The following is a 56981-nucleotide window of genomic DNA, read 5'->3' as shown; positions in this document are numbered from 1 at the left end:
GGAGCGGGTCGGGCGAGACGCAGTACGGGCGGTCGAAGTGGTGCTCGGGCACCCACACCGAGTCGAAACCGACCTCCTCGGCGAACACGCCGAGCTCCATTTCCTCTTTCCACAGCTGGCTGTCGGTCTTTCCAGACCTCGCGTTCGCCAGCAGCAAGAGCATTCCGAAGTGCATGTTCTTGTCACCTTCCTCGGTGAGCCGTTATCAGACGCCGGCCGGACTGACCATGGCGAACCCGTCAAAATCACGATCCGCGACTTTCTCCAGATCGTCGAAATACGCGGCAGCGCCGCCGAAGTAGAACAACACGCTCGGTTTCTTGCCCGGAATGTTCGCGCCGAGGAACCAGGAGCTGACGGCCAGTCCGGCCTTGATCGGAGGCGCCATGTCGAGCAGCGCCTGGCACTTCTCGCCCCAGCCGTGCACCGCGTCGCCGGTCGGTTCGATCCGGTCCACGCCGTGCTCGCCCAGGTAGCCGAGCAGCCGCCCGACGAACGCCACCGACTGGTCCAGCACCGCCGGGATGTTGGCGAACGGCGACTGCGGCCCGGACAGCATGAAGAAGTTCGGGAACGAGTCCACGCACAGCCCGAGGTAGGTGTGCACGCCGTCCGCCCACTTGTCCCGCATGCTGACCCCGCCGCGTCCCCGCAGGTCCATCTCGGTGAGCGCGCCGGTGAGGGCGTCGAAGCCGAGCGCGAAGATGATGATGTCCGCCTCGTGCTCCTCGCCGCTCTCCAGGCGGATCCCGGTGGGGGTGATCTCCGCGATGGGGTCGGCCTTCACGTCGACCAGGTCCACGTTGTCCCGGTTGAACGTCTCGTAGTAGAAGTGCCCGAGCGGCGGCCGCTTGCCGGCGTACGGGTACTTCGGGGTGAGCTTCTCGGCGGTCTCCGGGTCGCGGACGATCGTGCGGATCTTCTCCCGCAGGAAGTCCGAGGCGAACCGGTTGCTGCGCTCGTCGATGAGCAGGTCGTCGAACGCGGTGAACAGGTAGTAGAAGCCCCCGGCCTCCCAGGCCGCGTCCAGGATCCGTCGCACCTCCTCCGGGCTCCGGTTCTCGTCGTACATCCGGTTGGCCGGGTCCATCGGGAACGCGAAGGGCTGCTTGCGCAGCTTCTCGATGATCTCGGGGTAGTCCCGCTTGATCTCGTCCCGCTGGGCCTTCTCCAGCGCGTGGTTGCGGCTGGGCAGCACGTAGTTCGGGGTGCGCTGGAACACCCGCAGGTGCTCGGCCTCCCGGGCGACCTCGGGGATGACCTGCACGGCGGTCGCGCCGGTGCCGACCACCGCCACCCGCTTGCCGGCGAAGTCCACCGGTTCCTTGGGCCAGCGGGAGGTCAGGTACGACTCGCCCTCGAAGCTCTCCAGGCCGGGGAACGGCGGCTCGTAGGCCACGTGCAGCAGGCCGGTCGCGCTGATCAGGTAGCGGCAGGTGACAGTCTCGCCCCGGTCGGTGCCGACCTCCCACAGACCGGTGCCCTCCTGGTACACCGCCGAGGTCACCACGGTCTCGAACCGGATGTCGCGGCGCATGTCGAAGCGGTCGGCCACGTGCTGGAGGTAGCGCTCCATGTCGGGCTGCTTGGGGAACCGCTCGGGCCAGTCCCACTCCTGCTTGAGCTTCTCGTCGAAGAACATGCAGTAGACCCAGGCCTCGCTGTCGGTGCGCGCGCCCGGGTAGCGGTTCCAGTACCAGGTGCCGCCGACGTCCGACCCCCGCTCGTAGGCCCGCACCGACAGGCCGAGCTGGTGCAGCTCCCAGAGCATGCGCAGGCCGCCGAAGCCCATGCCGATCACTACCGCGTCGAAGTCGGGCCTGGTCCCGTTGCCGTGTGCGGTCACCGGTCGGACTCCCCTCTCATCGCTTCCTTGACGTAGCCGCCCAGCCGCTGGTACACGCCGGCGGCGTGATCGATCACGCCGGACATCCACATGAAGCCGTGGATCATCGAAGGGTTGGGCAGGTGCAGCACCGGCACCCCGGCCTCGCAGAGCCGGGCCGCGTAGGCCTGGCCCTCGTCGCGCAGCGGGCAGTAGCCGGCGGTGATCACCGCGGCGGCGGGCAACCCGGACAGGTCCTTGGCCCGCAGCGGCGCCACGTACGGGTTGTCGGCGTCCCAGCCGGTGGCGAGGTACTGCTCCTCGAACCACTCCATGGACCGCTTGGTGAGCAGGTAGCCCTCGCCGTTCTCGGTGCGCGATGGGTGGCCGCACCGGACGTCGGTGATCGGGTAGATGGGCACCTGCACGGACAGCGCGGGGCCGCCCCGGTCGCGGGCCATCAGCGACACCACCGCCGCCAGGTTCCCGCCGGCGCTGTCCCCGGCCACGCCGAGCCGGCCGTTGCCGCCCACCTCGGTGGGGTGTTCGGCGGCCCATGCGGTGGCGGCGTAGCAGTCCTCGGCGGCGGCCGGCGCCTTGTGCTCGGGCGCCAGCCGGTAGTCCACCGAGACCACCGCGCAGTCGGTGGCCAGGGCCAGCTGGCGGCACGGCTTGTCGGCGACCTCGAGGCCGCCGAGCACCCAGCCGCCGCCGTGGAAGTACATCAGCACCGGGCGGGGTTCGGCGGAGGGCCGGTACACCCGGGCCGGGATCCGGTTGCCGTCCGGGCCGGGGATGTCGAGGTCGCGGACCTCGGCCACCGGCCGGCTCGGCCCCTCCAGGTCGAGAAACGCCGCCATGAAGCCGCGGGCCTGGTCGACGCCCATGTCGGCGAAGTCCGGTACTCCCTGCTCGCGCAGCTGGTCCAGCAGGCCTTTCGCCTGGGGATCGAGGGTCATCGGTGCGTCCTCCGGCTCAGAAGATCATCGAGCCGTGCGGCTCCTGGCCGCACAGCGCGCTGCCCAGCAGCTCGGTGGTGGCATCCACCCGGGCGATGCCGTGCAGGGTGCCCACGGCGGCGTCCCGGAACAGCCGCTCCAGCGGGTTGCCCTGGGCGATGCTGGAGGCGCCGGTGACGTACATCAGCCGGTCCACCGCCTCCTTGGCCGTGCGGATGGCGAAGGTGCTGTCGTGGCCGCAGCGGATGCGCACCATCGGGTCGGTCGGGTACACCCCGGACTGGGCGACCTTCCAGGTGTCCTCGGCCGCCCGCCGGGCGTGCAGCTCGGCGGTGTCGATCATGTTGGCCGCCTCGGCCACCTGAAGCTGGGTGGGCACGGCCTCGGCCTGCTTGGTGTACGGGCCGTATTGGATGCTCCGCTTGGGCAGCTTCTTCAGCACCACTTCCAGCGCGTGCTTGGCGATGCCCAGCACCGAGCCGACGAAGCACTCCCGCGCGATCATGCTGATCTGCCCCCGGTAGAGCGCCTCCTCGGGGTGCTCGTTGCGGGTGTAGCCGCCCATCGCGCCCTGAGGGCCGAGCATCGCGATGGTCCGGTGCTCGGGCACGAAGACGTCCTTGAAGTGCACCGTCTGGCTGGCCGTGCCGCGCATGCCCATCACGTGCCAGGTGTCCTCGATGGTGGTCTCGGACATCGGGAAGAACATCCAGTAGACGTTCTCCAGCTGGCCGTCGTCGCCCATCACGGCCATCGGGATCTCCGCCCAGTTGGCCCACAGACAGCCGGTGGCGAACGGCTTGGACCCGCTGATCAGGTAGCCGCCGTCCACCTTCTTGGCCGGTTCCTCGCTGGGGGTGAACAGCCCGACGAACCGCGCGTCCGGGTCGTCCCCGAAGATCTCGTCCATGCCCTTGTCGGGCAGCTGGCAGGCCATCCAGCTGGTGGTGGTCATCATGGCGACCGTCCAACCGGTGGACGAACACCCCCGGGACAGGTGGGTGGTCATCTCGAAGTGCGAGACCGGGTCGATCTCGTGGCCCCCGTAGCGCCGGGGCACCCACGCCCGGAAGATCTCGGACTCGATCAGCGCATTGACCACTTCGTCCGGCAGGCGCCGCTCGCTGTCCGCCCGTTCGGCATTTTCTCGCAGCAGGGGAACGAGTTTCTCCGCCCGCGCCACGAGCTCCCGGGATTGCTCCGTTGCATCCAGCATCAATTTCTCCTGAGTCATCACCACGGCCATCACGCCGGCGGGTTCAGGCTTGCGAGCGAACAGCTACAGCTTTGCCACGGGTGCCGGGCGCAGGAACCGGGTCAACTACGAAACTCCACCACCGGGGCGGTGGTGGAAAATACGGACGCGGGCACCAAAACTTCGGCCGCATTTGCCGGCCGGACATTTGCGCGACACGCGATCGCGGGCCCGCCCCTGAGCCGCCGGTCACGGCGGGCCTCGGGTAGACTCCCGGCCACTGCACGGTACGTGCCGGACAGGACCGACCCGATATAAACAAACGTACGCTAGTGGGGCACTGACCAGGGCAGGGGGCACACATTGGCCGGTACCCGGAGAGCTCGCGCTCGAGCCGCTTCCGGCCCGGTGTCGCCCGCGCAGATCGAGCGCGAAGCCATCAGGCTGTTCAGCGAGAAAACTTATCCCCTGGTCGGCATGCGGGACATCAGCGATGCGGTGGAGCTGCTGCCCGGAAGCCTGTACGTGCACATCACCAGCAAGGAAGACCTGCTCCTGAAGATCGTGGAGCGGGGCATCGGGATCTACCTGAGCGCGTTGACCCCGATAGTCGAATCGGAGAAACCGGCGCAGGACAGAATCCGCGACGTAATATCCTCTTATCTGCGCCTACTCGACGCAAACCTGGACATCACCAAGATTGCCATGTTCCAGTGGCGGTATCTCAACGGGGAGAATCTGGCGAGCATCCTCGAGCTGCGCGATCAGATCGACGGACTATTCGTGCGCGTCGTCACGGACGGCATCGCCGCCGGAGAGTTCAACTCGGTGCGGCATCCCCACGTCGTGGCGATCAGCCTGGTCGGGTTGCTGAGTTCGACCGCGCAGTGGTACTCGGTGCAGGGAGCGTTGAGCGCCGACGATATCGCCGAACAGCTGTCGGACATCGTCCTGGGCGGTCTCACCGGCTGACCGCCGTTCACCTCGCGGTGTGCAGCAGCATGGCGTTGGCCGAACGGCCGTCACCGCTGCACGCGACGCCTACCCGCGCGCTGGGAATCTGCCGGACCTCGGCCCCGCCGCGCAGCTGCAGTACCGTTTCGTAGAGGTTGTCGAACGCGCCGCCGTGACCGCCGGACAGCTGCCCGCCGTGCGGGTTCACCGGCAGCACCCCGTCCGGGCCGATCCGCCGGGCCCCCGCCACGAACTCGGGCGCCTCGCCCGGCTCGCAGAAGCCCAACGCCTCCAGCCAGCACAGCGTGTCGAGCGTGAAGGTGTCGTCCACGGTCAGGAAGTCCACGTCGTGGCGCGTGATGGTGGCCCGGCTCCAGAGGTGCTCGGCCGGTTCCGCGAGCACCCGCCGGTGGCGGTCCAGGCCGGCCTCCCGGTCCGGTCCCGGGGCGTGCCGAGTACCCACCGCGTCCACCCAGACCGGGCGGTGCCGCCCGTCCTCGGCCCGGTCCGCCGCCGAGATCACCAAGGCCACCGCGCCGTCGGAGGCCACCCCGCAGTCGAGCACCCCCAACGGCGAGGAGACCGAAGCCGCCGACAGGTAGCCCTCCATGTCGATCGGCTCGCGGCACAGTGCATCCGGATTGCGCCCGGCGTGCCGCCGCGCCGCGATCGCCACCCAGCCGAGGGCCTTCCGGTCGGCGCCGTACCGGGCCAGGTACTCGGATGCGGCCAGCGCGGCCCGGCCGGCCGGCGAGAGCGAGCCGCCGTCGGTGCCCCGGACGGAGAGCCGGTCCGGTGTCGCCGCCGAGGTCACCGTGAAGCACAGCACGTGCCGGCAGAGCCCGGTGGCCACCGCAAGCATCGCGTCGACCACCGCGCCGGCCGGTCCGGCGCCCTCCCGCCCCGTGCAGTGCCAGGTGGGCCGCAGTCCCAGCGACTGCTCGAGCTCGCGGAAGCCACCGGTGGAGATCCCGGGCAGGCCGGTGGCGCCGGGAACTCCGCAGACCCCGTCGATGTCGGCGGGTTCGAGGCCCGCGTCGATGATCGCCGTCTGGGTCGCCTCCAGCGCCCGCGCGGAAGGGCCGGGCGGCCGCCGCCGGCCGGTGACCGACCTGCCGATCCCGGTCAACGCGACGCTGTGCTCGAACCGGGAGTGCTCGAACCGGGGAGTCATCAGGGGAGCCCCCTTTTTAGGGGTAGGACGCCGAAAAGAGTCGCTTTCTCAAGCGCGGCCCAGTTTTCATCCCGGGCCCGGCGGCACCAACCGCGCTAACTACGGGAGTGCCCCGCGGCGTTGTCAGGATAAAACACGGACAACGCCCGCCGGTACCTTGTGCTACGTTCCCAGCACGCCCGCCCGCCGACGACAAAGCCCCAGGTCAAAGGCGTTTTTTCCCGACTGCCGACAGATATAAGAATACCGCATTGTTGACCGTGGAGGGCATACCTGTCAGGCTCATAAAACAAATGGTTGTTTGCAAGCTTGGAGCTGATGATGCGCGCACCTGCGCCCCTCGCGGGGCGGACAGTTCTGGTCACCGGCGCCGGCCGGGGTATCGGTGAGGCAACCGCGAAGCTGGCGGCCGAGGCGGGCGCCTTCGTGATCGTCACCGACCTGGACGGGCACCGGGCCACCGCCGAGGCGATCAGCAACGCCGGCGGAAAGGCCGAGGAGCACACCCTCGACGTGACCAGCGCCGCCGCCTGGGCGGAGGTGGTCGACCGGGTGGTGCGGACCCACGGCCGGATCCACGGGCTGGCCAACGTGGCCGGGATCGCCTCGGACACCGACAACCTGGCCGACCAGACCGAGCAGGGCTGGGACCGGCTGATCACGGTCGACCTGAAGGGGCCGTGGCTGGGCATGCGTGCGCTGCTGGCCAACTTCCTCGAAGCCGGCGGCGGGAAGATCGTCAACGTGGCGTCGGTCGCCGGCCAGATCGGAATGCCCGACGTGATGGCCTACTCGGCCGCCAAGGGCGGCGTGATCGCCATGTCCCGCCAGGTCGCCATGCAGTACGCCAAGCGGAACATCCAGGTCAACGTGATCGCACCGGGCGTGATCGAGACGCCCATCCTCGGCGACATCACCGAAGAACTGCGGGCCCTGGTGGCCGCGAACACCCCGGTCGGCCGGCTCGGCGTGCCCGCCGACATCGCCACCATGATCGTGCACCTGCTCGGGCCGACCAGTGACTTCATCACCGGCCAGGTCATCTCGGTGGACGGCGGCATGACCGCTCAGTGACCCGCAAGTGCCTATGCAATGAGTGATCCGACGATGGAGGTATTCGGCAATGGAAACTAGGCTCGGCGTACGGGTCCAGATCCTCGCGGCCTGGTGCGGCCCGGTATGCATCCTGTTGTACCTGGTGTTCTGGGGCATTCTCGGCCACAACATCCCGCCGCCCTCGCCGGCCAACACCACCGAAAGCCTCATGGCCAACTACTTCGGGCCGCATTACGACCAGATCCTGCTCGGAATGGTCGGCGCCGCGGCGGTGGGCATCCTCTACCTGCCGTGGTCGTGTCAGCTGTCCCACCTCATGCGGCGGGACGAGCACAACATGCCGGTCCTGTCCAACATCGAGCTGCTCGGCGGGGCCATCACCGCATGGTTGCTGTCCGAGTGCGCCGCGATCTGGGCGCACGCCGCACACCTCAGCGCCACCAACCCGGTGCTGGCCGAGATGACCTGGCGAGAGGCCTGGTTCATCTTCGACCTGACCTACATGATCACCACGGTGCAGATGGTCGGCGCCGGCATCTACGCCCTGACCGACCGGAGCGGGAACCCGGTCTTCCCGAGGTGGACCGGTTGGTGGGCCATCGCGGGTGGCCTGTCGTACGTTCCGCTGACCGTCATCGCCCACGTCACCGAGGGTCCGTTCGCGTGGAACGGGATCTGGAACTTCTGGGCCGTCTGGACCGCCTGGGTGACCTGGTTCGCGATCGACAACTTCTACATCATGCGCTACCTGCGCGGAAAGCTCCGCACGCTGAGCACTTCGGCTCCGGTCACCCCCGACCGCGAGCCGTCGCTGACCTGACCTGACTCTTTCGGTCGGTGGCTCCGGTGGCCCGGGACGGATCAACCGTTCCGGGCCACCATCGCGATGGTGCCGGCTCCGACCCGGGCGGCGGTGTAAAGATCAGCTTGGACGGCGCGGCCCGGATGTCTCCCGTGGCCTAGGTGCGGCCCGTTGCGCTGGTCGACAGCGCCACACCCACTCTGCGTAACCGCTGTTTCGGGGCGGCTAGCGAGGGGTTTCATGGTCAATTTACCGTGGGAGACGTTCTACTGGCGAGTAACGTCTCTGGTGGTTAGTTGACCATGGCCGGTTCAGGCACTCGATGCGGCCGTCAGGTCCTGATGATCACGCTGACGGTGATCATGAAACCAGGGACACCACGATGCGGGCGAGGGTGGCGAGGGCGATGAGGACGGCGAAGGCGATGAGCACGGATGTGCCCAGGCGGAGCTCGCGGGCTCGCTTCGCCCGGCCCTCCGCGCTGAGGGTCGACGGGACCAGGCCGTTCAAGTTGCGGCGGCCCCAGATGCCGATCAGGAACAGGATCGTGGCGAACAGCAGGGTGAACAGTACGTCGGTCACTGGGGCAGCCCCGCCGACTCCGCCGGGCCGGCCGGGTTCGGGCGGTACTCGTCGGCGTAGCTCGCGTCGGCGCCGGCCAGCTGGCGGTCCTGCCATTCCTGCCAGGCCTGCTCGACCCGCCGCTGGCGCAGCCATTCGCCGAGCCGCCCGCGCGCCTCGTCGAAACCGACCGGCGCCGGCGGGCTGACCTCGAGCACCTGCCCGAGGTTCCAGCCCTCGGAGGTCTGGACCGGGCCGAAGACCGCTCCGGGCGCGGCGGCGAACGCCGGCCCCCGGTAGGCCTCGTCCAGCTGGTCGGCGCGCAGCGTTCCGAGGTCGCCGCCGGCGTCGCGGGTGCGCCGGTCCAGCGAGCTCTGCCGGGCCAGCGCGGCGAAGTCGGCGCCCCGGCCGAGGTCGGTGTGCAGCGCGGCGGCCTGTTCCTGGGTGGCGACCACGATGTTGCGCAGGTGCCGCCGCTCCGGCCACACCAGCTCGGCCTGGTGGTCCCGGTAGTAGGCATGCAGCTCGGCATCGGTCAACGGGGCGGCCACCGGGGCGGTGACCTGGCCCAACAGCTCGCGGGTGCCCTCCCGGCGATTCAGCTCGGCCACCACCTCGGCCTCGGATGCCCCCACGTCGCGCAGCAACGCGAGGAACCCGGCCTGCCCCGGCGGGTTGACGCCGCGCGCGACGAAGTCGGCCAGCAGCTGCCCGGAACGCTCCGGGGAAATCGTCAGGCGGCGCTCCGCGATGGCCTTGTCGATCACGATGCGCAGCGCGACCGCCCGCGCGGCGGCCCGGTTGAACTGGTCGGTCAGGCCGGGGTCGGCCGGCGCGCGCAACCCGTAGAGGGCGCCGAGCACCCGGATCCGCTGCCGCAGTTCGGTCTTGCTGACGGTGACCCCGGCGACGCGCAGCGCGGCGTCGGCGGGCAGGCCGGTGGCGGCCCGCACGGCCAGCACCGAGCCGGACATCACCGCGACCGGCAACAGCAGGGTCGCGACCAGGCCGGCGACCAGCTTCCACGGGTAGCGCAGGGTCATACCGCAACCTTCCGATCCGGTTCGGCCGCCACGCCGGGGAGCGCCAGCGCACCCGGCGGGAACAGCCGGACGATGGCGATGGCGGCCAGCAGCGAGAGGCCCACGCTGGCCGCCAGCAGCAGGCCGAAGTGCCGCAGGATCGCCAGCTCCGACAGGGTCAACGAGAGGTAGCCCAGCGCGGCCGCCAGGGCGGCCACCGCCACCGTGCGCCGGGTGTTCCGGGAGTTGCGGGGGTTGCGACCAGAGCCCCGGTAGCCGAGCAGCACGCTGAACTCGCAGGCGGTGGCCGTGGTCAGCGAGCCGAGGGCCACGCTCAGCGGGCTGAGCGGAATGCCGAGCAGCCACGCCCCGGCCAGCCCCCAGCCGGTGGCCAGCACGGCGGCCGAGACGGCGCGCACCGCGTCCGATCGCCGGGCCAGGCCGAGGAACAGCACCAGCCCGGCCGCCGCGATGCCGACCAGGTTGGCCAGGTAGCGGTGCTCGGAGACCAGCTCGTAGCCGCGCGCGGCGGCCGAGGGCAGGCCCACCACCTCACTGGTCATGCCGGGCGGTGGCGGCGGCAGCGCGGCGCGCAGGCCGCCGAGCAGGTCCCGCTGTTCGCGCAGGTCCTGCAGGGAGATGCCCAGGCTCAACACCGCGCTCCGCCCGTCGTCGCTGAGCACCGCCGACACCAGGTAGTGCGGCAACAGGCCGACGCCGGCCTGGAACTGTTCGGGGGTGGGGTTCGGGCCGAGGAACGCCAGCAGGTCGGGCAGGCTCACCGCGGGGCGCAGCGCGCCGCCGTACTGGCGGACGATGCCCTCCTCGGCCCGGCGCATCCAGTCCAGCGCCGCCACGTCGCGCACGTTCTCGCCGCGCAGCAGCACCTGCACCGCGCCCGACGAGCCGATCACGTCCTCGGCGTGCCGCGCGTCGGCCACCGAGGGCAGGCCGGCGGCCAGTTCGTCGGGCTGGGCCCGGACCTCCAGGCGGGGCAGCATCACCCAGCCCAGCGCCGCCACCGCGGCGAGCGCCGCCGCCACTGCCACCCGGGTGCGCCGGGGCAGCCCCCGGCGCACCACGGGGACCGGGGCGGGCTCGGCCGGGGAAGCCCGCTTCGGCCGGATCAGGAACGCGATCGCCACCGCGAGCAGCACGCCCAGGCCCAGGGCCAGGCCGAGGTCGCGCACGAACGGCAGCGGGGACAGCGCGAGCGAGGCGAACCCGGCCGCGCTCGCCCCGGCCGCCACCAGCACCCTGCGCACCGGCGCGCCGTGCACCAGGTAGGCGGGGAAGTCGCTGCCGATGCCGATCAGGATCGGCAGGAACGCCACCGCCCCCAGCGACAGCTCGATGCCCAACCAGCCGAACACGGCCAGGGTCACCGCCATCGACCCGAGGGTCGCGGCCAGCGGCAGCAGCCGGTCCCGCCGCCGCCCGGTCCAGCCGATGCCCAGGTAACAGGCGATGATCAGGGCCAGCGCGACGGCGCCGAGCAGCGGGATCTCCCGCTGCACCCGCTGCCCGAGGTCGGCGAACACGGTGGGCGTGCCGGTCACCGTGGTCCGGGTGGTGGTCAGGCCGGCCCGGGCGACCAGGTCGCGGGTCGCGGCGACCAGCCGCCGGGTGCCCGCCTCGTCCAGCCCCTCGCGCGGCCGCACCAGGATCGCCACCGCGTTCGGGGCCGGCACCAGGTAGCGCCAGGAGGCCCGGGTTGCGCCGTCCGGCCCGAACACCACCGAGTCGACGAAGCCCTGGTTGCGCACGCTCGGCACCCCGGCCGGCATCGCCTGCACCACCAGCGGGCCGTAGCGCAGGTCGAACTCGGCCAGCGCCGGGTCACCGGTCGCCCGGATGGCGTCCCGGCGGCCGGAGATGGCGGCCACCAGGTTGCGGGTGGAGGCGACTATCTGGTTGAGCGCGGTCCCCGGCCCGTACACCACGGCGACGTCCGGCAGCTCCGCCAGCCTTCCTTCCAGGCTCAGCAGCCGGCCCAGCTCGGCCCCGGTCATCAGCTCGCGCGGCCGCGCCGACTCGGCCAGCACCACCACCGGGTCCCCGCCGAACGCCCGCGCGGTCTCCTCCAACGCGGTCAGGGCGGGGTCCCCGGCCGGCAGGAACGCCGTCGGCGCGGTGTCCGTGCGCAGCCGGGCCAGCCCGATCACCGTGCCGGTGCACACCAGCACGGCGAGCAGCAGCACGGCCAGGCGGCGCGGCGGTAACGCGCTGGTCATTTCGGCAGGCGCTCCACCCTCGGGTACTTGCCGTCCCACGGCCCAGGCCGGGGCTGCGAGCCCGGCTTGGGATACGGGTTGGAGTAGGTCAGCGGCCCCTTGTAGGCGACCGGCGTGTTACCCAGCGCCCGGTCGTTGAGCATGGCGAACACCCGGACGTGGTTGAGGCCGTTGCCGTTGGTGTACTGCCAGCTGGCGTTGAGGTTGCCGAAGAACCCGCCGATCTCCGGCCCGTACGGCTTGAGGTACTTGAGCAGCGGGTTCAGGTCGCGGAGGAACTCGCGGGCCTCCGGGATGGTATCCGCGCTCTTCTCCTGGAACCGGGGAATCCGGTCGAAGGTGCCGTCCGCGCGGTCCATGACCTTGGACAGCGGCGGCATGGCCTTCCGCAGATCGTCGCTGATCTCCGGCAGGTCGTCCAGCGCGTCGGAGAGGAACGGCGCCGCGTCCTTCAGGTCGGACACCACCGGCCGCAGCGCCCGGGAAAGGTCCTTGACGTCGGACGACGCCGTCCGGGCGACGTCCAGCGTGTCGGGCAGCTCGTTCATCGTGGCCTCCACCGCGCCGCGTTGGCTCGCGGTGGCCCTGGTGAGCCGGTTCGCGCTGGTGACCAGGTCGGCGATGCGCCCCTCCCCGGTGTCCAGCGTCTGCATCAGGGTGGACAGGTCGCGGCCGAGCGCGGTGAAGTCCTCGGACTGGGCGGCGATCGCGTCCAGCGCGGTGGCGCCGTCGCGGCCCAGCCCGCCCATGCCGGCCAGCATCCCGGAGACCTCCTCGTGGGTCTCCTTCGTACCGGCGCCCAGCGAGCGCAGCATGCTCGACATGTCGGCCCGGGTCTTCGGGTCGAAGCTGGCGATCACGTCGTGCAGCTGGGTGCTGGGCTGGAAGTCCTTCGACGGGATCATCGCACCGGACGGCAGCTCGGCGCCGGTGCCGTCCACCACGTCGAAGTAGGCCTCCCCGACCAGCGACCGCTCGCCCAGCCGGATGCGCACGCCCTGGTGCAGCGGGGCGAACCTGTCCTCGACCATGAAGGTCGCCTTCAGCTCGTTGCCCTCGCGCTCGATCGAGCGGACGTCCCCGATCTTCACGCCGGCGATGGAGACCCGGCTGGCCTGCACCAGGTTGTCGCCGTCGGCCATCTTGACCGCCAGCGTGTACTGGTTCGGGGTGACGAACGGGACGTAACCGCCGATGCCCAGGTACAGGTAGGAGAAGATCGCGAGGCCGAAGGCGAAGAACGCCACCAGGGCGAGCGCCCGGCCGACGAACCCGGAGAAGATCTGCCTCATCGGTTGCCCCCAGGGTTCGCGCCCGGCTGGCCGGCCGGGTTCACGTTCTTGTCCGGCTTGAACCCGGGCTGCGGGAACACCCCGCCGCCCGGGGGCGCCACCACGTAACCCCGGATGATCGGCCCCTGGGCGTCACCGGCGCCGAACACCGACTTGGTGTTGTAGACGAACGCGTTGATCTCGGTCAGGTACGAGGTGATCAGCTCGGTGTGCCGCTTGAGGTGGTCGGTGACCGGCAGGAAGTCGTCCAGCGCCTCGTCCACGTCCTTGGACAGCGGCCGCAGGTCTCGCAGCAGCTCCTTGGCGTGGCGGGCCACCGGCCGCGCCTCGTCCACCAGGTCGTCCAGCGGCCCCATGGTGTCCTCCAGCCGGTCGATCGCCGAGGGCAGGTCGTCGGCGGCCTCGTCCAGGTTGTCCAGCGTCGGGTTGAGCTCGTCGGTCAGGTCCCGCGTGTTGGTCATCGCCTCCCGCAGGCCGCTGGAAAGGCCGGGCAGCTGGGCGAGGCTGTCCCGCAGGGCCGCGTCGTTGGCCGCCAGGGTGTGCAGCGTCTGCTGCGCGCCGTCGGCCAGCCGGGCCGTCCGCTCGGTGTTCTGGCCGAGGGCCCCGGCGATCTGGGAGATCGCGCTGACCAGCTGGCTGATCTTCTCCCGCCGGGCCTGCAGCGCCTCCACCACCGGGCGGACGGCCACCGTGGTGTTGGTGGCCGCGTCGAGGCCGGGGCCGAGGTCGGCCGGCGCGCGGACCAGCGCGACGTCCGACTGGACCAGCAGGTCGGTGAGGGCGGCCTGGGCCTGGGCGTCCAGGTTCTGGAACACCTCGTCGGCCTGGATCGGCCGCATGGTCTGGCTGGCCGGGAGCACCTCGCCCTCGCCCAGCGGGTGGCCCGGAGGGCCGCCGGGGTTGATCTCCACCGACATCTCGTTCAGCGGGTTCTTGGGCCGCAGCACGGCCCGCGCGTTGGAGTAGATCGGCTGGATCTTGGTCAGCTCCAGCTCCAGGACGGCGGTGCCGTGGTCGGTGGCCCGAGCGCCGGTGATGGCGCCGACGTTCACTCCGGCGATGGTGACCGGGCTGCCGGCCGCCGGGTTCACCCCGGGCACCGCCTGGAACTCGATGTTCACGTGCTTGCGCGGCGCCCAGGGCACGCCCGTGGATAGGTTGAGCATGATGGCCACGGCCGTCGCCACCGCGACCACCACCATGAACACGATCGCCGTGAGGTCGCGGCCCATGCCGGGGATGGTCATGGCCCGCCGCAGGGCCAGCACCGGATGGAATCGGCTCACTTGTCACCACCTCCCAGGGGCAGCATCAGCGGGTTGCCGCCGGGCAGGGGACCCGGGCCGGGCACCGGACCCGGCGCGGGCAGCGGCTTCATGCCCTCGTTGACCGGCTTCTGGGTACCGATCCGGGACAGGCCCCGGTCGCTCTCCTTGGAGTCCTGCGGCCCGTACGGCTTCTGGCCGAGCATGTGCTCGAAGAAGTACTCCTCGAGCGGCCGGGGGAACTGGCTTCCGCCGGTGAACATGCTGCCGCCCTCGCCGGCCGCCAGCCGGCCGAGGCCACCGTTCTGGTCCTTGTCCTTGAAGGCGCCGTCCAGCACCGTGACCAGGTAGGCCAGCTCCTTGTACATCGGGTGGTCGTTGCCGCCGTTGGCGTAGACGCCGTGCCCGGTCCACGGGTTCAGCACCGCGTGCTTCACCGGCCCGTTGATCCGGTCCAGCACCGGGCCGTGGATGTCCCGGAACATCTCCTCGCCGTTCTTCGCCACCCCGACCAGCCGGCGCAGCGCCGGTTCGGCGTCGCCGAGTGCGTCCTTCAGGTCCTCGGCCAGCGGGCGCGCGTCGCTGACCAGCGGCCCGAGCTCCCGCATCAGGGGGTCCAGCTCCCGCGCGGAGTCCCGGAACCGGGGCGCGGTCTCGGTCAACCGGTCCAGCGAGCCCTGCAGGTCCTCCAGCCCGGCCCGGGTGGTCCGCATCGTCTCGGGCAGCGTGCCCAGCGTGTCGGCCACCGCGCCGCGCTGGGCGTTGAACGCGGCCGAGGTGCGGTCGAAGGACTCGATGATGTCGGCGAACTGGCCCTGCTTGCGGTTGAACACCGCCGCGAAGCCCTCGAAGCCGCTCACCAGCCGGGTCAGGTCCTGGTTCGGGTCGGTCCCCCGGAAGGCCCGCAGCACCTCGCCGGTCGGCTTGAACGCCGGCGGCGTCTCGTGCAGGAACCGGCGGATCGCGTCCCGCCCGCCCTGGCGCAGCGTCTCGTCGAAGTTGCGGGCGAAGCCCCGCATCCCCCGCTGGGCGTCGGTGTTGATCGCCGAGAGCACGTGGTCCAGCTCCACCGGCACGGTGGTCCGTTCCATCGGGATGTGCCCGTCGAACACCCCGCCCCGGCCGCCGGGGGTCAGCTCGATGTAGTAGACGCCGCCGACGATCAGGGTGGGCCGGATCGCCGCCGACGGCTGGCCGCCCAGTGTCTCGCTGACCCCCTTGTCCAGCCGCATGGTGACCTCGGCGCTGCCGTCCTCGACCTGCCTGATGCCGGTCACCTCGCCCACCCGCACCGAGGCCAGCTTGATCACGCTCTGGTACTCGTCCAGCTTGAACTGGCGGCTGAACGTGGCGGTCACCGTGTCGCCGGGGCTGAGCGCGGAGACCAGCCGCTCCTTCCCGTACGCGACCAGGAACAGCCCCAGCAGGACCGTCAGCACGACCGCGCCGAGCACCTTGGTGCTCCGCTTGGCGTGCAGCAAACGCTTGATCATTTCTTGCGGCCTCCAACACCGATACCCGCCGGCGCCTCGCCGAGGCGCAGCCGCTGGTTCTCCGCCTCACCGGGTGCCGGGTAGGCGTCGACGAACCGCTTTCCGCCGGATTTCAGGGCACTGCCGGTGAGCGTGGTCGGCCCGAAGTTGGCCGTCACCGTCGCGTACCGCTTGCCCGGCTCGGGTCCGCGGGAGACGAAGCTGTGCATCCGGGTGAACAGGGAGCCCGCCTCCGGCCCGTAGGGCGCCAGCACGTGCACCGGGTCCCGCAGGTAGTCGAACGTGTCGACCGCCCGGTTCACCAGCGGCCGCGCGTCGTCCAGGGTGTGCCGCAGCTTCCCGACCGGGGAGCGCGCGTCGTCGGTGAAGCCGGGCACCTGGTGGGACACCGGCACCGAGTCACGCAGGAAGCCGCGGAAGTCGGGAGTGGCGTCGCCCAGCCCCTTGGCGCCGCCCCGCAGGTCGACCATCGCCAACCGGGTCTCGGCCAGCGTCGGGCCCATCTCGTCCATCGCCGGCCGGATCGCGCGCAGCGTGTCCGGGGTCTTCGCCAGCACCGCCTTCAGCGGCGCGCTCTGTCCCACCGTGAAGCCGCGGAAGGTCTCGTCGGTCTGGCGCAGCAGCTCGGAGATCTGCGCCTCCCGGCCCTTGAACCGGCCGGCCAGCGTGGTGTTGGTGTTGATCAGCCGGGGCAGGTTGAACCGGGGCGAGGCCAGCGACTCGGACACCGTGCCGAGGTCGTCCAGCATCCCCGGGCCGGAGCGCAGGAACGCGTTCAGGTCGCCGCCGTGGCCCAGCGACCCACCGCCGAACTCGCGCAGGAAGCCGGCCATCTCGGCCCTGGTCTTCGGCTCGAAGATGTTCAGCACCCGCCAGACGTCGGCGGAGTCCTCGTTGCGGGCGGCCGGCAGGACGTCGCCGTCGCCGATCGGGCCGGCGGTCGGGGTGCCCGGCTCCAGCTCGACGAACTTGGCGGCCAGCGCGGAGACGTCCCAGACCCGGGCCACCGCGTCGGAGAACACCGCCGGGTCGCCGTCCAGCTCCATGGTGACCAGCGCGTGGTCGCCGCGCAGCTCGACCCCGGAGACCCGGCCGATGCGCGCGCTGTTGCGCCGCACGTCGTCGTTGACCGCCAGCGAGTGGATGTTGTTGAACTCGGCCCGGACCGTCTTGCGCGGCACGAACGGCATGCCGTTGACCGCGCTGAAGGTCAGCGCGGTGATCCCGGCCAGGATCACCATCACGATGGCGCCGGCCGTGAACGACCGGCCCATCTTCCGGCGTTCCGGCTTCATGCGTGGGACCGTCATGTCAGGAACCTCCCCCGAGCATCTGCCGCACCAGCGAGCTCTCCTGTTTCCGGTCCAGGCCGGTGGCCCCGTTCTTGCCGCTGCCGGTCGGTTTCGAGGTGCGCGGGTCCCCGGGGCCTTCCGGCTGCAGCTGCTTGCCGAGCTGGTTGAACGGCGGCTCGGCCATCGAGGGCAGCGCCGGCACCGGCGTGTTCCTCGGCGCGCCCGGGATCGACCCGAAGCCGACGGTGCTCAGCGCGGCCGGGTTCAGGTCCAGGATCGCCTTGAAGTAGTGGCCGACCGCGTCGTAGTCCACGGTGGACAGGCTCCAGCCCTTGGCCAGCTCGAGGATGCCGGTCAGGTGGGGCAGCGCGGTGCGGTCCAGCTGCTTGAAGCCGGCGGTGATGTCCCGCACGTCGCCGCCGGCGCGGTGCAGGTCCCCGACCACCGGCCGGGCCTCGCGGAGCAGCTCGTCGACCTTGGGCAGCAGCTTGGCCAGCGCCTCGGCCGAAGGCTCGGCCGCGTCGGCGAACTCGTGGATCTCGTCGCTGATCTCCACCAGGTTGTCCGTGGTCGGCCGGATGTCCTCCAGGTTCTCGGCGGCCGGCCCGGCGACCCCGGCCAGCTCGTGCAGCGTGCGCCGGGTGCTGCCGAGCGCGCCGGGCAGCTCGACCAGCGTGTCGCGCAGCTGGAGCTGCTGCTCGCCGACCGCGCCCAGCAGGTTGGTTGCCGAGTCGACCAGCTTGTCCATGTCCTGGCCGTGGTTGGAGGCCACCGCCGACGCCACCGGCTGGGCCATCTCGATCAGGCGGTTCAGCTGCGCGTTCTGTTCGTTCAGCACCTTCACCAGGCGGTCGGTGCGGTGCATGGTCGGGGCCAGCGCCTTGATCGTGTCGGAGGTGCGCTGGCCGTTCTCCCGCAGGCCCTCGCCGGTGGTGGTGACCAGGCCGGCCAGCGCCACGCTGGTCGGGTCGTCCAGCGAGTTCAGCACGTCCTGCAGGTCGGTGACCCGGTTGGTCTGGGTCTCGGCCAGCGTGCCGCCCTCGGGCAGCACCGGGGCGTTCGGGCTGCCCCGGTCCAGCGCCACGAACCGCTCTCCCAGGAGGTCCTGGATGACGATGTCGGCGCGGGCGTCGGTGTGGATCGGCAGAACCTCGCGGTTCAGCTTCATCACGACCTTGGCCATGCCGTTCTCCGGCACGACGTCGTCGATCGTGCCGACCTGCACGCCGGCCACCCGGACCCGGCTGCCCGGCACCATCGGGTAGGCGTCGGCGAACATGGCGGACACCTTGACCGTGCCCACGTCGCTGCCGACCCGGTCGTAGGTCAGGCCGCCCGCCACCAGCACCGCCGCCACGCCGAGCGCGATCAGTACCAGGCGGATTGGGCTCTTGCTGCTCATCGCGGTTCACTCCCGGTCGCGTCGGGGTCGTCCCACGGCTGGCCGACCAACTCGCCGGGCCGGGGGCCGGGGTTCGGGACCTGTCCGGGGACGCGGAACGGGTACTCGTGCATGCCGTCGATGCCTTCGGCGATGATCCCGGACCAGTACTTGCCCTGGGAGTCGTACGAGCCGAACGCCGACGTCCAGTTGCTGAAGAAGCCGGCGATCTCCGGGGCGTACGGCCGCATGAAGGCCGCCGCCGGCCGGTAGTCCCGCAGGATCTCCCGAATCACCGACAGGTCGTCGCTGGCCGCGTCGAGCAGGCCGGGGGCGTGCCCGAGCAGGTCGTGCGCCGCCCACAGCGTCGGCACCAGCCGGTCCATGGCCGGCCGCAGGTCGTGGGTCAGCGGCGCGAGATCCCGCGACACCCCGACCAGCCGGTCGATGCCGGGTTCGAGGTCCTCCAGCAGCGGCACGGTGGCCTCGGTCGCCGGGTGGACCTTCACCAGCGTGTCCCGCGCGGTGCGCAGCGTGCCGGGCAGCTCCTTGAGGCCGTCCGCGAACTTCTCCTGCCGCGCGGCGGTGGCGTCGGTGAACCCGGCCAGGTTGTTGATCGTGCCGCCGACCTGGTCCTGGCGCTGCACGGCGGTCTGCACCAGGCCGTGCAGCTGGCCGACCAGTTGCTTGATCGCCGGGCCGTCCTTGCCGACCGCCGCGAGCACCTCACCGAGCGCCTGCACGGTCGGTCCGGCGCTGTTCAACGTCGCCTTCATGTCCTGGTCGCGGCCGTCCACGGTGGCGTTGATCTGCTGGATCAGCGAGGTCACCTTCGCCCGGGTGGGCGCGTCCAGCGCGGACACCACCTGGTCCACCTCGATCTGCCGGGCCGGGGCGGTGACCAGCGCGTCCTCCGGGATCACCGGGTTGCTCTCCGGCCCCGGGTAGATGGTCAGCACCCGCTCGCCCAGAGTGGACGCCCACTCGACCATCGTCGTGGTGCCCTCGTGCAGCGGCACATCGTCGCCCGAGATCGTGACGGTGACCAGCGCCTTGCCGTCCCGGACCTCGAGCGAGTCGATGCCGCCGACGTCGAAGCCCCGGATCAGCACCGGTGACCCGTCCGCCAGCTGGGCCGCCGACGGCATCAGGAACTTCACCCGGTAGCTGCCGCTGGTCGATATGAAATAGGCGCCGGCACCGACCACGACAACGGCGGCGAGTAACGCCGCGAATATCTTCACTGCTTTAGACATTCCCGAGCCTTCTAGTTGGAGATGGGGAGCCGGGGGTTGCCACCGAAGAAGAGCTGCATGAACGCCGCACCCACCACGCTGACAATAATCATGTTCAGAATCATCGACTTCGCCGTGGCATTTCCGACACCCACCGGCCCACCGCGCGCGTTGTAACCGTAGTAACAACCCACCAGGATGATCACCATGCCGAGACACATCGAATTGACCAGTGACATGACGACGTTGTACTGCGACATGAATGTCCAGTACACCTGGAGATAACCGCCCTGGGAAACGCCGCGGAACGCGAACACGTTCAACCAGTAGCTGGTCGTCGCCATGAGGCCGATGGCCAGCACGTAGCAGAACGGGGTGAAGATGGTGATCGCCACGACCCGGGTGCCGAGCAGGTAGGACACCGAGTCGATGCCCATCACCTCGAGCGCGTCGATCTCCTCGTTGATCCGCATCGAGCCGAACTCGGCCACCAGGCCGCAGCTGACCTTCGCCGACAGCATCCAGCCCCAGAAGATCGGGCCGACCTTGTAGTGGGCGAACGCGGTGAAGATCCCGGTGTAGCCACTCGCACCGAGCTGTTTGAGCAGGTAGTAGCCCTCCAGCGAAGCCTCGGCGGCCAGCATCACCAGCAGGAAGATCATGATCGGCGAGGTGCTCAGCACCAGGATGCCGACCTGGCGGACGACCTCCGAGCTGTACTTCCAGGTGCCGGGAATGCTGCGCAGCACCCGGACCGCGAACCGGGCGACCCCGCCGACCTCCTGGACGATCGATGTCCTCGTCTCCGGGTAACCCCCCGCCCCGCCCCGTTCCGGCCGGACTTCCTGCTCCGCGGCAGTCATTTCGGGTCCGCCTTTCTCACCGCGTGACGGCCATGTTGGGGTTCAGGCCCAGCATGATCGAGTTGAACGTGAAGGTAATGATCCAGACCCAGGCGAAACAAAGCACGACCGCCTGGTTCACGGCGCGGCCGACACCCTCCGCGCCGCCTTTCACGCTCAAGCCCTTCGCGGCACACACAATGCCGATCATCAGGCCGAGCAGAATTGACTTGAGCACCGTTCCGACCAGGTCGGTCATGTTCATGATGGTGAAGAAGCCCGCTATGTACGAGGCAATGGACGTGCTGCCGATAATGGTGGTCGCGACGCCGGCCATAACGACGACGGCGGCCACACCGACCAGATTGAAGCCGAATACCATCATCGTCATTGCCACCACCCGGGGCAGCACCAGGGTGCGCTCCGGGTCGACCCCCAGCACCTCGAGGGCGTCCAGCTCCTCCCGCACCTTCCGCGCGCCCAGGTCGGCGGTGAGCGAGGTGCCCATGACCCCGGCGATCGCCATGGCGACCGTGTAGGGCGCGATCTCCCGGGGGCCGGCCATCACGAAGAAGGTGCCCACCCGGTTCCCCGCGCCGACCACGCGCAGCAGGTCGTAGCCGAAGGTCCCGATGGCAAAGCTGAACCCCCCGGTGGAGAGCAGCACCGGGATCCAGGCGAAGCGCAGCATCGCGTACATCTCTTCGAACGACGCACCCCAGAACCCGCGCGGGTTGCGCACCACGCCGACGACGAGGCGGCTGAACAGCTGGGCGATCTGCCCGACGTCGACGACCACCCGGCGTATCCCGCCGGGCACGAACTCGATCCAGTCGGCGCCTCGCCGGCGCTGGTCGGGCTGCCCCGGCGACCGGACCGGGGCGGACGGATCCACGCTCATGCCCGGCACACCCCCCGCACGGCACATCGCCGGGAACAAACATTTGTAAAGTTCCGCATCGAACTCACGTCGCCCCCTTGGGATCACGATGGTGGGAGCACGCGCGCCGGTGCCCCCGCTGACCGCGAAGCGGTGGTCAGCCGTTACAACAGCGAACGGGTCAGGCCCTGGCCGAGCGGTTCGTCGGTCGGGTGCCCGTTCACGGTCCGGGAACTGTTGCCGTTGCTGCCCCGGTTGCCGTACCGGGTGGGGTCGCAGCCGGCGTACTGGTAGTCGTAGCGGACGTCCTCGGTCCGGTCGACCTCGTCCCGGCACGCCTGCTCGCCGAACCCGTCCTCGTCCGCGTGGGCAAGCCCGGCGAGCCCGGTGAGTCCGCCGACCAGCGTGAGCACCGAAGCAAGCCCGATGACCGCCGCCGCAACGTTGCGAGCCGTGTATCTCATGAGCACCCCTAGCGCCGCGCCGCTGCCGGACGGGGCACGCGGCGGTGTATACCGTAACGAACGAGTGTTTGTAAAAAAGGTTACGCGTGTTGCCAACCCCGCCTGTACTGGCGTTTTATCCGCCCAGATAGGCCCGGTGCAGGATCTCCGGTGACTCGGTGAGGGCGGCCGCACCGCCCTGGTAGGTCACCCGGCCGCTGGATACCACCAGCGCCGTGTCCGCCACGCCGAGCGCCAGGTGGGTGAACTGCTCGACCAGCAGGACGCCCACGCCGGTCGCGCTGATCCGCTGGATCATCGGCAGCAGCCGCAGGAACACCACCGGGGCCAGGCCCAGCGACAGCTCGTCGATCAGCAGGTACCGGGGCTGGCCGGCGAACGCCCTGGCCAGCACGACCATCTGCTGCTCGCCGCCGGAGAGCAGCCCGCAGGCGGTGTCGCGGCGCCGCTCCAGCTCGGGGAACAGCTCCAGCGCCGCGCGCGCCCGGCCCGGTTCGCGGGCGGTCAGGGCCAGGTTCTCCGCCACGGTGAGCGAGCCGAACACCGCCCGGCCCTGTTCGATGTGCGCCAGCCCCAGCCGGGCCCGGCGGACCCGGGACAGCCCGGTCAGCGGCCGTCCGTCCAGCTCCACCCGGCCGCCGCTGGGCGCGAGGACCCCGGACACCGCCTCCAGCAGGCTGGTCTTGCCGGCGCCGTTCGGGCCGACCAGTGCGGTGATGGTGCCGGGCCGCACGTTCAGGCTGACGTCCCGGATGACCGGCCCGCTGCCCCGGCTGACCGTCACCCCGCGCAGCTCCAGCCCGTTCACAGCATCTCCGCATCGCCCATGTAGGCCTGCAGCACCGCCGGGTTGGCCAGCACCTCGTCGCGCGGCCCCTGGTCGAGCACCTCGCCGTGGTCCAGCACCGTCAACGTCGGGCAGACCCGCCGGACCAGGTCCAGGTCGTGCTCGATGAGCAGCACCGCGACCCCGTACCGGCCGGGTAGCTCCAGCAGTCGCCGGCCCAGCTCGAGATGCTCCTGGTGGGAAAGCCCGGCCGCCGGTTCGTCCAGCAGCAGCACCCGGGGCCGGGACAGCAGGCCGGCTGCGACCTCCACCAGCCGCCGGGTGCCGACGTCCACGCCGGCCAGCCGGGTCGCGGCCGGCGGGCAGCCGAGGAAATCCAGTACCTCGGCCATCTCGGCGGCACCGGTCCGCCGGCCGGCGACGAATTGCAGGTAGGCCCGGATGGTCAGGCCGGGCGGGACCCGGTCCTGCTGGAAGGTGCGGCGCAGGCCCAGCCGGGCGCGCCGGTGGGGCGGCAGGCCGCGCAGCGGCCGCCCGGCCAGCACCACCGACCCGCCGTGCCGGGGCAGGAACCCGCTCAGCGCGTCGACCAGGGTGGACTTGCCGGCGCCGTTCGGCCCGATCAGGCCCATGATGCAGCGCTCGCCCAGGGTCAGGCTCACCCCGTTCAGCGCGGTGACGTTGCCGAACGCCACCGAAAGGTCCCGGACCTCCAGCACCGGCACCGCGCCGCCCGGATCGGCGGGCGGCGGCGGGTCCGGTTCATCCCCGTGGGGCCGGAGCGCGGGTGGGCGGGCCCGGCGGCGCCACCAGAGGGCGCGGATGGTCTCGCCGAGGTTGTTGCCGCTGGTCAGTGCCTGCACACCGAGCACGCCGAAGACGACGAACGCCCAGTCCTGCGGTACCCCCCAACGCTTGAGCAGCTCCGGGACCAGCACCCACAGGACACCGCCCAGGACCGCCATGTCGATCAGGTGCGCCCCGGACATGACGGCCAGCACGTACAGCGCCAGCGACTGGATCGGGGCGAAGCTGCTCGGGAAGGCCAGCCCGACCTGCCCGGCCACCAGCCCGCCGCTGATCCCGCCGAGGACGGCGCTGACCGCGAACGCGGAGAGCTTGGCGCCGCCCACGCTGGCCCCCACCGCGGCGGTTGCCCGCTCGGAGAACGCCACCGCCCGCCACCCGCTGCCCGGGCGGCCGCGCCGCGGCAGGTGCACCAGCAGGCAGACCGCGGCCAGCACCAGCACGCTGAAGAAGAAGTAGGAGCGGTCGTCGCCGAACGGGTCGGGGCGCGGCACGGCCTCGCCCCGGGCGGCGCCGGGGAACTGGACCTGCACCAGCGTCACGTCGGCGGCGGCCGCGAGGCCCAGGGTCACCACCGCGAGGTTCACCCCGCGCAGCCGCAGCGCCGGGAGCCCGACCAGCACGCCCAGCGCCCCGGCGGCCAGCCCGCCGAGCACCAGCCAGCCCAGGAACCCGCCGGGCGCGTCCAACTGGTTGAGCCCGGAGACCACCCAGGCGCCGGCCGCGGCGAAGGTGAGCTGGCAGAGCGAGATCATGCCCGCACTGCCGGTCACCACGCCGAGCCCGAGCACCGCGATGGTCGCGGCCACCGCCGTGGTGCCCAGGTACACCAGGTAGTCGCTCAGCCCCAGGCTCAGCAGGTACCCGGCGGCGACGCCGGCAATCGCGACGCCGGCCGCCGCGACGCCCGCCGGCACCGTGAGCCGGACGTCAGCGCGCGTCATCCCACACCTCCTTGCGCCGCGTCCACAGCAGGAAGCCCACGATGAACAACAGCGGCAGGAAGTTGCGCACGAAGGACACCGCCGCCACCTGCGCCACCGCGCCCTGCAACATGCCGAGCAGCAGGCCACCCAGCACCGCCAGGTCCAGCCGCTGGAACCCGCCGAGCAGCGCCGCCGCGGCCGCCGGCACGATCAGCATGGCCAGCGAGGTCGCGTCGTTGGACTGCGACGGCGCGACGATCAGGATCACCCCCGCACTGATCACCCCGCTGGCCGTCCACACCGCCACGCTCAGCGACCGGGCCGGGATGCCGAGCAGCTCGGCGGTGGTCGGGCGCTCGGAAAGGGCGCGCAGCCGGATGCCCACCGCCGTGCGGGCCAGCACCAGCCGGCAGGCCACCGCGACCAGCACGGCCAGCAGCACGGTGACCACGGTGAGCTGGCTGACCACCACGTCGCCCACGGTGAACGCCGGGCCGGGGATGACCGGGCTGAACGGCTGCGGCTTGTTGCCGAACAGGATGAACGACAACGAGATGAGCAGCAGCAACGGGCCGACGGTGACCGCCGAGCGGGTGCTGGTGTCCGCCTCGGGCAGCCACCGGGCGATGATCGCGCCGATCAGCGCGCTCAGCGCCCCGCCGATCAGCACCCCGACCAGCATCGCCGGCCAGATGCCCACGCCGTGCCGGCCGACCAGCCACACGCCGACGTACCCGCCGAACATGCCGACCGCCGCCTGGGCGAAGTTCACCACCCGGACCAGCCGGGACATCAAGGTCAGGCAGACCGCCAGCACCGCGTAGAGCCCGCCGGCGGCCAGGCCGGCTACCGCGCCCTGCAGCACCGGTTCACTTCCCCGGGATCCGCAGCCAGTCGTCCGCGGCGAGCTGCCACCGGTTGGTTCCGGTCAGCAGCTTCACCGGCCATCCCGCCGTGTTCTCGTTGTGCGCCCGGCCCGGCCCGAACACGTAGGGCGTGCCGACCATCGGGTTGCTGATCGGCCGCATCTCGTGCAGCGCCGTGGTCACGCTCTCCCGGGTGATGTCGCCCCTGATGCCGCGCGCCACCTCCAGGAAGTAGGTCGCGGCCAGGTAGCCGCCCTGGCTGAACGAGGTGAGCGGGATGTTGTTCCGGGTCATCAGGTCGCGCCAGTCCCTGGTCTGCGGGCTGTTCGCGTCGGTGAACGGGTAGAACTCGGCCGGCACGTACACCCCGGCGCCGGCGTTGGTGATCGCCTCGGCGTAGTTGGTGCTGTAGACGCTGGTCAGCAGCAACCAGGTGACGTCGTTCCAGCCCTGGGCCTCGGCGGCCTTCAGCTGGCCGATGGAGTCCGGCTCCACCGGGTTGACGGTGACCGCCTTGCAGCCGGCCTGCCGGGCCTTGACGATGTACGGGGTGTAGTCGGAGGCGCCGTAGGGCAGGGTGGCGTCCAGGTAGTGCAGCTTCTGCCCGGTGATGTCCGACCAGCGCTGGATGGCGGCCTGGTAGGCGGGCAGCGTGTTGCCGGCGACCTCGATCAGCGCGCAGATGTTGTTCAGGTGCAGCACCTGGCTGCCGTAGAGCAGGGTCAGCGTCATGTCGTGGAACGGGCCGACGTTGGCCGGCCCGATGTTCGGGCTGTCGAAGCAGGTGGCGTCCACCCCGATCCCGGCGATCGACAGGATCTTCTGCTGCTCGTAGTACCGGGCGTTGATCTGGCAGTCGATCAGGCTGGCCCCGCCGACCAGGGCCACCGCCCCGCCGCTGACCACCTGGCGCGCGGCCGAGGCGGCGGTCGCCGGGTCGCCCTTGTCGTCCACGATCTGGTAGTCGATGCGGTGCCCGTTCACGCCGCCCTGGGCGTTGGCCCGGTCGAACACCGCCTTCGCGGCCTGGGAGGCCTCGGGGAAGGTCGCTCCGCCGCTCAGAGCGCTGACCGAGCCCACCACGATGGGCGCGTCCGGTCCGGTGGCGCCCCCGCCGCAGGCGGTGAGGCCGAGCAGTGCGAGGGCGGTGAGCAGGTGTCTCTTCATGGGTCCCCTTCGCCGGGCTCGTGGCGTTCCGGCAGATTAGGGACGCCGGGTGGGACCGCCTTGTCATCCGCTGCGCGGCTGTTGACTGTGCACGCGGTCATGCCGTGCGCGCACCGGCAAGCGGTGTGCCGAGACAGTCAAGGCGGGGCCCGGCCGCGTGCCTAACGTGCCGCCATGACGCCTGACCCTCGGCTCGACCAGGATGAATGGCGGACCTACGACGAGTTCGCCGCCGGGATCGACACCTACCGGTTGCCGGCCGAGGACCTCACCGGCCGGCGGCTGCGGCTCACGCTGGACGGTGGCGGCCGCCTGGACCTGCGCTTCCACGACGCCGAGACCGTGGAGTGGGAGCGCGATGCCGGACCCGGCTCCCGGGACCCCTACGACGCGGTCGCGGTCCGCCCGGACGTGCACTTCGTGAACGTTCCGCTCCCGGCCCGGCGGCGGGAGGCACTGACCCTGGTGTGGTCGGGCCAGACCGGACGGGCGGTCGCGGTGCACTCGGCCATCGCCGCCCACCCGGAGCCGGACGTGCCCCAGGTCGGCCAGCGCTTCTGTGCCGGCACGGTGGACGGCGTGGCGGTGTCCGGCCCCGAGCCCGGCCCCTCCCGGGACCTGATCGGCCGGCGCAACGTGTACCGCTACAGCCCCAGCCACCTCTACGAGCACGTCTACCTGTCGGGGCAGCGCTACGCCTGGCAGTGCCTGCAGGGGGTGCAACGCGGGCACGGGGACGTGGACCTGTCCACCGTGTGGAGGTTCGACGGCGGGCTCTACCTGTTCTGCTTCCGCGAGTTCAAGATCCCGGTGGCCAGCGTGTGGCTGCACGACCTGGGCTACCAGCTGATGACCACCGGCATCTTCCTCGGCCTGGACGGGACCGGCGAGGTGGCGCACAGCCGGGCCGGCGGCTACATCTACCCCCTCGGCTCGGTCACCTACCCCGACATCCAGCCGGTGTAGGACGTGTTTCAAAGTTCGCCTGGACAGCACGGCTGGGCCGGCCTACCGCGCCTTGGATGACCCCGTGGTGAAAGCTGGACCGGAAAGCGTTCCGCGACATCGACACCAATCTGGTCAGTAGCATGATCGAACCAGACTGACGTCGATGTCGGCGGCGCACCGGGCCCGCGCGGCGACCCGATCGTCACGCACCGTGGCATCGGTGGGGAGGGCAACCCGGCTGGAACGTCACCGGCGCACTCGAAGCCCCGCCAGACCGGCCAAGCCGCGCCGTCCAAGCCGTCCGTCAAGCCAGCCGCCACCCAACCCAGCGGCAACCACCCAAATTGGCGGGACAGTTAGGAGCAGAATCGGCGGCATGAAGTACGTGCTGCTGATCTGCGACGACGAGACCGACCCGCCGAGCAACGAGGAGATGGCCGCCGACCCGGTGCACCAGGCCTGGGAGGCGGACCTGGCGCGGCGCGGCGCCGAGCTGATGGGCGAGCGGTTGCGGCCGGTGGTGGACGCGACCACCGTCCGGTTCCGCGACGGCGAGACCCTGGTCTCGGACGGGCCGTTCGCCGAGACCAAGGACTTCGTGGGTGGCGTGGTGATGGTGGAGTGCGCGAACCTGGACGAGGCGATCGAGATCGCCGCCGGCCATCCGTACACGCGCCGGGGTGGGGTCGAGATCCGCCCGGTCTGGGAATGACCGCACCGGACGACGTTCGCACCGCCGTTGACGCCGCCTACCGCGACGAGTGGGGCCAGGTGGTCGCGACCCTGATCGGGCTCACCGGTGACTGGGACCTGGCCGAGGACTGCGCGCAGGACGCGTTCGCCGCCGCGATGGCGACCTGGCCGCGTGACGGCGTCCCGAAGCGCCCCGGCGCCTGGCTCACCACGACGGCCCGCAACCGGGCGACCGACCGGCTGCGCCGCGACACCGCCGGCGCGGCCAAGCTCCGCCAGCTGGCCGTGCTGGACCGCACCCCGGACGAGCCGCCGGTGGAGGAGATCCCGGACGACCGGCTGCGGCTGATCTTCACCTGCTGCCACCCCGCGCTGCCGTTCCCGGCCCGGGTCGCGCTCACCCTGCGCACGCTGGCCGGCCTCACCACCGCCGAGATCGCCCGCGCGTTCCTGACCGGCGAGCCCGTGATGGCGCAACGCCTGGTCCGGGCCAAGCGCAAGATCCGGGAGGCCGGCATCCCCTACCGCGTCCCGCCGGCCGAGCTCCTGCCCCAGCGGCTCGCTTCCGTGCTCGCGGTGCTGTACCTGATCTTCAACGAGGGCTACGACGATGCGGACGAGGGGGACCTGCGGCGGGCACTGGCGGCCGAGGCCATCCGCCTGAACCGGGTCCTGGTCCGGCTGATGCCGCCCGAACCCGAGCCGCGCGGACTGCTCGCGTTGATGCTGCTGCACGAGGCCCGCCGGACGACCCGCACGCGGAACGGTGTGCTGGTCACGCTGGAGCACCAGGACCGGTCACGCTGGGACCGGACGCTGATCGGCGAGGGCGTGCGGACGCTCGACCAGGCGCTCACGGCCCGGCGTAGCGGCCCCTACCAGGTGCAGGCCGCGATCGCGGCCTGCCACGCGACCGCGCCCGACGCGGCGAGCACGGACTGGCCCCAGATCGCCACCCTGTACGCCGAGCTGGCCCGGCTGGCGCCGTCGCCGGTCGTGGACCTCAACCGCGCGGTCGCGGTGGCGATGGCCGACGGCATCCCGGCCGGCCTGGCCCTGGTGGACGAGCTCGCGTCGTCCGGCCGGCTGGACCGGTACCACCTGCTGCCGGCCACCCGGGCCGACCTGCTCCGCCGGGCCGGCCGGGCCGCCGAGGCCAGGGCGGCCTACGAGCAGGCCCTGGGGCTGGCGCCCACCGAGGCCGAGCGGCGTTACCTCTCCGAACGCCTCCGCGAGGTCTGAGGAAAGTTTTTCCGCCCGATGTCGATTCCGGGCGACCTCCTTCGTCGGTGGGGCACATTCCACCAAATCGGGAGGGAAGCCCCATGAGTACCCAACAAGCAGCGGTGAGCCCCCGAAGGGCCACCCGAGCTCTGGCCGTGCTTTTCCTGGGAGCCTTCGTCATGGGCAGCTCCGAGCTGCTCATCGTCGGCGTGCTCGACCTCGTCGCCGGCGACCTGGGGGTCTCCGTCCCCACCGCCGGCACGCTGGTGACCGGCTTCGCACTGGGCCTGGGCATCGGCGGCCCGATCCTGACCGCACTGACGATCAGGCTGGACCGCCGCACGATCCTGTGCGGCACGCTCCTGCTGGCCATCGGCTGCAACCTGGTCGTGGCGCTGAGCACCAGCTACGACCTCACCCTGGCGGCCCGGACCCTCACCGGCGCCTTCGCCGGACTGTTCGACGCCGCCGCGTTCACGGTGGGCATCGCCGTGGTCCCGCCCGACCGGGCCGGCCGCGCCCTCGCGGTGGTCATCTCCGGCTTCGCCGTCTCCGCCGCGGCCGGCGTGCCGCTGGGCACCCTGCTCGGCCAGGTGGTTGGCTGGCGCGCCTCCTTCATCGCCATCGTCGTGCTCGTCGCGGTCATGCTGGTCGCCACGGTGGCGCTGGTCCCGTCGGTGCCCGGCGGCGGCGACAGCGGAGTCGGCGGGCAGGTGAGGTACGCCTTCGCCCCCCGGGTGCTCGCGGTGCTGGCCCTGTGCGCCCTGCTGTTCGGGTCGACGTTCGCGGCGCTGACCTACATCGTGCCGTTCCTGCAGCAGGTCACCGGCATCTCCGGCGCGCTGGTCAGCGTGTTCCTGCTGGCCTACGGCGTGGCCACGGCGGTGGGCTCGTTCGGCGGCGGCCGGTTCGCCGACCGCAACGCCGCTCGCACCCTGGTCGTGGCGGCCACCGGCACCGTGGGGTCGCTGGCCGCGCTCTACCTGTTCGGGGCCAACCCGGTCCTGGTGGGGCTGCTGCTGCTCGGGCTGGGCGTGTGCACCATGGGCGCCGGGCCGTCGCTGCAGTACCGCGTGGTCGCCCTGGCCGGCCCCGGCGCCCCGCTGGCCCAGTCGCTGCCGGCGTCGGCGATCAACCTGGGCATCGCGTTCGGCTCCTTCGCCGGCGGCGTCGCCGTCGGCGCCTTCACCGCCTCGGCCGCGATCCTCGCCGGCCTGGTCATCGCCCTCACCGCCATCCCGGTCGCCTGGGCCACCGGCCGCCTCCAGCCACCCACGGCCGACAACCCGGTCACCGACCCCGAACCGGCCGCAACGGCCGGCCGATAGAACGGAGCAGCAGCCATGAGCGACAACAGCGCGACCTACGAGATCTCCGTACCCAACTCCCCCGAGCGGGTCTTCGACGCCGTCACGGACGTCCGGGGATGGTGGAACGAGGGAATCGACGGCGGGACCGCCGAGGTGGGTGACGAGTTCACCTTCACCGACCACGGTTCGCTGTGGTGCCGGTTCCGCCTCACCGAGGTCACCGGGGCGAGGGTCGTGTGGGAGGTCCTGGACAGCCACCTGAGCTTCGTGGAGGACCACGACGAGTGGACCGGAACGCGGGTGATCTTCGAGATCACCCGCACCCCGGACGGGGCCGGCCTCCGGTTCACCCACCACGGCCTGCGGCCGGCCGTCGAGTGCTACGACGCCTGCACGCGCGGCTGGGACTTCTACATCAACCAGAGCCTGAAGGGCCTCATCACCGCCGGCACCGGCCAACCCATCCCGAAGCCGGGCTAGAGCAGAACGCCGAGGACCCGGGCCCGGTACTCGCTCGGCGGCACCTGGTAGGTGGCCTTGAACACCCGGCTGAAGTGCGCCGCGTCCAGGAAACCCCAGCGCGCGGCCAGCGCGGCGATCGGCCGCGCGCACTGCGCCGGGTCGCGCAGGTCGCGGCGGCACCGCTCGAGCCGGCGGGCCCGGATCCAGGCGGCGATGGTCGTGCCCTCCGACCGGAACAGCGTGTGCAGGTGGCGGGCGGAGATGAAGTGCGCGGCGGCCACCGTGGTCGGGTTCAGCCCGGGGTCGCCGAGGTTGGCGTCGATGTAGTGCCGGACCCGGTCGAGCAGCTCGTGGTTGCGCCCCCGCGCCTGGTGCCCGCCGGCTCCGAGCTCGTCGACGAACATCGTGGTCAGCAGGTCCAGCGCGTTGTGGGCCAGGCGGAGGCCGCTGCCCCCGGAGAGCTGGTCCAGGTTGCGGGCCAGCTGCACGAGGAACGGGCTGATCACCCGCCCGAGCCCGGCATCGCCGGCCATCCGCACCGCGGTCAGCTGACCCATCTCCTCGGGCGGGAGCGCGATGAAGTGGTGCGGGAACATCACCACCATCGCCTGGAAGTCGTCGTCGAAGGCCAGCGTGTAGGGCCGGTTGGTGTCGTAGACGGCCAGGTCACCGGTGGAGAGCACGGCCTCGCGGCCGTCCTGGACGAGCAACCCGGTGCCGGACAGCTGCAGGCTCAGCTTGAGCATGTGCGGCCCGCCCCGGGCGATCAACGCGGGGGTGCGCTGGACGCTGTGGCCGGCGGCGGTGATCTCGGACAGCGACACCCCGTCCAGTACCTGGGTGCGGATGCCGGCCCGGAAGCCGTCGGGCCGGTCGGTGCTGACCTCGAGCGGGACGAAGGATGCCGAGACCAGGGCATGCCAGTCGGCGAAGGTCTCGGCTACCGAGGCGATGACTCCGTCGGCCACGACGCACCTCCTTAGACCGCGACATTGCGGGCGCCGGGCATCGTATATGATCTGGTATGTTATAGCCCACTTCCGGGTGATAGCGCTTAGGTCGTCGCCAAGGCGATCGTGGGCAGGTCCACCGCGTGCGCCCCGCCGTCCGCGACGGTCACCGAACCGGTGATGTACGACGAGTCGTCCGAGGCCAGGAAGCGGATGATGGCGGCGATCTCCTCCGGCCGGGCCGGGCGGCCCAGCGGCACGTTCTCGGTCACCCGCCGGTAGGCCGCCTCCCGGTCGGCCAGCCCGGCCGCCGCGCTCAGCGCGTCCATCTGTTCGTCGGCCATCGGGGTGCACACCCAGCCGGGACACACCGCGTTCACCCGTACCCCGTGGCGGCCGTAGTCCCGGGCCAGGCTCCGGGTCAGCCCGATCAGCGCGTGCTTCCCGACCGTGTAGCCGGCCACCGACGGCCCGGCGAACAACCCGGCCAGCGAGGAGACCACGACCACGCTCCCCCGGCTCTTCACCAGCTCCGGCAGCGCCGCCCGAACGGTGGCGAAAGCGCTGGTCAGGTTGGAGCGCAGGCTCTGCTCCCAGTCCGCGTCGTCGGTGTCGCCGACGGCCGAGAGGCCGTGGCCGCCGGCATTGGCCACCACCACGTCCAGCCCGCCGTACCGGGCGACCACGGTTCGCACCGCGTCCTCGATCGCCGCGCGGTCCGCCGCGTCGGCGACCAGCGGCAACGCGCCGGTACGCGCGGCTACCTCGTCCAGCGGGGCCGGCCGGCGGCCGAGCACCGCCACCCGCGCGCCCTCCGCCCGGAACCGGGCGGCGGCCGCCGCCCCGATGCCGGTGCCGCCGCCGGTGATGAGGACCTTCCTGCCGTCGAACATGGGGACTCCTTCGGTGGGTCAGGCCGGGAACGCCGACCGGCTCAGGTAGCCGAAGTCGGACACCAGGCTGGTGCCGTTCACCGGCGCGGAGCACGGGGAGGCCAGGTAGAGCACGTGGTTGGCGACCTGGGCGGCGGTCTGCACCGGGAACGCCGAACCCGCGAGCCCGCCCAGGTCGGCGCGGGCCATCGGGGTGTCCACGACCGAAGGGCACACGCAGTTGACCCGGATCGCCCATTCGGCGAGGTCCACGGAGAGCGCCCTGGTCAGCTGGAGCACGGCACCCTTGGAGGCGTTGTACGGCAGCATGCCGGGCGCGGCCACGAAGCTGGAGTCCGAGGCGAGCAGCACCACGGCGGCCACCGCCGACCCGGCCAGGTAGGGGCGGGCGTGCTTGGCCAGCAGGAAGGGACCGCGCACGTTGACCGCCAGCACCGCGTCCCACTGCGACCCGGTGATCTCGTCGATCGAGCGGCCGAACGGGCCGGAGATGCCCGCGCACGCCACCACCACGTCCAGCCCGTCGTAGCGGGCGGCCACCGACTGCACGGCGGCGGCCACCTCCGGCTCGGCGGCGACGTCGGCGGCGACGAAGGCGACCTCGGCGTCCAGCGCCCGGGTCAGCTCCTCCTTCACCGCGTGCCCGCCCGGCACGTCGATGTCCAGCAGCCCGAGCCGGGCGCCCTCCCGGGCAAATGCCCAGGCACAGGCCCGGCCGATGCCGGAGGCGGCACCGGAGATCACGACCACCCGGCCGCGCAGCTGTAGATCCATCTCAGTAGCCGCAGTGCGGCGCCGGGCTCATGCGTCGTTTCCCTCTCCGGCGCCGCCGTCGGCCGGGTCCAGCCCGGCGGGGTGCACCGTGTTGCTCAGCAGCCGGCCGAACGCGCCGAAGGTGAAGTGGGTGGGCCGCCGGCCGGTCTGGTCCAGGCCGAACAGGACGCCGTGGGAACGCAGCGCCCGCTGGTCACGGTGGTCGGCCACGGTCAGCGAGGCGCACGGGATGACCTTCTCCCGCCAGCAGAACACGTAGATCCCGGGGCGCAGCTGGTAGGTGGTCTGCTCGTCGGTGTCGGCCAGGCCGCGCTCCGGCCCGGCCAGGCACTGCCAGGTGTACCACCGGGGGCTCAGGTAGACGTGCTCGTAGGTGTGCTCCGCGCTGTAGGTCCACATCACCCGGCGGCCGACCAGCGCGGTGCTCGGCGCGGGGGCCGGGCCGAGCACCGCCACCCCCTCGATCCGCCCGGGGGCGAAGAGCTGGCGAACCCGGGTCCGCCCCGGCTCCGGGGCACCGATCGTGGTGAGCACCGCCAGGGTGTGCCCGGTGCCGAAGTCCAGCAGCAGGCCGACCGTCTCCTCGGGCCGGTCGGTGTGCTGGAACTGGGCGTAGACCAGCCCGTCCGCCACGTCGAACGCCTCGTAGCGGTCCCGCCCGGCCGACTCGGGGACGGGGTCGCCGGTGCCGGGCGAATAGGTCCAGGCCACCGTGTCGGCATCGAAGCGGTGGACGATCCGGGTGCCCCGGTCGTCGACGACCACCACCTCCCGGTCGGCCAGCGCGCTCGACGGCGCCGCCTTGTAGGCGTCGAACCCGGGCGCCAGCCCGTCCAGCGGCAGCCAGTTCGAGGTGTCCGACAGGTCGGTCATGTGGCCCCCTCCCTCGGGGTGGGTTCGCGTTCCCGGTCGGTGCGCAGCGCGCGGTAGACGTCGGCCGGTGCCGGCGCAGCCACGCTCTCCGCTAAACCGGATCCGCCCATGGCCCGGGAGTATTTCGCCGCCGGCCGTACCCGCCTTGTCGTTGCGCGCGGACCCGATGTCATCGAGCGCTACGCCGATCGAGCACGCCCTGTCGCTCGGGTGGGTGCCCTACGTTCGAAAGACGGCCTGGACGGCATTCCCACGCTCAGCTCTACCTCAGCGGGCTTCGATCTTGAGCCAGGCCCCGCTGAGGTAGATCTCGGCGAACTGACGGCCGCCCTGGCGTCCGGCCGCGAACACGGTCCATCAGCACATGAGGGGACCTAGATCTCGTTCATGAGCTCGAACAGGAAGTCGCGGGTTTCGGCCACGGACAGGGCCACGGCGGAGAGCCGGTCGATCATCATGGTGTAGATGTCCACGTCGGCGGGGCGGTCCAGGAACAGCGCGCTGGTCAGCTGTTCCAGGTAGACCAGGTCGGGCACGTGCGGGTCGGGGAAACGCAGGAGGATGAACGGGCCGTCGGCCGCGGCCTGCCCGCCGGCGTTGAACGGCACCGTCTGCAGGGTCACGCTCGGCAGCTCACTGAGCTTGAGCAGGTGCGTCAACTGGTTGCGCATGACCCGGGGGCCGCCGAACGACCGGCGCAGCGCCGCCTCGTCCACGACCATCCACACCCTGGGCGCCTTCGGCCCCACAAGGATGTCCTGGCGGGCCAGCCGCAGGTCCACCCGCCGGCCGATCTCGTCGTCGGAGGCGTCGGGGTGCCCGAGACCGATCACCGCCCGGGCGTAGTCGGCGATCTGCAAGAGCCCCGGCACGCAGTGGACCTGGTAGCTGCGGATCGTGCTGGCGGCCTGCTCGAGCCCGATGTAGGTGCCGAACCAGGCCGGCAGCACGTCGTTGTACCGGTTCCACCGGTCCGGCTCCGACGCCTGCTTGGCCAGCGTCAGCAACGCCTCGCGCACCCGGCCGCTGTGCACGCCGTACAGGCTCAGCAGGTCGGCGACGTCGCGGTGGTGGTGATGGCCGATCCGGCCCAGCTCGATCCGGCTGATCCTCGCTTCCGAGACCCGTATCGAGTCACCGGCACACCGGCGGGAAATTCCCTGGGCCTCACGCAGGCGACGCAGCAGTGCACCCAGCACCAACCGGACCACGGTGGAATCACCGGGCCGCGTCATGTCACCCAAGAAGGCCCCCACGGCGGCTCGCTGGCAGACGAGCCGGCGGTCCCCATCGCCGGCCGCACACCAAGACCGACCAGAACGTTCCCGCACCTTAACGGCCCCGACGCGGCAAGTCACCCGGTCGGCCACCCGACACGCCATTTCCCGCGGCGGGCCGAGCCGCTCAGTGGGCGAAGAGCATCAGCGCGCCGAAGGCCGTCGCCGAAACCGCGGCGACCGCGATGTGCCAGTCCCGCAGTTCCCCGGCCCGGCGTTTGGCGGCGGCGAGCTTGACGCCCACGATCGCGGTGCGCAGCAGCACGCCGCCCACCACGGCGAGCAGGACCGGCACCAGCGTCTCGGGCAGCGGGCTCACGGTGGCGGCGATGATTCCGGCGACCGGTCCGGCGACCGAGATGACCAGCCACGGCGCCACCCGTTCCCTCGACTCGCGCAGGAGCGCGGCCAGCGCGAGTCCCTCGCTCGCCGAGTGGACGGCGAGCGCGGCGATCACGGCGGCCGAAGGGGTCAGTGCCAGCGTCGTTCCCTCGATGACCCGGTGCACCGTCAACGCCGCCGCGGCGCCCACGCCGCCGAAAGCGGCGGGGGTGGCGGTCGCCTTGATCAGCCGGTGGCGGCCGGCGGCGGGTCGGTGGTCGTCCCGGGGGTCGTCACCGTGGCCATGTCCGCAGCTCCCCCGGGTGAAGTAGGTGATCACCAGGAAGCCGAACGCCATCGCCAGGGCGGGAATCCACAGCGCCAGGCCGGACTCCTCGGCGTCGTGCCACACGTCCGGAACGATGTCGGTCAGCGCGGTCACCATCATCATCGCCGACGCCAGGGAGAGCCACAGGCCCATCCGGTCGGCGTAGCGGTTGGCCAGCCAGGCGCCCATCACGGTGGCCCCGCAGATGAGCGCGACGGCGGCCAGCGCACCGTCGCCGGGCGGGTTGCGCTCGTACCAGTCGCTGTCCGAGTAGAGCAGCGCCGCGATCAGCAGGTACCAGGCCGCGAGCACGGTCCGGTGGTTCTCGGTCAACGCCCGGGCGATGCCGTGGAACGGCGCCGGCACCGGAAGCCAGCCTCGGTTCACCGTGTGCACGGTCGTGCCCCAGAACAGCGGGACCATCAGCGCGCAGGCAATGAGGCAGTACGTGCAGAAGGCGTCGAGCAGGTACAGGTTCCGGAAGATCAGCCAGTGGGTGAACACCACGCCGACCGTGATCGTGGCCTGCAGGCCCAGCCACAGCCGCCGAGGCAGCGCCACTCCCGCCGTGAGGATCATCCCGACCGCGGTGACCAGCGCAAAGCCGGCAATCCCGATCAGCGGGTTCAGCGAGGACATCGGGTCGGTGACCGGCGGAGGGCCGCCGAACAGGCCGATCTTCTCGGCGCCCCGCACCAGCGCGGTCAGCAGCCCGAGGCCGCCCCCGAGCGCGAGCAGCCACCCCAGCCAAGGACTGGCCCCGCCCTCGGAAACGCCCTCGGCGGCGCGCGGAGGAGTTCGCCGAGGTATCGGCAGATCCGGACGAAACGCCCCGACCCGCCGGGCGCGGCCGCGCGGCTCGGGGCGCACGCGAACTCCGCCGTGGTCGTCCAGGTTCATCGTTGGGTCCATCCGCCGGGAGGGGCAGGGGAGCGCCGGCAAGCAGGTCCGGGACGCTAGCAGAGCCGGACCCCGCGCCACCGGCATGGGGTGAGGCACCGCTACGATTACCAAAGCATGCACAGTTGCGCATGCGTGAATGCTTCACCGCCGGAGGTGCACGTTGGCTGAGCAACACGGGCACGGGCATGGACACGGGCACGGGGTGTCCGCCGACTCGGACCGACGCTGGCTGGTCATCGCACTGGTCCTGATCACGGCGTTCATGTGCGCCGAGGTCGTCGTGGGCCTGCTGGCGAACTCGCTGGCCCTGCTCTCGGACGCCGCGCACATGCTCACCGATGCCGCGTCGATCGTGCTCGCCCTGGTGGCGCTCCGGCTGGCCGCCCGGCCCGCGCGCGGCCGGTTCACCTACGGCTATCGGCGCGCGGAGATCCTCTCCGCGCAGGCCAACGGCCTCACGCTGCTGCTCCTCGCGGCGTGGTTGACCTACGAGGCGGTCCGGCGCCTGTTCGACCCGCCCGAGGTCGAGGGCCTGCTGGTGCTGGTCACCGCGTTGGTCGGAATCGCGGTGAACCTGGCGGCCACCTGGGCGATCAGCAAGGCCAACCGGTCCAGCCTGAACGTCGAGGGGGCGTTCCAGCACGTCCTCAACGATCTCTTCGCGTTCATCGCCACGGCCGTGGCCGGCGCGGCGGTGATGCTGACCGGCATCACCCAGCTCGACGCGGTGGCGTCGCTGGTCGTGGTGGTACTGATGGTCCGCGCCGGGGTCGGCCTGGTGCGGGAGTCGGGCCGGATCTTCCTGGAGGCGGCGCCGGCCGGGGTCGACCCGGGAGACATCGGCGAGCGGATGGTCGGCCTGGCCCGGGTCGAGGAGGTGCACGACCTGCACGTCTGGGAGATCACCTCGGGGCAGCCCGCGCTGTCGGCGCACGTGCTGGTCGACCGGTCCGCCGACTGCCACGCGGTGCGCCGCGAGCTCGAGGCGATGCTGGCCCGGGACTACGAGATCACCCACACCACCCTGCAGGTCGACCACGTGGGCGCCGGCGAGCACCCGGCAACCGATCCCGCGCTCCAGCTCCCGGTCGCCAACCTCGCGCACTGCCAGGACAGCCACGGCCAGATCCACCGCAAGCCCCAGCCGGCCGAGTGAGCTAGTCGTCGGCCGGCAGCTCCGGGGTCGGGAGGGCCACCTCGGAGGCGGCCAGAACGGCGGCGAGGGCCGGGTTGCCGTCGTCGGTGCGCCAGGCCAGGTACTGGTAGGTCGGGTCGCGCCCCTCCGCCAGCGGGATCATCACGATCCCGGTCTGCACGACGTTGGCCACCGCCGTGTCGTACGTCAACGCGATCCCGACGCCCGCGGCGACCAGGGCCAGCGACGTCCAGGTGTCCGGGGCGGTCTGCGCGATCATGGGCGCGAAGCCGGCGGTGGCCGCGAGCTCCATGAGCACATCCCGGGCGCGGGAACCGGGGTCGTGCGGCAGCGTGACGAACGGTTCGTCCCGGCAGTCGGCCATGGCCACCCGCCGCTGCCCGGCCAGCCGGTGGCCGGTGGGCACCACCAGCACGAAGTGTTCCTCCGCGACCGCCCGATAGGCGATGCCCTCGGGCCGCGTGCGCCAGCGGGCGATCGAGAGGTCCAGGTTCCCGTCGATCACCCCCCGCAGGGCGGCGTGGCTGTAGGTGTTGCTCCGCAGCACCATCTCGATGCCCGGATGGCGTTCGCGGACCAGCTGGCCGAGGGCGGCGATCAGCAGGTGCGAGGACGCCCCGGCAAAGCCGATGCGGACCCGGCCGGTCTCCCCCCGCCCCGCCGAGCGGACGGCCCGCTCCGCGGTCTCGATGCTCTCCAGCACGGCCCGAGCGGGCACCACCAGGGCGTCGCCGGCGGCGGTCAGCCGCACGCTCCGCGTGGTGCGGTCGAACAGCCGCGCGCCCAGCTCGCGCTCCAGGCTCTTGATCATCCGGCTCAGCGGCGGCTGCGCCATGTGGAGCCGCTCGGCGGCCCGGCCGAAGTGCAGCTCCTCGGCGACCGCCAGGAAGGCCCGCACCTGGTACAGCTCCACCCCACCACTATTACCCAGGGGTCAGGGGACTCGCCGTCCCGGCCGGCACGGCCGCGTCGTCGGCGGTGGCCGTCCGGGTGAGCAGCGCCCGCGAGCAGAACAGGGAGACCGCGGTGGTCACCACGCCGAACACGACCGGCCACACGATGGAGCCGGACGAGTCGAACAGCCACTGCAGGATCATCGGGGTGGTGCCGCACAGCGCCCCGGACAGTCCGTAGGTGACCGAGATGCCGGTGTAGCGGACCGGAGCGGGGAACGCCTGGGCCAGCATCCCCGCCATGACCGCGTAGAACATCACGTCGGGAACGGTGGCGAGGACCGCGCCGAGCATCGCCAACACCCAGTTGCCGGTGGAGATCAGCACGAACATCAGGGCCAGGGCCGGGATCTCCAGGGCCAGCAGGATGGTGACCAGCCGGCGCACCGGTACCCGGGTGGCGAGCACCGCACCGAAGGGCTGCACGAAGAACTGGACCACGCTGGCGATCAGGATGATCGACAGGAACTCTTCCTTGGCGAAGCCGAGCGAGGACGTCGCCCAGGACAGCGCGAACGTGTCGCGGGCGTAGACCACCACGAACACGCAAAGCATGCCGAAAACCCCGAGCAGCAGCTCCGTCCGCCCGTGCCGGAGCAGGTCGACCACGGGCACCCGGGCGGTCCGGTTCTCCCGCCGCATGCGCAGCATCTCCGGCGTCTCCCGGAGGCTCAGGCGCAACACCAGCCCCACCACGACGAGCACGGCGGAGAACAGGAACGGCAGCCGCCAGGCCCACTCCAGGAGCGCCTCCTCCGGCAGGGCGCCGGTCACCGCGAGGAATCCCAGCGTGGCCAGGATCCGCCCGGCCGGCGAGCCCTGCTGGGCGAAGGCACCGAACAGGAAGCCCCGCTCCCTGGTGGTGTGCTCGGTGGCGATCAGCACCGCGCCGCCCCACTCACCGCCGACCGCCAGCCCCTGCAGCAGCCGCAGCACGATCAGCAGGACCGGCGCCATCGCACCGATCGCCGAGTAGGTCGGCAGCATCCCGATGCAGCAGGTCGCCACGCCCATCAGCAACAGTGTGGCGATCAGCGCGCGTTTGCGGCCGAAGCGGTCCCCGAGGTGGCCGAAGACGATCCCGCCCAACGGCCGGGTGAGGAACCCGACCGCGAAGGTGGCGAACGACAGCAGCGTCGCCACGCCCGGATCGGCATTGCTGAAGAACAACGGCCCGAACACCAGCGCCGATGCCGTGGCGTAGATGTAGAAGTCGTACCACTCGATCGTCGTGCCGACAAAGGCGGCAAGGCCCGCCTTCCTCGCCATGGTCTCGTCCGGGGCGAACCGCGATGTCGACATGAATCAACCCCTCGTTGGATCACGCCTGTGATGACGTTCACCGTAGAGAGCGCGAAAATGTTTCGTCCAAGACCAGAATCGGCACTCATTACCGCCGGAACGGGTATCAATCGGGCGCGCCCGCGGGACGCGCCTTAGTTCCGGTCGGAGCGGTCCCGGTCGTGGCCCCATGAGCGGTCCCGGTCGTCGCGGTCCCGGTCGTACGAGCGGCTCCCGTCGGTCGCGATGACGCCGCCCACGAAGTTGGTCATCGAGGTCCCGGCGTCATTCAGGTTCGACAACAGGTTGTTCACCGAACCGCTCGCGTTGCCCGGGGCGGAAATAATCCAGAACAGCACGAAAATGACCACGGCCCATCCAACGAGCCTTTTGACGTTCATCAGAGACCGCCGATCCATCCTTTACCCGGGGTGAGCACGACTCACGCTTGAGTCACTCTCGTCTCACCGGTCACATTTATACCAAGGTCGGCAACGATCGCGCTGGTCATCAGCCCGATAGCGTGACGGCTCGGCCGCTACCCTGTGCTCGTGAGCATCCGGTGATCGAGCTGCGCGCACCGGGCATCGAGGCGGCCGTCGTCCCGCTCGGCGCCCGGCTGGCCCGCCTGCGCACCCCCGACCGGGCCGGGACGTCGGCCGACGTGGTGCTGGGCCTGGACTCGGACGACTACCGGGGCGACCGGGCGCGCCTCGGCGCCACCATCGGCCGCTACGCCAACCGCATCGCCGGCGGCACCTTCGAGATCGACGGCAACCGCTACTCCGTCCCCACCAACCAGGACGGCGCCGCGCTGCACGGCGGGCCGCACGGCTTCGACCAGCAGATCTTCGACGCCGACCCGGTGCGCACGCTCCCCGGCGGGGGCCGCTCCGTCACCTTCCGCCGCACCAGCCCGGACGGCGAGAACGGCTTCCCCGGAAACCTCGAGGTGGCCGTCACGTACACGGTGCGCACCGGCGCGGTGGACATCGAGCACACCGCGCGCACCGACCGGCCCACCGTCGTCAACCTCACCAACCACAGCTACTTCAACCTCACTGGCCGGGGCGGGTCCACCGACGGGCACCTCGTGCACATCCCCGCCGCCCACTACCTGCCCGTCGACCACCGGCTGATCCCCACCGGGGAGATCGCCCCGGTCGACGGCACCCCGTTCGACCTGCGCGAAGGTGGACACCTCGGCACCCGGACCCGGCGGGACCACCCACAGCTGCTCCGCGCGCGCGGCTTCGACCACACCATGGTCCTGGACGGCCCGCCGTCCGGGATGCGCCTCGCCGCCCGGGTCGACGAACCGGGCAGCGGCCGGACCCTGACCGTGCTCACCGACCAGCCGGGCTTCCAGCTGTACACCGGCAACGCCCTCGACGGGAGCATCGTGACCCGGGGCGGCCGGACCGTGCGCCAGGGCGACGCCTTCTGCATCGAGCCGCAGCACTTCCCCGACTCGCCGAACCGGCCCGGATTTCCCAGCACGGTGCTGCGCCCGGGCGAGCTGTACCGGTCCCGCATCACGTTCCGGTTGGGAGTGCTGGGCTGACCGGGGCGGGTCAGCCGGCGGCGCAGCGGAAGCCCATGTGGCCGGTGCCGCTGTCCGGGGTGTTGTAGGTGCGGGCGGCGACCCGGTAGCGGTTGCAGTAGCTGTGGTGGCACAGGTACGAGCCGCCCCGGATGACCCGGCTGTCCCCGTCGTCCGGGCCGCGCGGGTTGACCCGGGTCCGTGGGGTGTCGGCCCGGTGCCAGCCGGTGGACCAGCGGTCCGAGGTCCACTCCCACACGTTGCCGGCCACGTTGTACAGGCCGTACCCGTTGGCGCCGAAGGCGTTGACCGGGCAGGTGCCGAGGTGGCCGGTGTGGCGCGCGGGAAAATCGCCCCGCCAGATGTTGCAGCGGTGCCGGCCACGCGGGGTGAGCTCGTCGCCCCACGGGTAGCGGGCGCCGTCCAGGCCGCCCCGCGCTGCCTTCTCCCACTCGGCCTCGGTGGGCAGCCGCTTGCCGGCCCAGCCGGCGTAGGCCTCGGCGTCGTTCCAGGACACGTGCACCACCGGGTGGTTCGGGCGCTCGGCGACCGAGGAACCGGGGCCCTCGGGGGACCGCCAGAACGCGCCGTCGACCGGGCGCCACCACGTCGCCCCGGGCACCGTGCCGGGCCGGACGTGGGCCCGGCCCGCCGGGATGAGCAACCCGTCGAAGACGTAGGACCAGCCGTGGCGCTCGGCGTCGGTGCGGTGGCCGGTGTGCTTGACGAACCCGGCGAACTGGCGGTTCGTCACCGCGCAGGCGTCGATGTGGAAGGGGTCCAGCCGCACAACCCGTACCGGGCCCTCGCCGTCGGCCGGTGAGGCCTCCGAATCCTCGGCACCCATGCGGAACTCCCCGCCGGGGATGAGCACCATCCCGCGGAGCACCTCCCGCTCCGCCCGGGTCACTGCGCGGCGAGGATGCGGCGTTCCCTGGCAGTCTCGGCGGACGGGTCCGGGTCCGGGGCGAGTCCGTCGAGCTCGATGCGCACGGTGTGCACGGTTCCGGTGAACGCGTTGTCGATGGGCGGGTAGTCGTCGGTGACCGGGGTGCCCAGGTCGACGCCGACGTCCAGGGTCTCGTCGAAGGAGAAGTAGTAGGGAATCGTGCGTTCCACGCGGCCGTCGGCCCGTTTGACGCCGTCCACGGTGACCACCACCGTGCCGCCCATCCCGTACCCGCCGCCGTCGTAGTGGAACTCGACGCGCACGTCGTGGCGGCCCGGGGGCGGCGCCTCGGCGGTGCGCACCGTGTAGTGCTCCAGGTCGAAGTAGTTGTAGTCGTAGTGGATCCGCCCGTCCACGCAGTACAGCGACCAGCCGCCGAACCGGCCGCCCTGGGCGATGATCACGCCGCCGGCCCCGGCCGGGATCTCCACGTCGGCGGCGATGGTGTGCGACCGGTTCTTCACGTTGGGCGTGGTCTCCTCGGTGAACCGGCGCATCCCGGCCGAGTAGGTGACCTCGCGGCGATCGCCCAGCAGGTCGATGCGCCCGGCCAGCGTCGGGTTCTCCCGCTCGGTGACCCGGGGGTCGAGCGGGAACACCTGGTGCTTCGCCGCCTCGATCAGGAACAGCTCTTGCAGCTCACGCAGCCGGTCGGGATGGCGGTCCGCGAGGTCGTGGGCCTGGGTCCAGTCGCGGTCGAGGTGGTACAGCTCCCAGCGGTCGGCGCGCAGGCTCCGCCCGGCCTCGGGCACCATCTGCCAGGGGATGCCGTGGCGGGTCACGGCCATCCAGCCCTCGTGGTAGATGCCCCGGTTGCCGCACATCTCGAAGTACTGGGTCCGGCGCCGGTCGGCGGCCCGGGGGCCGTCGAAGGTGTAGCGCATGCTGACGCCCTCGACCGGCTTCTGGGCCACGCCGGCCACGCTGGTGGGCTCGGGGATGCCGGCGCAGTCGAGCACCGTGGGCAGCACGTCGATGACGTGGTGGAACTGGTGGCGCAGCCCGCCGCGTTCGGCGATGCCGGCCGGCCAGTGCACGATCAGCCCGTCCCGGATGCCGCCCAGGTGCGAGGCGACCTGCTTGGTCCACTGGTACGGGGTGTTCAGCGCCAGCGCCCAGCCGACCGGGGCGATCGGGTAGGTGCGGGGGCCGCCGATGGCGTCCAGGTCGGCGATCATCGCCTCCGGGTCGTCCACCACTCCGTGGCCGAGCCGGTGCTCGACCGTGGTGCCCTCGATGCCGCCCTCCCCCGAGGCGCCGTTGTCCCCGAGCAGGTAGAGGAAGACCGTGTTGTCCAGCTCGCCCAGCTCGGCCAGGGCGTCCACGAACCGGCCGACCTGGGCGTCGGCGTGTTCGGTGAACCCGGCGAAGGTCTCCATGAACCGGCAGGCCAGCGCGCGCTGGTTGTCCGAGAGCTGGGACCAGTGCGGCACCCCGTCGGCCCACCGGGCGAGCTCGGCTTCCTCGGGCACCACGCCGAGGTGTTTCTGCCGCTCGAGGGTGAGCTCGCGCTGGGCGTCCCAGCCGTGGTCGAACCGGCCCCGGTAGCGGCGCTGCCACTCGGGGGCCACGTGCAGCGGGGCGTGCGAGGCGCCGAATGCCAGGTAGGTGAAGAACGGCCGGCCGGGGGTGAGTGCGCGCTGCGTGCGCACCCAGTCGATGGCCTGGTCGGCGAGATCCTCGGACAGGTGGTAGCCGTCCTCCGGCCTCCGGGTGGGCTCCACCGGCGTGGTGCCCCGGTAGAGCAGCGGGTACCAGTGGTTCATCTCCGCGCCCATGAACCCGTAGAAGGTGTCGAACCCCTCCCCGGTGGGCCAGCGGTCGAACGGCCCGACCGGGCTGATCTCCCTCGGCGGGGTCTGGTGCCACTTGCCGAACGCGGCGGTGCTGTAGCCGTTGCCCTGCAGGATCTGGGCCAGCGTGGCGGCGCTGCGGGGCCGGAACCCGTTGTAGCCGGGCGCGGCGGTCGCCATCTCGGTCGTGCCACCCATGCCGACCGAGTGGTGGTTGCGCCCGGTCATCAACGCCTGCCGGGTGGGCGAGCACAGGGCGGTCACGTGGAACCGGGTGTAGCGCAGCCCGTCGTCGGCCAACCGGTCGGCGGTGGGCATCTCGCACGGCCCGCCGAACGAGCTGGAGGTGCCGAAACCCAGGTCGTCCAGCACCACGATCACCACGTTGGGCGCGCCCGGCGGCGGCTGGGTCGGGGCCACCGCCGTGAACGGGGCAGTCTGCTCGTGGATGCCGAGCGCGGTGGTCACCACGGTCACCGGGTCGGGCTCGGGCAGCACGTGGCGGTCGCCCCGGAAGCCGGTCACGCGGTCTCCCCCCGGGTCAACGGGACGGGTCTGGGGGCGGGAACGCTGGCGCCGGTGTCCTCCAGCGAGCGGTCCCGGGTCTCCTCCGCCCAGGCCACGCAGGCCAGGAAGCCGACGAAGGTGATGCCGGCGCCGATGTACATCGTCGCCGAGGTGCCCAGGCTCACCAGCGAGATCGGGACCAGGAACGTGCCGATCGCGGCGCCGAACCGGGTCAGCGCGACCGCCATGCCGACCGCGGCGGCGCGGACGTGGGTGGGGAACAGCTCGTTGGGATAACCCCACTCCAGGATTCCCGGGCCGCCCGAGAACAGCGCGTACAGGCAGAACAGGATGACCACGATCACCCCGGGGGCGTGGCTCCACGCGCCCAGTACCAGCAGCGGCAACACCATCAGCGCGAACGACCAGATGATCGTCTTGCGCCGGCCGACCGTCTCCAGCAGGCGCATCGCCGGCAGGCAGCCCAGGGCGAACACCAGGTTGATGACCGCGGTGCCCAGGTTGCTGAGGTTCCCGTGCCCGAGGCCGAGGGACCCCAGCAGCTGGGGCCCGAAGGTCAGCAACGCGAACAGCGGGATGATCGCGCAGCTGAAGAAGATCACCACGAACGTGATCCGGCGCAGGTAGATCCCCCGGAACAGCGCGGCGATGCTGCCCCGCGAGGCGGTGGGTTCGGGGGCCAGCGCGGCCAGCTCGGCCTCGGCGACCGGGGTGCCCAGCGTGCTCTCCACCACCTGGGCCGCCTCCTGGGCCCGGCCGGAGGCGACCAGCCAGCGCGGCGACTCGGGCGTGCCGATCCGCAGCAGGAACACCGCCACCGCCAGGATCGTGGAGCTGCCCAGCATCCACCGCCAGCCGGCGTCCCCGAGGATCTCGATGACCAGGTAGCCGACCAGGTAGGCCAACGCGGTGCCGACGTACCAGATGATGATCACCGAGGTGAACATCCGGGCGCGGTGCCGGCGGGGCAGCCACTCGGTGAGCAGCGCGGTGGCGATCGGGTAGTCCGCCGCGATCGCCACCCCGATCACGAACCGCAGGACGATCAGCTGCCAGGTCTCGGTGACGAACATGGACAGCGCCGAGGCGATGATCAACGCCAGCAGGTCCAGGGTGTACATGGTCTTGCGGCCGACCCGGTCGGTGATCGGGCCGAACACCAGGCCGCCGAAGAACATCCCCACCAGTGCGGCCACCCCGACCACCGCCGCCGTGGTCGTGTCCAGCCGCATCTCGGCGCTGATCCCGGTCAGCGCTATGCCGACGATGCCCAGGAGATAGCCGTCCAGCAGCGGCCCCCCGCTGCACGCCATGGCGAGCTTGCGATGGAACCGGCCGACCGGAGCATCGTCGATGGCGGTAAAACTCATGGCGAGACTCCGGGTGGCTGGCGGTCGATGTGTCGCAAACCACACTCGCAAGCCGGTTCGGCCCGCGACAACGTTTGGCGCGCCCGGACCGAGACCAATATCCGATCGATCCCATTCAACCCGTCTATACCCCTCCCCCGCGATTCAGTGACCTCAGCACGCCGATTCAGTCACTTCAGCACGCTGATTCAGTGACTACAGCACGTCGGTTCAGTCACTTCAGCAGGGCGGTTCAGCAGGTCGACCCAAGGGCGCTGGGACGGGGTGGCCGGCCGTGACGCGCCGCGTGACCAGCGCGCTCAGGGTCGGTCCCGCCCCGAGCGATCGGCAGTGGGTCGCGAACCCAACTCAAGATCGCTAAGCTCCCGGAACGGCAAGTATTTCTCCTCTGGCCCGCCCTGGCCGTCGCCGCCCGACGCCCCGCCTCAACCCCACGCGACAGGCCGCGCCCAAACCCGGCACCCAACCCAGCCGAGCCCGTCGCGGCAATCCTCGCGCCGCCCCTGCTGAAGTCACTGAACCGCCCTACTGAAGTGACTGAATCACCGTGCTGAAGTCACTGAACCGACGTGCTGAAGTGACTGAATCAGCGTGCTGAAGTGACTGAACCGACGTGCTGAAGTCACTGAATCAGCGTGCTGAAGTCACTGAATCGGGAGGATGGGGGCGGGGCGGGCCAGGGAGACGAATCGGTCGGCTGCTGGGGAGAGGGGTCCGGGGCGCCAGACCAGGCGCGCGCGGAACCGGACCGCCGGTTCGGTGCGCAGCACTGTCGCGCCCTTGGTGGCCGCGTCGGCGGCCATCGACCGGGGCAGCAGCGCGGCCCCGCCACCGGCCAGGACCAGCGGCACGATCATCGCCCGGTGCGCGGTCTCCACCGCGATGACCGGCTCCACCCCGGCCTCGCGCAGGGCGTCGTCCAGGATGTCGCGGGTGGCGGTGCCCTTCGGCGGGGCGACGAACCGCAGCGCGCCCAGGTCCGCCAGCCGGGCCGGCTCCTCCGGGGGGTCGGGGTGCGCCGGCGGGAGCACCAGGTGCAGGTCCTGCTCGGCGAGCAGGATCCCGGCCAGGTCGGGCACCGGTATGCGGGCGTCCAGCAGCCCCAGTTCGGAGGCGCCGCTGCGCACCAGGTGGCTGACCCGGGCGCCCTGCTCCGGGTCGGTCACCCGCACCTCCACGTTCCGGTGCCTACCCAGGAACTCCCCCAGCAGGCCGGCCAGCGGGTCCACCGCGAGCGTCGTCTGGGCGACGATGTCCAGACGCCCGCCGGACAGCCCCAGCACCTCGCGCACCGACGAGGCCGCCGTCGCCAGGTCGCGCGCCACCTGCCGCGCCGGCGCCACCAGCGCATCCCCGGCCGCGGTCAGCACGGCGCCGTGCGGGAGCCGGTGGAACAACGCCCCGCCCAGCTCCGACTCCAGCGCGGCGATCGCGTGCGACAGCGACGGCTGCGCCACGTGAAGCACCCGCGCGGCGTTGGTGAACCCGCCGTGCTCCACCACGGCCAGGAAGTACTCCAACTGCCGCCGCTCCACCGGAGCGCCCTAGAGCGCCCGCCCCACGCTCGGGGCGCGCAGCGCGTGCCGCAGGGCCGGCTTGTCGATCTTGCCGACGTAGTTCTTGGGCAGCTCGTCCACCAGGTGCACCGCCACCGGCAGCTTGATCTTGGTGAGCGCGCCCCGGCAGTACTCGGTCAGCTCATCGGCGGTGATCAGGGCACTCGGGAAGAGGACCACGTAGGCCACCGGGACCTCGCCGTACACCTCGTCGGCCGCGCCGATCACGGCGGATTCCATCACCGACGGGTGGCTGCCGAGCACCGACTCGATCTCCTTGGGGTAGATGTTCTCCCCACCTCGGATGATCATGTCGTGGATCCGGTCCACCAGGGTGAGGTAGCCGTCCTCGTCCAGGTAGCCGACGTCCCCGGTGTGCAGCCAGCCGTCCACCAGCGTCTGCTCGGTCGCCGCCGGCAGGTTCAGGTAGCCGCGCATGACGTTGGCGCCCCGCACGACCACCTCGCCGACCTGCCCGACCCCGCGCGGGGTGCGGTCCGGCGCCATCACCGCCACCCGCTGGCCGGGCAGCGCCGGCCCCACCGTGCCGGGCTTGCGCACGCCGTACAGCGGGTTGAAGGTGGACGCGCAGGTGGCCTCGGTCAGGCCGTAGCCCTCCACCACCGGGAAGCCGAACCGCGCCTCCATGCGCTCCAGCAGTTCCTTGGCGACCGGCGCGGCACCGCACACCGCGAAACGCACCGAGGAGGCGTCCGGGCGGACGTCCTCCGGCAGCCCGGCCAGCCGCGCGTAGATGGCCGGCACGCCGGAGAAGTAGGTCGGCCGGTAGCGCTCGATGGCGTCGAGGAAGGTCGCCGGGGCGAACCTGGTCAGGATGGTCACCTGGGCGCCGACCAGCATCGGCGCCAACCCGCTCACGCAGATGGCGTTGACGTGGAACAACGGCAGCACCAGCAGCCCGTGGTCGTCCGGCCCGAGGTCCAGCGCCTCGGCGATGGTGCCGACCATGGCGACCAGGTTGGCGTGGTCCAGCATGACGCCCTTGGGCCGCCCGGTGGAACCGCTGGTGTAGATGAGCAGCGCCAGGTCCTCCGGCGACACCTCCGGCGGGGGAAGCGTGCCCCGAGGCTCGGTGGGCAGGTCGTCGGCCAGCACCAGCGGCACGTCGTAGTCGGCGTCGGGCTGCTCGGTGAGCAGCAGCACCGCACCGGAGTCGCGGATCTGGTAGCCGGCCTCGCGCGGGGTGAACACCGGGTTCACCGGGCTGGCCGTGGCGCCCAGGCGCCACGCGGCGAACAGGCCGATGAGCAACTCCACCCGGTTCGGCAGCACGATGGCCAGCACGTCGCCACGCCGCACGCCGAGCGTGGCGAAGTGCTCGGCGGCCGCGTCCACCCGGCTGGCCAACTCCCCGTAGGTCAGCTCGACGGCCTCGTCGCGCAGGCAGACCCGGTCGGCGAACTCCGGCCGGTTCCACACCAGGTAGCCCATCATTCGCCAGACGTTACTGGTTCCGGCCCCCCGCGCGCAGGAGACGTGCTGATCGAGGTTCAGAGCAACAGGGCGAGCGGGATGACCAACACCAGCCCGACCACGGAGATGATGGTCTCCATCAGCGACCAGGTCTTGATGGTCTGGCCGATGCTGAGCCCGAAGTACTCCTTGACCATCCAGAATCCGGCGTCGTTGACGTGCGAGAAGAACAGCGAGCCGGCGCCGATGGCCAGGACCAGCAGCGAGGTGTGCGCCGGGTCGAGGTTCGCCGCCAGCGGGGCCAGCAGGCCGGAGGCCGTCACCGTGGCCACCGTGGCCGAGCCGGTGGCCAGCCGGATGCCCACCGCCACCAGCCAGGCCAGCACCAGCACGGTGGCGCCGGTGCCGTCCACCCAGCTGGCCAGCAGGTTGCCGATCTTCGAGTCGACCAGGATCTGCTTGAAACCGCCGCCGGCGGCCACGATGAGCAGGATCCCGGCGATCGGCGGCAGCGACCGCTCGATGGAGCCCGCCACCTCCCTCAGGTCGGCGCCGAGGCCCACCCCGAACGTGTACATGGCCACCACGACCGCGATGAGCAGGGCGATCAGTGGAGTACCCAGGAAGTCGAGCACGCTCCGCACGCCGTTGCCCTTGGCCAGGAAGATGTCGGCCAGCGCCTTGCCCATCATCAGCACGACCGGCAGCAGCACCGTGGTCAGCGTGACCGCGAAGGTGGGCCGGCGGGTCGCGGTCCGGGTGCCGCCACCACCGGCCGGCGGCTCGTCGTCCGGCGCGGGGGCGCTGAACAGTTCGGGAGGCGGCGCCGGCACCCAGCGGTCGGCGTAGCGGGCGAACAACGGCCCGGCGATCACCACGGTCGGGATGGCGACCAGCACGCCGAACAGCAGCGTGATGCCGAGGTTGGCGTTCAGCGCGGTGATCGCCACCAGCGGGCCGGGGTGCGGGGGCACCAGGCCGTGCATGACCGACAGCCCGGCCAGCGCCGGCACCCCGACGCGGATCAGCGAGAGCCCGGACCGGCGGGCCACCAGGAAGATCACCGGGATGAGCAGCACCAGGCCGATCTCGAAGAACATCGGCAGCCCGATGAGCGCGCCGACGGCGGCCATCGCCCACGGCAGCGTGCGCGGGCCGGCGTGCCCGACGATGGTGTCCACGATCTGGTCGGCGCCGCCGGAGTCGGCGAGCAGCTTGCCGAACATCGCGCCCAGCGCGATCAGCGTGCCGACCCCGGCGGCCGTGGAACCGAACCCGCTGCTGAAGCTCTCCACGGCGGTGGCGATGGGCAGTCCGGCGATCAGCGCGACGGCCAGCGAACCGAGGGTGAGCGCGAGGAACGGGTGGATCTTGAGCCGGGTGATCAGCACGACGATGATCGCTATGCCCACCAGCGCGGCGACGATCACGCGGGCCCCCGGGGCGGGCGCGGCGGCCGCCTGGGCCAGGACCGAAGTGAGCACGGTGATCACGCCCCCATCCGGACCGGGTGGCCGTCCAGCGCGGCGAGGCATTGCCCCACCAGCTCCTCGACCGGCAGGCCCAGGTCGAGGGTCACGCCGGCCTCGTCGGCCCGCAACGGCTCGAGCGCGGCGTACTGCGACCGGACCAGCGACGACGGCATGAAGTGGTCAAGGCGCCCGGCGACCCGGCGGGCGATCACCTCGGGCGGACCGGCCAGGTGCAGGAAGGTCACCGAGGGCGCGGCGGCGCGCAGCCGGTCCCGGTAGCGGCGCTTGAGGGCCGAGCAGCTCAGCACCGCGCCGGTGACCGCGCGCCCGGCCAACCAGTCGCCGAGGAGGCGCAGCCACGGGCGCCGGTCGGCGTCGGCGAGCGGCACGCCGGCGGACATCTTGGCGATGTTGGCCGCCGGGTGGAAGTCGTCGGCGTCGGCGAAGGGCAGCCGCAGGCGGGCGGCGAGCTCCGCGCCGACCGTCGACTTGCCGGAGCCGGAGACGCCCATGACGACGAGCAGCGGTGGGCTGGCTTCAAAAGAACGGACGGGCATCGTTGCGGTCCTCTCGTGGACCCCGACCGGGGTGCCCTCGAGGATGCGGCAATAAATATGACTTATTCAAGTCTGTATCGATATAGATCGTACTTAACTCTCAGGAGATGCCAATATTGACCCGTGACCACCCCCGTCAGCGCGCTGCACGGCGACGTACTGGACGCCCTCGGGCAACAGCTCGTCGACGGCGCCCTGCCGGAGGGGCGGGTGCTGCGCACCGAGGAGCTGGCCCGCGAGTTCGGGGTGTCGCGCACGGTGACGCGCGAGGCGGTGCGCGTCCTGGAGTCGATGGGGATGCTCAGCAGCCGCCGCCGCGTCGGGCTCACCGTCGAGCCGCGCGCCCGGTGGAACGTCTACGACCCCCGGGTCATCCGCTGGCGCCTGCGGGGCAGGGACCGCGCCGCCCAGCTGCGTTCGCTGTCCGAGCTGCGCAGCGGCATCGAACCGGTGGCCGCCGCGCTCGCCGCCACCCGGGCCACTCCCGAGCAGTGCGGCGACCTCACCGGCGCCGTGATGGACATGGCCGTGCACGGCCGCTCCGGCGACCTGGAGGCCTACCTGGAAGCCGACATCCGCTTCCACCGGGCGCTGTTGGAAGCCTCCGGCAACGAGATGCTGGCCGCGCTGGCCGACGTCCTGGCCGAGGTGCTGGTCGGGCGCACCCACCACCACCTCATGCCGGCCAACCCCGAGCCGCTGGCCATCCGGCTGCACGGCGACGTCGCGCAGGCGGTGCGGGCGGGGGACGCCGAGGCCGCCCGGGCCGCCATGGCGGACATCATCTCCGAAGCAACCACCGCGATGCTCGCCGGCGTCCCCGAACCGCCGGCGCCCTGATCACGGGGGCGGGGCGGACCGATCGGGATCTTCGTCGAGCTGGATCTCCAGCTCGTCGAGCGCGGTCACGTAGACCAGCACGCGCAGCGTCTCCCGGGCGGCGAGGATGAAGGTGAACTCGCCACTGGTCAACGGCATGCACTGGGCCTTCAGCTGGTGGGGGCCGGGCGTGGCCGGCACGCGGGCCGTGGCGCCGAGCTCCAGGTCGGCGACCTGGCGGTCGTCGAGACGTATGTGGATCTTGCGGCCGACGCCCGAGGCGAGGGTCTTCGGGCGGTGCAGGATCAACTCGCTCATCGAAACCGTTCCTCGGATCGGCGGCGAACATTCCTCACCAGCGTAAAGAGCAAACGCCGCCGCGGGTACGGGCCGGCGGCGGGGCCAGCTTCTGCCCCGCTTACCACCACGCCATCGAGTTGATCGGGCGGAGGTGGACGGGGGTCATCCTCCGCCAGCTCCTGTTGGGAACCGGCCGGTTCGCCGAGATCCGCGACGCGATCCCGGCGATGACCGACCGGATGCTGGCCAGCCGCCTGCGCGAGCTGGAGGCCTCGGCCGGGTCGCGCGCCTCGGCCCGGCCTGGCGGAACGGGAAGGTCGGCCCCGGTCCGGCAGGTGCGCGGGTGACGGTTTAGAGATCGGCTTGGACGGCCGCGGCTGGGCGGTCCGCCGCGGCTCCGGCTCGGCCGTTGCGTGGGGTGCGGGCGGGGCTCGGGTACGCAGTGTGACGACCGAGAAGGGATCCGGTGGGCTTCGGGCCGGTTCAGGTCGTCGACATCCACCTGAGCGGGGTCAACCCGGAGATCAAACCCCGCTGAGGTGGATGCCGTGAACGAACGCCCGCCAAACCCGACCGAGCAATGGCTACGTTCCGTAACCGTCAGTCCGAACCGACGCAACGGCCGCGCCGGAGCCGCGGCAGACCACCCAGCCGCGGCCGTCCAAGCCGATCTTCAGAACCGTCGTGCTCCTCCGGCTCGGCGATCGACTCCGCCTGCCGCGCGGTGAGGTCAGGCACGGGCTTCACCCTGCCAGATGGTCTACCTTGGCCGGCGTGTACTTCCAGCACGCCGACGAGGTCTGGCGCGACTTCCCCCAGTTGGTGCCGGTGGCCCTGCTGGCCGAGCGCATCACCGGCGACCCGCGCCCCGAAGAGATCATCGAACGGTTCGAGCAGCGCGCCTCGGCGCGACTGGCCACGACTCCGGCGGGGCAACTGCCGGAGATCCAGGCCTGGCGCCGGGTGTTCACGCGGATGGGGCTCAAGCCCACGCAGTACCGGTGCGCGTCGGAGTCGCTGCTGCGGCGCTTCGCCAAGGAAGGGTCGCTGCCCCGGATCCACCCGCTGGTGGACCTGTGCAACGCGGTGTCGCTGGCCTACGCGGTCCCGGTGGCCGCCTTCGACCTGGCGGCGGTCACCGATCACCTGGAGGTCCGGTACGCCGTCGGCGACGAGACCTACGTGACGTTCGGCGAAACCGCCGAGCGCCCCGGGGCGGGCGAGGTGATCTTCGCGGACGGCGCCGGGTACGCCCACGCGCGCCGCTGGTCGAACCGGCAGAGCGGCCGGTCCGCCATCCGGGCCGGCACCGGCCGGGCGCTCATCGTCGCCGAAGGCCTGCACCCCTCGGCGGCCGACGACCTCGCCGACCTCACCTCCGAACTGGCGGACAGCCTCACCAAGATCTGGTCGATCGACCCGCCCACCACCGTGCTCAGCCGAACCGCGCCCCGGTTCGACTTCTGACCTGGTAGGAGCGCTGCCTCAGCGGCTTCGTGGAATGTCCTCGAGCCGGTGGTAGACCGGCAGGCCGCGTTCGCGGGCCAGCGCCACGTCCTGGTCCGCACCGGTCGACTCGCCCGGCAGGCGCAGTACGGCCTGGCAGTGGCGGCGGAGCAGCCGGTTCGCGGTGGGATACATGATCTGTTCGGCGATGGGGTCCGCCACCCCGGTGCCGCCGGCGCCGCGCAGCACCGGGAGCGCGACCCATTCGCCGATCATCGGCAGGTGCCCGGCCTCGAAGATCGGCCAGGCCGCTTCCTCCAGCCGGGACAGGTTCCGGGCGAGCAGCTCGGGACGGTCGCCGGTACCGGATCGATACGGCCCGGCAATCAGGATCATCATTGGTTCATCCACACTCGGCACGATAACGTAGAGAAACACGCATAAACAAGGAGAAACGTGCATGCTCGCGGCCCAGCGTCGAGACGTGATCCTGACCCGCCTGCGGACGGAAGGACGGGTGGTCGCCAAGGATCTGGCCGCTGAGCTCGACGTATCGGAGGACACCCTCCGCCGGGACCTGCGCGACCTGGCCGCCTCGGGCCACTGCCAGCGCGTGTACGGCGGCGCACTGCCGGTTTCCCCCGCCGTCAACGACTACGCGGCCCGGCGGGAGATCTCGGTCCCTGGAAAGCAGCGCGTGGCGCGGGCGGCGGCCGAGCTCATCCGGCCCGGCGGCACGGCCATCCTGGACGGCGGCACCACCGCGCTCGCCGTGGTGCACGCGCTGCCGGCGGACCTGCGGGCAACCGTGGTCACGCACAGCCCGACCGTGGCCGCCGCCCTGGTGGGACACCGCGACGTCGAGGTGTTCATGATCGGTGGACGGCTGTTCAAACACTCGGTGGTGGCCTGCGGGGCCGCCGCCGTGGAAGCGGCCGAAACCGTGCACGCCGACCTGTTCCTGCTCGGCGTCACTGGCGTGCACCCGGACGCCGGGCTCACCACCGGGGACGCCGAGGAAGCCGCCATGAAACGGGCGCTGGCGCGGCGGGCCGCCGACACCTACGTGCTGGCCAGCTCGGAGAAGATCGGCACCGCGTCCCGGTTCACGGTCCTCCCCTGGTCCGAGGTCGCCGGCGTGATCACCGACGCGCGGGACGATGACCCCACCGTGCAGAGGCTGCGCGACCTGGGCATCTCGATGGTCACCGCCTGAGCGGCTACTGAATCCGGCGTTGCGTGCCGGCCCAGAGCCGGTCCCGGAGCACGTACTTCTGGACCTTCCCGGTGGACGTCTTCGGCAGCTCGCCGAAGGTGACCGTCCTCGGCGCCTTGAACCGCGCCAGCCGGCCGCGCACGTGCTCGATGATCTCCGCCGCGTCCACCTCGGCGCCTTCCTGGAGGGTGACGAAGGCCGCCGGGGTCTCGCCCCACTTCTCGTCGGGCGCGGCGACCACGGCCACCTCCAGCACGGCGGGGTGATCCATGATCGCCTGTTCCACCTCCACGCTGGCGATGTTCTCCCCGCCGGAGATGATCACGTCCTTGCTCCGGTCCCGCAGCTCCACGTAGCCGTCCGGGTGCACCACGCCCAGGTCACCGGTGCGGAACCAGCCGTCGGGCGCCGCCTGGGCGGTCGCCTCGGCGTCGATGCCGCCGTTCTCGTCCAGGTAACCGAGCATCACGTTGTTGCCGCGCAGCGCGATCTCGCCGACCGAAGCCCCGTCGGCCGGCACGTCGGCGCCGCGTTCGTCGATCACCCTGGCCCGGCAGGAGATCATGTTGCCCACGCCCTGCCGGGCCTTGAGCCTGGCCTGCGCACCGGCGTCCAGGCCGTCCCACTCCGGGCGCCAGTCGCAGATCATCGCCGGGCCGAAGGTCTCGGTGAGCCCGTAGAGGTGGGTCACGTCGAAACCCAGCTCCCCCATCCGGCGCAGGATGGCCGGCGACGGCGGAGCACCGCCGGTGGCCACCCGCACCGGTGGCGACACCGGGCGGGCCTCGGATGCGTAGGCCAGCATGGACAGCACCGTGGGCGCGCCGTTGAGGTGCGTGACGCCCTCCTCGCGGATCAGCCGCCAGACCTCGCCCGGCTCCACCCTGGGCAGGCAGACATGGGTGGCCGCGGCGGCGGTGACCGCCCAGGGGAAGCACCAGCCGTTGCAGTGGAACATCGGCAGCGTCCACAGGTGCACCGAACTGGGCGTCAGCCCGGTGTGCCCGACCATGGCCAGCGCCTGCAGATAGGCGCCCCGGTGGTGGTACATCACGCCCTTGGGCCGGCCGGTGGTGCCGGACGTGTAGTTGATCGACAACAGCGCGCGCTCGTCCTCCGGCGTGACCCGCAGCGGTGAGGCGCCGGCCAGCAGTCGCTCGTACTCGTCGCCGG

54 protein-coding genes (2 of these 54 running past the window's edge) are annotated in these 56981 nt (G+C 71.5%); 14 read left to right on the top strand and 40 right to left on the bottom strand.

The annotated features are described in order from the left end of the window. The 4 genes in view from ABEB12_RS22935 to ABEB12_RS22920 are tightly spaced (at most 30 nt apart) and all read right to left on the bottom strand, a layout consistent with a single transcriptional unit that may run on beyond the window. Positions 1-175: the 5' portion of an LLM class flavin-dependent oxidoreductase gene (locus tag ABEB12_RS22935; protein ID WP_185060120.1), read on the bottom strand. 932 nt of this gene lie to the left of the window's left edge; the window shows 175 of its 1107 coding nt (coding positions 1-175); its start codon is at positions 173-175; its stop codon lies off the left edge, out of view. 30 nt (positions 176-205) lie between these two features. Continuing rightward, the gene (locus ABEB12_RS22930) at positions 206-1846 is read right to left on the bottom strand and encodes a flavin-containing monooxygenase (protein ID WP_345703058.1); all 1641 of its coding nucleotides are present in this window, start codon (positions 1844-1846) and stop codon (positions 206-208) included. Further along, positions 1843-2784, bottom strand: coding sequence for an alpha/beta hydrolase fold domain-containing protein (locus tag ABEB12_RS22925; protein WP_185060119.1), 942 nt, complete (start codon positions 2782-2784; stop codon positions 1843-1845). Before ABEB12_RS22925 ends, ABEB12_RS22930 begins: the two co-directional genes overlap by 4 nt. 16 nt (positions 2785-2800) lie before the next feature. Then, the gene (locus ABEB12_RS22920) at positions 2801-4000 is read right to left on the bottom strand and encodes an acyl-CoA dehydrogenase family protein (RefSeq protein ID WP_185060118.1); all 1200 of its coding nucleotides are present in this window, start codon (positions 3998-4000) and stop codon (positions 2801-2803) included. A gap of 387 nt (positions 4001-4387) precedes the next feature. Here ABEB12_RS22920 and ABEB12_RS22915 point away from each other — a divergent pair, with 387 nt between their 5' ends. Next, positions 4388-4951: a TetR family transcriptional regulator gene (locus ABEB12_RS22915; protein WP_221497623.1), complete on the top strand. Its 564-nt coding sequence runs from the start codon at positions 4388-4390 to the stop codon at positions 4949-4951. Positions 4952-4958: 7 nt separating this feature from the next. Here the strand turns inward: ABEB12_RS22915 and ABEB12_RS22910 are convergent, their stop codons facing one another. After that, a complete protein-coding gene (locus tag ABEB12_RS22910; RefSeq protein WP_185060117.1) occupies positions 4959-6107 on the bottom strand; it encodes a thiolase C-terminal domain-containing protein in 1149 nt (382 codons plus the stop codon). A gap of 318 nt (positions 6108-6425) precedes the next feature. Here ABEB12_RS22910 and ABEB12_RS22905 point away from each other — a divergent pair, with 318 nt between their 5' ends. After that, positions 6426-7181, top strand: a complete 756-nt coding sequence (locus tag ABEB12_RS22905) for an SDR family oxidoreductase (RefSeq protein WP_185060116.1) — start codon at positions 6426-6428, stop codon at positions 7179-7181. Between the two features lie 49 nt (positions 7182-7230). After that, positions 7231-7983 carry a hypothetical protein gene (locus ABEB12_RS22900; protein WP_185060115.1) on the top strand — a complete coding sequence of 251 codons (753 nt, stop codon included), beginning with the start codon at positions 7231-7233 and terminating at the stop codon, positions 7981-7983. Between the two features lie 342 nt (positions 7984-8325). On the opposite strand, the gene ABEB12_RS22895 is transcribed toward ABEB12_RS22900, so the two are convergent. The 16 genes from ABEB12_RS22895 to ABEB12_RS22820 all read right to left on the bottom strand — a co-directional run bounded on the left by ABEB12_RS22895 (position 8326) and on the right by ABEB12_RS22820 (position 26479). Then, complete coding sequence (locus ABEB12_RS22895) at positions 8326-8547, bottom strand: hypothetical protein (RefSeq protein ID WP_185060114.1); 222 nt, start codon at positions 8545-8547, stop codon at positions 8326-8328. Next, complete coding sequence (locus tag ABEB12_RS22890; RefSeq protein WP_185060113.1) at positions 8544-9569, bottom strand: peptidyl-prolyl cis-trans isomerase; 1026 nt, start codon at positions 9567-9569, stop codon at positions 8544-8546. Before ABEB12_RS22890 ends, ABEB12_RS22895 begins: the two co-directional genes overlap by 4 nt. Further along, positions 9566-11782, bottom strand: coding sequence for an MMPL family transporter (locus ABEB12_RS22885; protein WP_185060112.1), 2217 nt, complete (start codon positions 11780-11782; stop codon positions 9566-9568). Before ABEB12_RS22885 ends, ABEB12_RS22890 begins: the two co-directional genes overlap by 4 nt. After that, entirely contained in the window at positions 11779-13074 is a 1296-nt protein-coding gene (locus ABEB12_RS22880; RefSeq protein WP_185060111.1) for an MlaD family protein, read from the bottom strand. The genes ABEB12_RS22885 and ABEB12_RS22880 overlap by 4 nt, the downstream gene beginning before the upstream one ends. Further along, positions 13071-14360, bottom strand: coding sequence for an MlaD family protein (locus ABEB12_RS22875; RefSeq protein WP_221497622.1), 1290 nt, complete (start codon positions 14358-14360; stop codon positions 13071-13073). The genes ABEB12_RS22880 and ABEB12_RS22875 overlap by 4 nt, the downstream gene beginning before the upstream one ends. Beyond that, a complete protein-coding gene (locus ABEB12_RS22870; RefSeq protein WP_185060110.1) occupies positions 14357-15832 on the bottom strand; it encodes an MlaD family protein in 1476 nt (491 codons plus the stop codon). The genes ABEB12_RS22875 and ABEB12_RS22870 overlap by 4 nt, the downstream gene beginning before the upstream one ends. Next, the gene (locus ABEB12_RS22865; RefSeq protein ID WP_185060109.1) at positions 15829-17142 is read right to left on the bottom strand and encodes an MlaD family protein; all 1314 of its coding nucleotides are present in this window, start codon (positions 17140-17142) and stop codon (positions 15829-15831) included. Before ABEB12_RS22865 ends, ABEB12_RS22870 begins: the two co-directional genes overlap by 4 nt. 1 nt (position 17143) lies before the next feature. Next, positions 17144-18526: an MlaD family protein gene (locus tag ABEB12_RS22860; RefSeq protein WP_185060108.1), complete on the bottom strand. Its 1383-nt coding sequence runs from the start codon at positions 18524-18526 to the stop codon at positions 17144-17146. Further along, complete coding sequence (locus ABEB12_RS22855) at positions 18523-19761, bottom strand: MlaD family protein (RefSeq protein ID WP_185060107.1); 1239 nt, start codon at positions 19759-19761, stop codon at positions 18523-18525. The genes ABEB12_RS22860 and ABEB12_RS22855 overlap by 4 nt, the downstream gene beginning before the upstream one ends. Positions 19762-19772: 11 nt before the next feature. Next, positions 19773-20603, bottom strand: coding sequence for an ABC transporter permease (locus ABEB12_RS22850; protein ID WP_185060106.1), 831 nt, complete (start codon positions 20601-20603; stop codon positions 19773-19775). 16 nt (positions 20604-20619) lie between these two features. Continuing rightward, entirely contained in the window at positions 20620-21477 is an 858-nt protein-coding gene (locus tag ABEB12_RS22845) for an ABC transporter permease (RefSeq protein ID WP_221497621.1), read from the bottom strand. Positions 21478-21626: 149 nt separating this feature from the next. Continuing rightward, positions 21627-21926, bottom strand: a complete 300-nt coding sequence (locus ABEB12_RS22840; RefSeq protein ID WP_185060105.1) for a hypothetical protein — start codon at positions 21924-21926, stop codon at positions 21627-21629. Between the two features lie 115 nt (positions 21927-22041). Next, on the bottom strand, positions 22042-22734 hold the full coding sequence (locus tag ABEB12_RS22835; protein WP_185060104.1) for an ATP-binding cassette domain-containing protein: 693 nt from the start codon (positions 22732-22734) through the stop codon (positions 22042-22044). Further along, on the bottom strand, positions 22731-24464 hold the full coding sequence (locus ABEB12_RS22830) for an ABC transporter permease subunit (protein ID WP_185060103.1): 1734 nt from the start codon (positions 24462-24464) through the stop codon (positions 22731-22733). Before ABEB12_RS22830 ends, ABEB12_RS22835 begins: the two co-directional genes overlap by 4 nt. Beyond that, positions 24451-25311: an ABC transporter permease subunit gene (locus ABEB12_RS22825; RefSeq protein WP_185060102.1), complete on the bottom strand. Its 861-nt coding sequence runs from the start codon at positions 25309-25311 to the stop codon at positions 24451-24453. Before ABEB12_RS22825 ends, ABEB12_RS22830 begins: the two co-directional genes overlap by 14 nt. Positions 25312-25315: 4 nt before the next feature. Continuing rightward, a complete protein-coding gene (locus ABEB12_RS22820) occupies positions 25316-26479 on the bottom strand; it encodes an ABC transporter substrate-binding protein (RefSeq protein WP_185060101.1) in 1164 nt (387 codons plus the stop codon). 174 nt (positions 26480-26653) lie between these two features. Between ABEB12_RS22820 and ABEB12_RS22815 the strand changes: the two genes are divergently transcribed. The 5 genes from ABEB12_RS22815 (at position 26654) to ABEB12_RS22795 (ending at position 31134) form a co-directional block, all read left to right on the top strand. Beyond that, positions 26654-27445, top strand: a complete 792-nt coding sequence (locus ABEB12_RS22815) for a MoaF C-terminal domain-containing protein (protein WP_185060100.1) — start codon at positions 26654-26656, stop codon at positions 27443-27445. A 358-nt stretch (positions 27446-27803) separates the two neighbouring features. Beyond that, positions 27804-28139 carry a YciI family protein gene (locus tag ABEB12_RS22810; RefSeq protein WP_185060099.1) on the top strand — a complete coding sequence of 112 codons (336 nt, stop codon included), beginning with the start codon at positions 27804-27806 and terminating at the stop codon, positions 28137-28139. Further along, the gene (locus ABEB12_RS22805) at positions 28136-29362 is read left to right on the top strand and encodes a sigma-70 family RNA polymerase sigma factor (RefSeq protein ID WP_185060098.1); all 1227 of its coding nucleotides are present in this window, start codon (positions 28136-28138) and stop codon (positions 29360-29362) included. Before ABEB12_RS22810 ends, ABEB12_RS22805 begins: the two co-directional genes overlap by 4 nt. 83 nt (positions 29363-29445) lie before the next feature. Continuing rightward, positions 29446-30672, top strand: a complete 1227-nt coding sequence (locus tag ABEB12_RS22800; RefSeq protein WP_185060097.1) for an MFS transporter — start codon at positions 29446-29448, stop codon at positions 30670-30672. Positions 30673-30687: 15 nt separating this feature from the next. Beyond that, a complete protein-coding gene (locus ABEB12_RS22795; RefSeq protein WP_185060096.1) occupies positions 30688-31134 on the top strand; it encodes an SRPBCC domain-containing protein in 447 nt (148 codons plus the stop codon). Here the strand turns inward: ABEB12_RS22795 and ABEB12_RS22790 are convergent. The 6 genes from ABEB12_RS22790 to ABEB12_RS22765 all read right to left on the bottom strand — a co-directional run bounded on the left by ABEB12_RS22790 (position 31131) and on the right by ABEB12_RS22765 (position 37432). Then, entirely contained in the window at positions 31131-32084 is a 954-nt protein-coding gene (locus ABEB12_RS22790; protein ID WP_185060095.1) for an AraC-like ligand-binding domain-containing protein, read from the bottom strand. The genes ABEB12_RS22795 and ABEB12_RS22790 overlap by 4 nt on opposite strands. Positions 32085-32170: 86 nt before the next feature. Further along, positions 32171-32959, bottom strand: coding sequence for an SDR family oxidoreductase (locus ABEB12_RS22785; RefSeq protein ID WP_185060094.1), 789 nt, complete (start codon positions 32957-32959; stop codon positions 32171-32173). Between the two features lie 18 nt (positions 32960-32977). Beyond that, a complete protein-coding gene (locus ABEB12_RS22780) occupies positions 32978-33733 on the bottom strand; it encodes an SDR family oxidoreductase (protein ID WP_185060093.1) in 756 nt (251 codons plus the stop codon). A 27-nt stretch (positions 33734-33760) separates the two neighbouring features. Continuing rightward, a complete protein-coding gene (locus tag ABEB12_RS22775) occupies positions 33761-34606 on the bottom strand; it encodes a MoaF C-terminal domain-containing protein (protein ID WP_185060092.1) in 846 nt (281 codons plus the stop codon). Between the two features lie 374 nt (positions 34607-34980). Beyond that, positions 34981-35841: a Scr1 family TA system antitoxin-like transcriptional regulator gene (locus ABEB12_RS22770; RefSeq protein WP_185060091.1), complete on the bottom strand. Its 861-nt coding sequence runs from the start codon at positions 35839-35841 to the stop codon at positions 34981-34983. Positions 35842-36010: 169 nt separating this feature from the next. Next, positions 36011-37432 (bottom strand): vitamin K epoxide reductase family protein, encoded by a 1422-nt coding sequence (locus ABEB12_RS22765; protein ID WP_185060090.1) that lies wholly within the window; start codon positions 37430-37432, stop codon positions 36011-36013. Positions 37433-37595: 163 nt separating this feature from the next. On the opposite strand from ABEB12_RS22765, the gene ABEB12_RS22760 reads away from it, so the two are divergent. Further along, positions 37596-38591: a cation diffusion facilitator family transporter gene (locus ABEB12_RS22760; RefSeq protein WP_345703057.1), complete on the top strand. Its 996-nt coding sequence runs from the start codon at positions 37596-37598 to the stop codon at positions 38589-38591. Position 38592: 1 nt separating this feature from the next. Here ABEB12_RS22760 and ABEB12_RS22755 read toward each other — a convergent pair whose 3' ends face one another. From ABEB12_RS22755 to ABEB12_RS22745, 3 genes are all read right to left on the bottom strand, one after another. Continuing rightward, the gene (locus tag ABEB12_RS22755) at positions 38593-39504 is read right to left on the bottom strand and encodes a LysR substrate-binding domain-containing protein (RefSeq protein ID WP_185060088.1); all 912 of its coding nucleotides are present in this window, start codon (positions 39502-39504) and stop codon (positions 38593-38595) included. Positions 39505-39514: 10 nt separating this feature from the next. Continuing rightward, positions 39515-40846, bottom strand: coding sequence for an MFS transporter (locus ABEB12_RS22750; RefSeq protein WP_221497619.1), 1332 nt, complete (start codon positions 40844-40846; stop codon positions 39515-39517). A 134-nt stretch (positions 40847-40980) separates the two neighbouring features. Beyond that, positions 40981-41196, bottom strand: a complete 216-nt coding sequence (locus ABEB12_RS22745) for a hypothetical protein (protein WP_185060087.1) — start codon at positions 41194-41196, stop codon at positions 40981-40983. Positions 41197-41387: 191 nt separating this feature from the next. Between ABEB12_RS22745 and ABEB12_RS22740 the strand changes: the two genes are divergently transcribed. After that, complete coding sequence (locus tag ABEB12_RS22740) at positions 41388-42389, top strand: aldose epimerase family protein (protein ID WP_185060086.1); 1002 nt, start codon at positions 41388-41390, stop codon at positions 42387-42389. Between the two features lie 10 nt (positions 42390-42399). Here the strand turns inward: ABEB12_RS22740 and ABEB12_RS22735 are convergent, their stop codons facing one another. From ABEB12_RS22735 to ABEB12_RS22705, 7 genes are all read right to left on the bottom strand, one after another. Next, a complete protein-coding gene (locus ABEB12_RS22735; protein ID WP_185061252.1) occupies positions 42400-43245 on the bottom strand; it encodes a formylglycine-generating enzyme family protein in 846 nt (281 codons plus the stop codon). A 29-nt stretch (positions 43246-43274) separates the two neighbouring features. Then, complete coding sequence (locus ABEB12_RS22730; RefSeq protein ID WP_185060085.1) at positions 43275-45635, bottom strand: sulfatase-like hydrolase/transferase; 2361 nt, start codon at positions 45633-45635, stop codon at positions 43275-43277. Further along, positions 45632-47008, bottom strand: a complete 1377-nt coding sequence (locus tag ABEB12_RS22725; RefSeq protein WP_185060084.1) for an MFS transporter — start codon at positions 47006-47008, stop codon at positions 45632-45634. Before ABEB12_RS22725 ends, ABEB12_RS22730 begins: the two co-directional genes overlap by 4 nt. Before the next feature lie 644 nt (positions 47009-47652). Next, complete coding sequence (locus ABEB12_RS22720) at positions 47653-48543, bottom strand: LysR substrate-binding domain-containing protein (protein WP_185060083.1); 891 nt, start codon at positions 48541-48543, stop codon at positions 47653-47655. 9 nt (positions 48544-48552) lie between these two features. Next, positions 48553-50019 (bottom strand): AMP-binding protein, encoded by a 1467-nt coding sequence (locus tag ABEB12_RS22715; protein WP_185060082.1) that lies wholly within the window; start codon positions 50017-50019, stop codon positions 48553-48555. A 56-nt stretch (positions 50020-50075) separates the two neighbouring features. Continuing rightward, positions 50076-51482: a GntT/GntP/DsdX family permease gene (locus ABEB12_RS22710; RefSeq protein ID WP_345703055.1), complete on the bottom strand. Its 1407-nt coding sequence runs from the start codon at positions 51480-51482 to the stop codon at positions 50076-50078. A 5-nt stretch (positions 51483-51487) separates the two neighbouring features. Beyond that, the gene (locus ABEB12_RS22705) at positions 51488-52027 is read right to left on the bottom strand and encodes a gluconokinase, GntK/IdnK-type (protein WP_221497617.1); all 540 of its coding nucleotides are present in this window, start codon (positions 52025-52027) and stop codon (positions 51488-51490) included. Between the two features lie 123 nt (positions 52028-52150). Here ABEB12_RS22705 and ABEB12_RS22700 point away from each other — a divergent pair, with 123 nt between their 5' ends. Next, complete coding sequence (locus ABEB12_RS22700; RefSeq protein WP_345703054.1) at positions 52151-52867, top strand: FadR/GntR family transcriptional regulator; 717 nt, start codon at positions 52151-52153, stop codon at positions 52865-52867. Here the strand turns inward: ABEB12_RS22700 and ABEB12_RS22695 are convergent, their stop codons facing one another. Next, positions 52868-53164 (bottom strand): hypothetical protein, encoded by a 297-nt coding sequence (locus ABEB12_RS22695; RefSeq protein ID WP_185060081.1) that lies wholly within the window; start codon positions 53162-53164, stop codon positions 52868-52870. It abuts the gene before it with no gap. 119 nt (positions 53165-53283) lie between these two features. Here ABEB12_RS22695 and ABEB12_RS22690 point away from each other — a divergent pair, with 119 nt between their 5' ends. Beyond that, on the top strand, positions 53284-53493 hold the full coding sequence (locus ABEB12_RS22690; protein ID WP_221497616.1) for a winged helix-turn-helix transcriptional regulator: 210 nt from the start codon (positions 53284-53286) through the stop codon (positions 53491-53493). Positions 53494-53920: 427 nt separating this feature from the next. Next, on the top strand, positions 53921-54613 hold the full coding sequence (locus ABEB12_RS22685; protein ID WP_185060080.1) for a phenylalanine--tRNA ligase beta subunit-related protein: 693 nt from the start codon (positions 53921-53923) through the stop codon (positions 54611-54613). 18 nt (positions 54614-54631) lie between these two features. Here the strand turns inward: ABEB12_RS22685 and ABEB12_RS22680 are convergent, their stop codons facing one another. Then, on the bottom strand, positions 54632-55003 hold the full coding sequence (locus ABEB12_RS22680; protein WP_345703053.1) for a DUF4406 domain-containing protein: 372 nt from the start codon (positions 55001-55003) through the stop codon (positions 54632-54634). Positions 55004-55052: 49 nt separating this feature from the next. Between ABEB12_RS22680 and ABEB12_RS22675 the strand changes: the two genes are divergently transcribed. Beyond that, positions 55053-55808 carry a DeoR family transcriptional regulator gene (locus ABEB12_RS22675; protein ID WP_185060079.1) on the top strand — a complete coding sequence of 252 codons (756 nt, stop codon included), beginning with the start codon at positions 55053-55055 and terminating at the stop codon, positions 55806-55808. A 4-nt stretch (positions 55809-55812) separates the two neighbouring features. On the opposite strand, the gene ABEB12_RS22670 is transcribed toward ABEB12_RS22675, so the two are convergent. After that, on the bottom strand, positions 55813-56981 hold the 3' portion of the coding sequence (locus tag ABEB12_RS22670; protein ID WP_185060078.1) for an AMP-binding protein. It continues 400 nt past the right edge of the window; the window shows 1169 of its 1569 coding nt (coding positions 401-1569); its start codon lies beyond the right edge, outside the window — the gene reads right to left on this strand; the stop codon is at positions 55813-55815.

Origin of the sequence: Actinospineispora eucalypti, from assembly GCF_039543365.1 — a bacterium.
In the GTDB taxonomy this organism is placed as follows: domain Bacteria; phylum Actinomycetota; class Actinomycetes; order Mycobacteriales; family Pseudonocardiaceae; genus Pseudonocardia; species Pseudonocardia eucalypti.
This window is presented reverse-complemented; position numbering and strand designations above follow the sequence as displayed.

Bases quoted from the DNA above. Each gene is read 5' to 3' on its own strand.
- ABEB12_RS22925 (WP_185060119.1), bottom strand. From the start codon at position 2,784: ATGACCCTCGATCCCCAGGCGAAAGGCCTGCTGGACCAGCTGCGCGAG.
- ABEB12_RS22920 (WP_185060118.1), bottom strand. From the start codon at position 4,000: ATGCTGGATGCAACGGAGCAATCCCGGGAGCTCGTGGCGCGGGCGGAG.
- ABEB12_RS22910 (WP_185060117.1), bottom strand. From the start codon at position 6,107: ATGACTCCCCGGTTCGAGCACTCCCGGTTCGAGCACAGCGTCGCGTTG.
- ABEB12_RS22905 (WP_185060116.1), top strand. From the start codon at position 6,426: ATGATGCGCGCACCTGCGCCCCTCGCGGGGCGGACAGTTCTGGTCACC.
- ABEB12_RS22900 (WP_185060115.1), top strand. From the start codon at position 7,231: ATGGAAACTAGGCTCGGCGTACGGGTCCAGATCCTCGCGGCCTGGTGC.
- ABEB12_RS22890 (WP_185060113.1), bottom strand. From the start codon at position 9,569: ATGACCCTGCGCTACCCGTGGAAGCTGGTCGCCGGCCTGGTCGCGACC.
- ABEB12_RS22885 (WP_185060112.1), bottom strand. From the start codon at position 11,782: ATGACCAGCGCGTTACCGCCGCGCCGCCTGGCCGTGCTGCTGCTCGCC.
- ABEB12_RS22880 (WP_185060111.1), bottom strand. From the start codon at position 13,074: ATGAGGCAGATCTTCTCCGGGTTCGTCGGCCGGGCGCTCGCCCTGGTG.
- ABEB12_RS22870 (WP_185060110.1), bottom strand. From the start codon at position 15,832: ATGATCAAGCGTTTGCTGCACGCCAAGCGGAGCACCAAGGTGCTCGGC.
- ABEB12_RS22865 (WP_185060109.1), bottom strand. From the start codon at position 17,142: ATGACGGTCCCACGCATGAAGCCGGAACGCCGGAAGATGGGCCGGTCG.
- ABEB12_RS22860 (WP_185060108.1), bottom strand. From the start codon at position 18,526: ATGAGCAGCAAGAGCCCAATCCGCCTGGTACTGATCGCGCTCGGCGTG.
- ABEB12_RS22855 (WP_185060107.1), bottom strand. From the start codon at position 19,761: ATGTCTAAAGCAGTGAAGATATTCGCGGCGTTACTCGCCGCCGTTGTC.
- ABEB12_RS22850 (WP_185060106.1), bottom strand. From the start codon at position 20,603: ATGACTGCCGCGGAGCAGGAAGTCCGGCCGGAACGGGGCGGGGCGGGG.
- ABEB12_RS22840 (WP_185060105.1), bottom strand. From the start codon at position 21,926: ATGAGATACACGGCTCGCAACGTTGCGGCGGCGGTCATCGGGCTTGCT.
- ABEB12_RS22830 (WP_185060103.1), bottom strand. From the start codon at position 24,464: ATGACGCGCGCTGACGTCCGGCTCACGGTGCCGGCGGGCGTCGCGGCG.
- ABEB12_RS22820 (WP_185060101.1), bottom strand. From the start codon at position 26,479: ATGAAGAGACACCTGCTCACCGCCCTCGCACTGCTCGGCCTCACCGCC.
- ABEB12_RS22815 (WP_185060100.1), top strand. From the start codon at position 26,654: ATGACGCCTGACCCTCGGCTCGACCAGGATGAATGGCGGACCTACGAC.
- ABEB12_RS22810 (WP_185060099.1), top strand. From the start codon at position 27,804: ATGAAGTACGTGCTGCTGATCTGCGACGACGAGACCGACCCGCCGAGC.
- ABEB12_RS22805 (WP_185060098.1), top strand. From the start codon at position 28,136: ATGACCGCACCGGACGACGTTCGCACCGCCGTTGACGCCGCCTACCGC.
- ABEB12_RS22800 (WP_185060097.1), top strand. From the start codon at position 29,446: ATGAGTACCCAACAAGCAGCGGTGAGCCCCCGAAGGGCCACCCGAGCT.
- ABEB12_RS22795 (WP_185060096.1), top strand. From the start codon at position 30,688: ATGAGCGACAACAGCGCGACCTACGAGATCTCCGTACCCAACTCCCCC.
- ABEB12_RS22785 (WP_185060094.1), bottom strand. From the start codon at position 32,959: ATGTTCGACGGCAGGAAGGTCCTCATCACCGGCGGCGGCACCGGCATC.
- ABEB12_RS22780 (WP_185060093.1), bottom strand. From the start codon at position 33,733: ATGGATCTACAGCTGCGCGGCCGGGTGGTCGTGATCTCCGGTGCCGCC.
- ABEB12_RS22775 (WP_185060092.1), bottom strand. From the start codon at position 34,606: ATGACCGACCTGTCGGACACCTCGAACTGGCTGCCGCTGGACGGGCTG.
- ABEB12_RS22770 (WP_185060091.1), bottom strand. From the start codon at position 35,841: ATGACGCGGCCCGGTGATTCCACCGTGGTCCGGTTGGTGCTGGGTGCA.
- ABEB12_RS22765 (WP_185060090.1), bottom strand. From the start codon at position 37,432: ATGAACCTGGACGACCACGGCGGAGTTCGCGTGCGCCCCGAGCCGCGC.
- ABEB12_RS22750 (WP_221497619.1), bottom strand. From the start codon at position 40,846: ATGTCGACATCGCGGTTCGCCCCGGACGAGACCATGGCGAGGAAGGCG.
- ABEB12_RS22735 (WP_185061252.1), bottom strand. From the start codon at position 43,245: ATGGTGCTCATCCCCGGCGGGGAGTTCCGCATGGGTGCCGAGGATTCG.
- ABEB12_RS22725 (WP_185060084.1), bottom strand. From the start codon at position 47,008: ATGAGTTTTACCGCCATCGACGATGCTCCGGTCGGCCGGTTCCATCGC.
- ABEB12_RS22715 (WP_185060082.1), bottom strand. From the start codon at position 50,019: ATGATGGGCTACCTGGTGTGGAACCGGCCGGAGTTCGCCGACCGGGTC.
- ABEB12_RS22705 (WP_221497617.1), bottom strand. From the start codon at position 52,027: ATGCCCGTCCGTTCTTTTGAAGCCAGCCCACCGCTGCTCGTCGTCATG.
- ABEB12_RS22695 (WP_185060081.1), bottom strand. From the start codon at position 53,164: ATGAGCGAGTTGATCCTGCACCGCCCGAAGACCCTCGCCTCGGGCGTC.
- ABEB12_RS22675 (WP_185060079.1), top strand. From the start codon at position 55,053: ATGCTCGCGGCCCAGCGTCGAGACGTGATCCTGACCCGCCTGCGGACG.